Origin of the sequence: Herbaspirillum robiniae (assembly GCF_002213415.1) — a bacterium.
In the GTDB taxonomy this organism is placed as follows: domain Bacteria; phylum Pseudomonadota; class Gammaproteobacteria; order Burkholderiales; family Burkholderiaceae_D; genus Herbaspirillum; species Herbaspirillum robiniae.
Genome location: NZ_NJGU01000001.1, coordinates 400,219 through 457,889 on the forward strand (window position 1 = coordinate 400,219; position 57,671 = coordinate 457,889).

Annotated in this window: 45 protein-coding genes and 1 tRNA gene (2 of these 46 only partly in view); 24 read left to right on the forward strand and 22 right to left on the reverse strand. The window is 65.5% G+C overall.

Features of this window, described 5'->3' with window-relative positions; genetic code table 11:
• Both CEJ42_RS01675 and CEJ42_RS01680 read left to right on the forward strand, forming a co-directional pair.
• On the forward strand, positions 1-233 hold the final stretch of the coding sequence (locus CEJ42_RS01675) for a [protein-PII] uridylyltransferase (protein ID WP_079215133.1). 2,320 nt of this gene lie to the left of the window's left edge; 233 of the gene's 2,553 nt are visible here — the last part of the coding sequence; its start codon lies beyond the left edge, outside the window; it ends in the stop codon at positions 231-233.
• 130 nt (positions 234-363) lie between these two features.
• Positions 364-1,110 (forward strand): pseudouridine synthase, encoded by a 747-nt coding sequence (locus tag CEJ42_RS01680; RefSeq protein WP_079215134.1) that lies wholly within the window; start codon positions 364-366, stop codon positions 1,108-1,110.
• A gap of 100 nt (positions 1,111-1,210) precedes the next feature.
• Here the strand turns inward: CEJ42_RS01680 and CEJ42_RS01685 are convergent, their stop codons facing one another.
• Positions 1,211-1,699 carry a cyanophycin metabolism-associated DUF1854 family protein gene (locus tag CEJ42_RS01685; protein WP_079219098.1) on the reverse strand — a complete coding sequence of 163 codons (489 nt, stop codon included), beginning with the start codon at positions 1,697-1,699 and terminating at the stop codon, positions 1,211-1,213.
• 8 nt (positions 1,700-1,707) lie between these two features.
• A complete protein-coding gene (locus CEJ42_RS01690; protein WP_088749855.1) occupies positions 1,708-3,984 on the reverse strand; it encodes a cyanophycin metabolism-associated ABC transporter in 2,277 nt (758 codons plus the stop codon).
• A 732-nt stretch (positions 3,985-4,716) separates the two neighbouring features.
• Here CEJ42_RS01690 and CEJ42_RS01695 point away from each other — a divergent pair.
• Complete coding sequence (locus CEJ42_RS01695; RefSeq protein ID WP_088749856.1) at positions 4,717-6,915, forward strand: cyanophycin synthetase; 2,199 nt, start codon at positions 4,717-4,719, stop codon at positions 6,913-6,915.
• A gap of 74 nt (positions 6,916-6,989) precedes the next feature.
• The gene (gene cphA, locus CEJ42_RS01700; RefSeq protein ID WP_088749857.1) at positions 6,990-9,563 is read left to right on the forward strand and encodes a cyanophycin synthetase; all 2,574 of its coding nucleotides are present in this window, start codon (positions 6,990-6,992) and stop codon (positions 9,561-9,563) included.
• 98 nt (positions 9,564-9,661) lie between these two features.
• Here the strand turns inward: cphA and def are convergent, their stop codons facing one another.
• The 5 genes from def to smc all read right to left on the reverse strand — a co-directional run bounded on the left by def (position 9,662) and on the right by smc (position 18,701).
• The gene (def, locus tag CEJ42_RS01705) at positions 9,662-10,198 is read right to left on the reverse strand and encodes a peptide deformylase (RefSeq protein ID WP_088750200.1); all 537 of its coding nucleotides are present in this window, start codon (positions 10,196-10,198) and stop codon (positions 9,662-9,664) included.
• A gap of 107 nt (positions 10,199-10,305) precedes the next feature.
• Positions 10,306-11,196, reverse strand: a complete 891-nt coding sequence (gene galU / locus CEJ42_RS01710; RefSeq protein WP_079219100.1) for a UTP--glucose-1-phosphate uridylyltransferase GalU — start codon at positions 11,194-11,196, stop codon at positions 10,306-10,308.
• A 102-nt stretch (positions 11,197-11,298) separates the two neighbouring features.
• A complete protein-coding gene (ligA, locus tag CEJ42_RS01715) occupies positions 11,299-13,359 on the reverse strand; it encodes an NAD-dependent DNA ligase LigA (RefSeq protein ID WP_088749858.1) in 2,061 nt (686 codons plus the stop codon).
• Between the two features lie 23 nt (positions 13,360-13,382).
• Complete coding sequence (locus CEJ42_RS01720) at positions 13,383-14,708, reverse strand: cell division protein ZipA C-terminal FtsZ-binding domain-containing protein (RefSeq protein WP_088750201.1); 1,326 nt, start codon at positions 14,706-14,708, stop codon at positions 13,383-13,385.
• Between the two features lie 462 nt (positions 14,709-15,170).
• Complete coding sequence (gene smc / locus CEJ42_RS01725; RefSeq protein WP_079215139.1) at positions 15,171-18,701, reverse strand: chromosome segregation protein SMC; 3,531 nt, start codon at positions 18,699-18,701, stop codon at positions 15,171-15,173.
• A 283-nt stretch (positions 18,702-18,984) separates the two neighbouring features.
• Between smc and CEJ42_RS01730 the strand changes: the two genes are divergently transcribed.
• Together CEJ42_RS01730 and CEJ42_RS01735 are read left to right on the forward strand one after the other, a co-directional pair.
• Positions 18,985-20,142, forward strand: coding sequence for a branched-chain amino acid ABC transporter substrate-binding protein (locus CEJ42_RS01730; RefSeq protein WP_165774372.1), 1,158 nt, complete (start codon positions 18,985-18,987; stop codon positions 20,140-20,142).
• 148 nt (positions 20,143-20,290) lie between these two features.
• Positions 20,291-21,448 carry a branched-chain amino acid ABC transporter substrate-binding protein gene (locus CEJ42_RS01735; protein ID WP_165774373.1) on the forward strand — a complete coding sequence of 386 codons (1,158 nt, stop codon included), beginning with the start codon at positions 20,291-20,293 and terminating at the stop codon, positions 21,446-21,448.
• A gap of 90 nt (positions 21,449-21,538) precedes the next feature.
• Here CEJ42_RS01735 and CEJ42_RS01740 read toward each other — a convergent pair whose 3' ends face one another.
• Positions 21,539-23,296, reverse strand: a complete 1,758-nt coding sequence (locus CEJ42_RS01740) for a methyl-accepting chemotaxis protein (RefSeq protein ID WP_088749861.1) — start codon at positions 23,294-23,296, stop codon at positions 21,539-21,541.
• Positions 23,297-23,612: 316 nt separating this feature from the next.
• Here CEJ42_RS01740 and dapC point away from each other — a divergent pair, with 316 nt between their 5' ends.
• From dapC to CEJ42_RS01780, 8 genes are all read left to right on the forward strand, one after another.
• Complete coding sequence (dapC, locus tag CEJ42_RS01745; protein ID WP_079215143.1) at positions 23,613-24,824, forward strand: succinyldiaminopimelate transaminase; 1,212 nt, start codon at positions 23,613-23,615, stop codon at positions 24,822-24,824.
• Between the two features lie 65 nt (positions 24,825-24,889).
• Positions 24,890-25,726, forward strand: a complete 837-nt coding sequence (dapD, locus tag CEJ42_RS01750; RefSeq protein WP_050466910.1) for a 2,3,4,5-tetrahydropyridine-2,6-dicarboxylate N-succinyltransferase — start codon at positions 24,890-24,892, stop codon at positions 25,724-25,726.
• 93 nt (positions 25,727-25,819) lie between these two features.
• Positions 25,820-26,179 carry an ArsC family reductase gene (locus CEJ42_RS01755; protein WP_088749862.1) on the forward strand — a complete coding sequence of 120 codons (360 nt, stop codon included), beginning with the start codon at positions 25,820-25,822 and terminating at the stop codon, positions 26,177-26,179.
• A 2-nt stretch (positions 26,180-26,181) separates the two neighbouring features.
• Positions 26,182-27,309, forward strand: a complete 1,128-nt coding sequence (dapE, locus tag CEJ42_RS01760; RefSeq protein ID WP_088749863.1) for a succinyl-diaminopimelate desuccinylase — start codon at positions 26,182-26,184, stop codon at positions 27,307-27,309.
• A gap of 176 nt (positions 27,310-27,485) precedes the next feature.
• Entirely contained in the window at positions 27,486-28,376 is an 891-nt protein-coding gene (prmB, locus tag CEJ42_RS01765) for a 50S ribosomal protein L3 N(5)-glutamine methyltransferase (protein ID WP_088749864.1), read from the forward strand.
• Between the two features lie 40 nt (positions 28,377-28,416).
• Positions 28,417-30,408 (forward strand): ATP-binding cassette domain-containing protein, encoded by a 1,992-nt coding sequence (locus CEJ42_RS01770; protein ID WP_079215146.1) that lies wholly within the window; start codon positions 28,417-28,419, stop codon positions 30,406-30,408.
• 149 nt (positions 30,409-30,557) lie between these two features.
• Positions 30,558-31,361 (forward strand): cystine ABC transporter substrate-binding protein, encoded by an 804-nt coding sequence (locus CEJ42_RS01775; protein WP_088749865.1) that lies wholly within the window; start codon positions 30,558-30,560, stop codon positions 31,359-31,361.
• A gap of 101 nt (positions 31,362-31,462) precedes the next feature.
• Positions 31,463-32,122 (forward strand): amino acid ABC transporter permease, encoded by a 660-nt coding sequence (locus CEJ42_RS01780; protein ID WP_175354529.1) that lies wholly within the window; start codon positions 31,463-31,465, stop codon positions 32,120-32,122.
• 132 nt (positions 32,123-32,254) lie between these two features.
• Here CEJ42_RS01780 and CEJ42_RS01785 read toward each other — a convergent pair whose 3' ends face one another.
• Positions 32,255-32,539: a hypothetical protein gene (locus CEJ42_RS01785; protein WP_079215149.1), complete on the reverse strand. Its 285-nt coding sequence runs from the start codon at positions 32,537-32,539 to the stop codon at positions 32,255-32,257.
• Positions 32,540-32,722: 183 nt separating this feature from the next.
• Between CEJ42_RS01785 and ompR the strand changes: the two genes are divergently transcribed.
• Genes ompR through CEJ42_RS01800 form a run of 3 tightly spaced genes read left to right on the forward strand, consistent with a single transcriptional unit; the run spans position 32,723 to position 35,442 of the window.
• Entirely contained in the window at positions 32,723-33,484 is a 762-nt protein-coding gene (ompR, locus tag CEJ42_RS01790; protein ID WP_079215150.1) for an osmolarity response regulator transcription factor OmpR, read from the forward strand.
• A gap of 43 nt (positions 33,485-33,527) precedes the next feature.
• Positions 33,528-34,889: a sensor histidine kinase gene (locus tag CEJ42_RS01795; RefSeq protein WP_079215151.1), complete on the forward strand. Its 1,362-nt coding sequence runs from the start codon at positions 33,528-33,530 to the stop codon at positions 34,887-34,889.
• Positions 34,882-35,442, forward strand: a complete 561-nt coding sequence (locus CEJ42_RS01800; protein WP_079215152.1) for a flagellar protein FlhE — start codon at positions 34,882-34,884, stop codon at positions 35,440-35,442. Before CEJ42_RS01795 ends, CEJ42_RS01800 begins: the two co-directional genes overlap by 8 nt.
• A gap of 13 nt (positions 35,443-35,455) precedes the next feature.
• On the opposite strand, the gene radA is transcribed toward CEJ42_RS01800, so the two are convergent.
• The 3 genes from radA to alr form a co-directional block, all read right to left on the reverse strand.
• Positions 35,456-36,841 carry a DNA repair protein RadA gene (gene radA, locus CEJ42_RS01805; RefSeq protein ID WP_079215153.1) on the reverse strand — a complete coding sequence of 462 codons (1,386 nt, stop codon included), beginning with the start codon at positions 36,839-36,841 and terminating at the stop codon, positions 35,456-35,458.
• 44 nt (positions 36,842-36,885) lie between these two features.
• Positions 36,886-38,274 (reverse strand): L-cystine transporter, encoded by a 1,389-nt coding sequence (locus CEJ42_RS01810; protein WP_079215154.1) that lies wholly within the window; start codon positions 38,272-38,274, stop codon positions 36,886-36,888.
• Between the two features lie 106 nt (positions 38,275-38,380).
• Entirely contained in the window at positions 38,381-39,460 is a 1,080-nt protein-coding gene (alr, locus tag CEJ42_RS01815; RefSeq protein WP_088749866.1) for an alanine racemase, read from the reverse strand.
• Between the two features lie 222 nt (positions 39,461-39,682).
• Between alr and lplT the strand changes: the two genes are divergently transcribed.
• A complete protein-coding gene (gene lplT / locus CEJ42_RS01820; protein WP_079215156.1) occupies positions 39,683-40,951 on the forward strand; it encodes a lysophospholipid transporter LplT in 1,269 nt (422 codons plus the stop codon).
• A 51-nt stretch (positions 40,952-41,002) separates the two neighbouring features.
• Here the strand turns inward: lplT and CEJ42_RS01825 are convergent, their stop codons facing one another.
• Genes CEJ42_RS01825 through tsaB form a run of 4 tightly spaced genes read right to left on the reverse strand, consistent with a single transcriptional unit; the run spans position 41,003 to position 44,313 of the window.
• Positions 41,003-42,055 (reverse strand): DUF1853 family protein, encoded by a 1,053-nt coding sequence (locus CEJ42_RS01825; protein ID WP_088749867.1) that lies wholly within the window; start codon positions 42,053-42,055, stop codon positions 41,003-41,005.
• Between the two features lies 1 nt (position 42,056).
• A complete protein-coding gene (locus CEJ42_RS01830) occupies positions 42,057-43,121 on the reverse strand; it encodes a uracil-DNA glycosylase (protein WP_088749868.1) in 1,065 nt (354 codons plus the stop codon).
• Entirely contained in the window at positions 43,118-43,597 is a 480-nt protein-coding gene (gene rimI, locus CEJ42_RS01835) for a ribosomal protein S18-alanine N-acetyltransferase (RefSeq protein ID WP_420809770.1), read from the reverse strand. Before rimI ends, CEJ42_RS01830 begins: the two co-directional genes overlap by 4 nt.
• Positions 43,594-44,313, reverse strand: coding sequence for a tRNA (adenosine(37)-N6)-threonylcarbamoyltransferase complex dimerization subunit type 1 TsaB (gene tsaB, locus CEJ42_RS01840; protein ID WP_088749869.1), 720 nt, complete (start codon positions 44,311-44,313; stop codon positions 43,594-43,596). The genes rimI and tsaB overlap by 4 nt, the downstream gene beginning before the upstream one ends.
• A 110-nt stretch (positions 44,314-44,423) precedes the next feature.
• Between tsaB and CEJ42_RS01845 the strand changes: the two genes are divergently transcribed.
• Positions 44,424-44,849, forward strand: coding sequence for a thioredoxin family protein (locus CEJ42_RS01845; protein ID WP_079215160.1), 426 nt, complete (start codon positions 44,424-44,426; stop codon positions 44,847-44,849).
• Positions 44,850-44,870: 21 nt separating this feature from the next.
• Here CEJ42_RS01845 and CEJ42_RS01850 read toward each other — a convergent pair whose 3' ends face one another.
• Complete coding sequence (locus CEJ42_RS01850; RefSeq protein ID WP_079215161.1) at positions 44,871-45,782, reverse strand: LysR family transcriptional regulator; 912 nt, start codon at positions 45,780-45,782, stop codon at positions 44,871-44,873.
• A 198-nt stretch (positions 45,783-45,980) separates the two neighbouring features.
• On the opposite strand from CEJ42_RS01850, the gene CEJ42_RS01855 reads away from it, so the two are divergent.
• The 4 genes from CEJ42_RS01855 to CEJ42_RS01870 all read left to right on the forward strand — a co-directional run bounded on the left by CEJ42_RS01855 (position 45,981) and on the right by CEJ42_RS01870 (position 49,433).
• Positions 45,981-46,262 carry a DUF4148 domain-containing protein gene (locus CEJ42_RS01855; protein ID WP_079219104.1) on the forward strand — a complete coding sequence of 94 codons (282 nt, stop codon included), beginning with the start codon at positions 45,981-45,983 and terminating at the stop codon, positions 46,260-46,262.
• Positions 46,263-46,746: 484 nt separating this feature from the next.
• Positions 46,747-48,000, forward strand: coding sequence for an aspartate kinase (locus CEJ42_RS01860; protein WP_079215162.1), 1,254 nt, complete (start codon positions 46,747-46,749; stop codon positions 47,998-48,000).
• Positions 48,001-48,122: 122 nt separating this feature from the next.
• A tRNA-Ser gene (locus tag CEJ42_RS01865) sits at positions 48,123-48,216 on the forward strand.
• Between the two features lie 452 nt (positions 48,217-48,668).
• A complete protein-coding gene (locus CEJ42_RS01870) occupies positions 48,669-49,433 on the forward strand; it encodes an ABC transporter substrate-binding protein (protein WP_165774384.1) in 765 nt (254 codons plus the stop codon).
• A gap of 76 nt (positions 49,434-49,509) precedes the next feature.
• Here CEJ42_RS01870 and CEJ42_RS01875 read toward each other — a convergent pair whose 3' ends face one another.
• Entirely contained in the window at positions 49,510-50,784 is a 1,275-nt protein-coding gene (locus tag CEJ42_RS01875; RefSeq protein ID WP_088749871.1) for a glucarate dehydratase family protein, read from the reverse strand.
• 39 nt (positions 50,785-50,823) lie between these two features.
• The gene (locus CEJ42_RS01880; RefSeq protein WP_237772497.1) at positions 50,824-52,149 is read right to left on the reverse strand and encodes an MFS transporter; all 1,326 of its coding nucleotides are present in this window, start codon (positions 52,147-52,149) and stop codon (positions 50,824-50,826) included.
• A 233-nt stretch (positions 52,150-52,382) separates the two neighbouring features.
• On the opposite strand from CEJ42_RS01880, the gene CEJ42_RS01885 reads away from it, so the two are divergent.
• Positions 52,383-53,108: a GntR family transcriptional regulator gene (locus tag CEJ42_RS01885; protein ID WP_088749873.1), complete on the forward strand. Its 726-nt coding sequence runs from the start codon at positions 52,383-52,385 to the stop codon at positions 53,106-53,108.
• Between the two features lie 77 nt (positions 53,109-53,185).
• On the opposite strand, the gene CEJ42_RS01890 is transcribed toward CEJ42_RS01885, so the two are convergent.
• The 3 genes from CEJ42_RS01890 to hemW form a co-directional block, all read right to left on the reverse strand.
• Positions 53,186-55,255, reverse strand: coding sequence for a putative bifunctional diguanylate cyclase/phosphodiesterase (locus tag CEJ42_RS01890; RefSeq protein ID WP_079215166.1), 2,070 nt, complete (start codon positions 55,253-55,255; stop codon positions 53,186-53,188).
• Between the two features lie 5 nt (positions 55,256-55,260).
• Positions 55,261-56,460, reverse strand: a complete 1,200-nt coding sequence (locus CEJ42_RS01895) for an EAL and HDOD domain-containing protein (protein ID WP_079215167.1) — start codon at positions 56,458-56,460, stop codon at positions 55,261-55,263.
• A gap of 145 nt (positions 56,461-56,605) precedes the next feature.
• Positions 56,606-57,671, reverse strand: partial view of a radical SAM family heme chaperone HemW gene (gene hemW / locus CEJ42_RS01900; protein ID WP_079215168.1) — the 3' portion only. The gene runs 179 nt beyond the window's last position; only the last 1,066 of its 1,245 coding nucleotides appear in the window; the start codon falls outside the window, past its right edge; the stop codon is at positions 56,606-56,608.

Below are 57,671 nucleotides of genomic sequence, written 5' to 3' on the forward strand. Positions count from 1 at the left end.
CGGACGAGCGCGGCCAGTACTACCTGCTGTCGGTCTCGGCCAACGACCGGGCCGGCCTGCTCTATTCGATTTCCAACGTGCTGGCCAAATTCAAGATCAACCTGCACACCGCCAAGGTGATGACGCTGGGCGAGCGGGTGGAAGACGTGTTCCTGATCGACGGCCCGGCGCTGTCCCAGCCGCGCAACCAGATCCTGCTGGAGACCGAGCTGCTCAAGACGCTGCGCATCTGACGTCCGCCTGCGCGGCAGACAACGGGCACGGGCCGGCAACGCCTTGGCGCGCCGGCCCGGCAGGCCTTACAATCTCCCCCTCGCCGCCCGCCGGCTTCCGAATGAACCGTTTCACGCAAGGCAACACCCCATGACCGAACCCGTCCGCCTCTCCAAACGCATGTCCGAACTCGGCCTCTGCTCGCGCCGCGAGGCCGACGAGTGGATCGAGAAAGGCTGGGTGCGCGTGGACGGCGAGGTGGTGTCGGTGCTCGGCAGCAAGGTGCTGCCGCACCAGAAGGTCACCGTGGAGCGCCAGGCCGCGGCCGAGCAGTCCAAGCGCGTCACCATCCTGATCAACAAGCCCATGGGTTACGTCAGCGGCCAGGCCGAAGACGGCTACAAACCCGCCGTGGTGCTGGTCAACGCCGAATCGCGCTGGAGCGAGGACCAGGCCGAAACCGAGTTCCATCCGCGCCAGTTGCGCAGCCTGGTGCCCGCCGGCCGCCTGGACATCGACTCGGTCGGCCTGCTGGTGCTGACCCAGGACGGCCGCATCGCCAAACACCTGATCGGCGAAGATTCGCCGGTCGACAAGGAATACCTGGTGCGCGTGAAATACACCCGCCCCGGCAAGCTGCCGGAGCAGGATCTGAAACGCCTGAACCACGGCCTGATCATGGACGGCAAGCCGCTGCGTCCGGCCAAGGTCTATTGGCAGAACGACGACCAGCTGAGCTTCACGCTGCGCGAAGGCAAGAAGCGCCAGATCCGCCGCATGTGCGACATGGTGGGACTGAAGGTGATCGGCCTGAAGCGCGTGCGCATCGGCGGCGTCAAGCTGGGCGAGCTGCCGCCGGGGCAATGGCGCTACCTGCGCCCGGACGAGCGCTTCTGAGCGCGATTGTCCGCCCGGCTATGGGCATCGTATAAAAAAAGGCCCTGGATGAAGTCCAGGGCCTTTTTTCTTGCTGCGCCGCTTTGGCGTGGAAGGCGACTCAGAGGAAGCGGTCGAGGATCTTGCGGCTGTGCTTGTCCAGGGCCTTGAGGTCGCGCACCAGGAACTGGATGCTGTGGCTGTCGGCGATCAGCAGCGCCGAGTTCGGCAAGCGGCGGATGTCTTCCTCGCCCTTGAGCGTGAAGGTGGTAACGCCGCGCGAGGTCTGTACGGTCCAGTCGCTGGGCGTGGCGTAAGTGGAAACGCCGACGATGCGCGAGATTTCCGGCATGAACTCGCGGCTGGCCAGCTCTTCCTCGATCAGCTTGCGCACCTCCGCGCCCACCTGCTCCAGCCGGTCGATCCAGACCAGCTCGTGGCCGTCGCTGGACACCACCGACAGGCCGCCGTCGGGGGCGCTGACCGGGAAGGCCCGCACCGGAATCACGTTGTCGTGGGCCACGCCGTCGGCGCCGGTCAAGACCAGGCGCCCGAAGCTGTTGCGATGCAGGCTGAACGACGGCTGCCCGCCGGGATTGTTGGTCGTCATGGTCACTGTCATTCCCCCTTCTCGTCATCGCTGACCGAGACTTCCGCGTCGCCGTCAGGATTGCGCGCCTGCGCCTGGTAGAGCTTGTAGTAATGGCCTTCGCGCGCCATCAGCTCCTCGTGGTTGCCGACCTCGACCACCTGGCCGCGGTCCAGCACCACCAGGCGATCGGCCTTGCGCAGCGTCGACAGGCGGTGCGCGATGGCGATCGTGGTGCGGCCCTGGACCAGATTGTCCAGCGCCTTCTGGATTTCCTTTTCGGTGGTGGTGTCGACCGAGGACGTCGCCTCGTCCAGGATCAGGATGCGCGGGTCGATCAGCAGTGCGCGCGCAATCGAGATGCGCTGGCGTTCGCCGCCGGACAGCGCCTGGCCGCGCTCGCCCACCAGCGAGTCGTAACCCTGCGGCAGGCGCAGGATGAACTCGTGGGCGTGGGCCGCGCGGGCGGCGGCGATGATTTCCTCGCGGGTCGCATCCGGCTTGCCGTAGGCGATGTTCTCGGCGATCGTGCCGAAGAACAGGAACGGCTCCTGCAGCACCAGGCCGATGTTGCGGCGGTATTCCGAAATCGGCAGCGAGCGGATGTCGACGCCGTCGATGCGGATCGATCCCTCCGACACGTCGTAGAAGCGGCAGATCAGGTTGACCATGGTCGACTTGCCCGAACCGCTGTGCCCCACCAGGCCGATCATCTCGCCAGGGGCGATGGTCAGGCTCATGTTGCGGATCACCGCGCGGTTGCCGTAGCGGAAGCCGATGTTGCGCACCTCGATGGCGCCCTTCACGTTCTCCAGGTGGACCGGATTGGCCGGCTCGGGGACGCTGGAGACGTGGTCGAGGATGTCGAAGATGCGCTTGGCGCCGGCGGCGGCCTTCTGCGTGACCGACACGATGCGGCTCATCGAATCCAGGCGGGTGTAGAAGCGGCTGATGTAGGCCAGGAAGGCGGTCAGCACGCCGACGGTGATCTGGTTGCTGGACACCTGCCAGATGCCGAACACCCACACCACCAGGAGGCCGACTTCGGTCAGGAAGGTCACCGTCGGGGTGAACAGCGACCATATCTTGTTGACGCGGTCGTTGACCACCAGGTTATGGCGGTTGGCCTCGCGAAAACGCGCCACTTCCCGCTTCTCCTGGGCGAAGGCCTTCACCACGCGGATGCCGGGGATGGTGTCGGCCAGCACGTTGGTCACCTCCGACCAGATGCGGTCGATCTTCTCGAAGCCGTGGCGCAGGCGGTCGCGCACCACGTGAATCATCCAGGCGATGAACGGCAGCGGCAACAGCGTCACCAGCGCCAGCCACGGGTTGATGGAGATCAGGATGGCCGCCGTCATGATGATCATCAGCACGTCGATGGCGAAATCCAGCAGGTGCAGCGACAGGAACACGCAGATGCGGTCGGTTTCCGAACCGATGCGCGCCATCAGGTCGCCGGTGCGCTTGCCGCCGAAGTATTCCTGCGACAGCCGCAGCAGGTGCTCGTAGGTCGTGGTGCGCAGGTCGGCGCCGATGCGCTCGGACACCAGCGCCAGGATATAGGTGCGCGCCCAGCCCAGGCCCCAGGCCAGCAGGGCCGCGCCCAGCAATCCCGAGAGGTAGAGCATGGCGAGATGGGTGTTGATCGGCGCGCCGTTCTGGAACGGGATCAGCACATTGTCCATCAGCGGCATGGTCATGTACGGCGGCACCAGCGTGGCCGCGGTCGAGGCCAGCGTCAGCAGGAAGCCCAGCAGCAGCGAGCCCTTGTAGGGCCTGGCGAAGCGCGACAGGCGGAACAGCGCCCAGGTCGACGGCGGCGCTTCCTTGGTTTCGGGGCAGATGGCGCAGGTTTCCTGGCCTTCGGGGATCGGCGCCTTGCATTGCGGGCAGACGTCGCCCTCTTCCACCGGCTTCACGCCGGAGGCCAGCAGGTCGCGCTGCTGCTCGAACAGCTTGATCAGGCGCAGCGCCTGCGGATTCTGGGCCAGCGTGTAACGCCAGGCGGCCAGGCGGCCGGCGCCGTCGCACAGCTCGAGCGTGCCGACGCCGGCGTGGTCGAAGTGCTTCAGCGTCAGCGCCGGATCGTATTCCCACTCCTGCCAGACCGTGCCTTCGGGCGTATTGGCCAGCAGCCGGGTTTCGGTGGCGACCACCAGCGAGGGACGGAATTGCAGTTGCGTGTCGAGGTCCAGCTCCAGCCAGGCCACGATCTTCTCGCTGGCGGCCAGGCGGGCGGCGATTTCCGTTCTCCAGCGTTCGGGCAGGCTGGCGGTGGCGGAAGGATGGGAATCAGTAGTCATTTAACGGCAACGTTGAGCCCGATGCGAGCAGTTTGGCATTGTGATGAATCGGAGACCGGGAGCGAAGCTGCGGTCCGGCTGCGGGCAGCGCGCGATTATAGCGCAGCGCCCCTGCTGTTCGATACGCGTGCATATGTGTCCAACGCATAACGCAAGACACCGCCAATCGGTGCACGCATGAGCTCATCGGCGTTTCCCGCAGGATGCGAAACACGGCCGACAGCGCCCCTGCGGGCATGTCCATGCCTTGTTGACCGTCGTTTTTTTGGTTAATTCGCTCCACGCGCGCCGGACAGTCTGCGACAATAGCGCCCATCCATTCCTCACAAGCATAATTCCAATGAGATCCGCCGCCTTCTCCTGCAAAACCGACAAGTTTTTCCGCGAGAGGCGCGCCCCCTGAATTTCCCCGGCGCAAGCAGCCGCTTGCCCTTTTGTCATCCTCCAGTAAACCAAATGCCTTCCGGCACGTTAGTGGAGCATGCGCTATTCTGACGGAATGCTGACCGGGAAATTCTGTCGTAACTTCCAGAACCCGAAAACACGGCTCGCATCTGGCGCCGGTGCGCCGGGCCGGCGGCGGCGCATCCCGGTTTTACGAAGTCACACGGACGACAAGCCTGAAAACGTTTCACAAATAACAGACAGCCCCGGCAGCAAACTGCGGTTCGGCACCACTGACAAGATACAAACGGCTCACCAGCAGCACCTTTTTGTGGCATATCTCCAGACATGAAAAACATCGAATTCCTCCGTTTCCTGCCTTTGAAAGGTCCGAACATCTGGACTTACCGCTCGGCCCTCGAAGTGTGGATCGATATCGGCGAACTGGAAGATTTCCCGTCGAACACCATTCCCGGCTTCACCGAGCGCCTCACCACCTGGCTGCCCACGCTGATCGAGCACCGCTGCAGCTATGAAGTGCGCGGCGGCTTCGTCAAGCGCCTGGAAGAAGGCACCTGGCCCGGCCACATCCTGGAGCACGTCACGCTCGAGCTGCAGAACCTGGCCGGCCTGCCCGGCGGCTTCGGCAAGGCGCGCGAAACCAATGTGCGCGGCGTCTACAAGGTGGTGGTGCGCGCCCGCCACGAGACGGTCACCCGCGCCGCGCTGTATGCCGCCCGCGACCTGGTGATGGCCGCCATCGAGAACCAGCCCTACGACCTCGAGGCCACGCTCTCCAAGCTGCGCCGCATGGTCGACAAGCTCTGCCTGGGCCCGAGCACCGCCTGTATCGTCGACGCCGCCGATGAGCGCCGCATCCCCACCATCCGCCTGTCCGAGGGCAACCTGGTGCAGCTGGGCCACGGCTGCAAGTCGCGCCGCATCTGGACCGCCGAGTCCGACGACACCGGCGCCATCGCCGAAGGCATCTCGCGCGACAAGGACCTGACCAAGTCGCTGCTGGAAACCTGCGGCGTGCCGGTGCCCGAAGGCCGCCTGGTCGAGAGCCCCGAAGACGCATGGGACGCCGCCGAGGACATCGGCCTGCCGGTGGTGGTCAAGCCCTGCGACGCCAATCACGGCCGCGGCGTCTTCATCGACCTGAACACCCGCGAGGAAATCGAGACCGCCTACAAGGCCGCGCTGGAAGAAGGCAGCGGCGTGCTGGTCGAACGCTTCGTGCCGGGCCTGGAGCACCGCCTGCTGATCGTCGGCGGCAAGCTGGCCGCCGCCGCCCGCGGCGAACCGATCTTCATCGTCGGCGACGGCCAGTCCACCGTCCAGCAGCTGCTGGACGAACTCAACAGCGATCCGCGCCGCGGCCTGCTGGAAGAACACCTGCTGGATCCGGTGCTGCTGGAGCGTGAACCAGCCGCCGTGCTGGAGCTGCAGCGCCAGAACCTGAGCACCGAATCGGTGCCGGCCGCCGGCCGCCGCATCCTGCTGCTGCGCAACGGCAACGTCTCCTCCGACATCACCGACAAGGTGCACCCCAGCGTCGCCGCCGCCGCCTCGCTGGCCGCGCGCATCGTCGGCCTGGACATCGCCGGCGTCGACATCGTGGCCGAAGACATCTCGCGCCCGCTGGCCGACCAGGGCGGCGCCATCGTCGAGGTCAACGCCGGCCCCGGCCTGCTGATGCACCTGAAGCCGTCCGAAGGAGAACCGCGCCCGGTCGGCGAAGCCATCGTCAACAACCTCTTCGGCGAAGAGGAAACCGGCCGCATTCCCGTGGTCGGCGTCACCGGCACCCACGGCAAGACCACCATCTCGCGCCTGGTCGCCCGCATCATCCACCTCTCCGGCAAACATGTCGGCCTGGCCTGCGGCGACGGCCTGTACTTCGGCGAACGCCAGGTCGAGCGCGGCAACCGCGCCAACTGGGACGCCGCGCATCGGGTACTGCTGAACCGCGCGGTGGAAGCCGCCGTGTTCGAGAACGGCAGCGTGTCCATCCTCTCCGAAGGCCTGGCCTACGACCGCTGCCTGGTCGGCGTGGTCGCCAACATCGACCCCGACGACAGCCTGCCCGAGTACTACATCGAGAACGCCGAGCAGATCGCCACCAAGGTCAAGCGCACCCAGGTCGACCTGGTGCTGCCCGAAGGCGCGGCCGTGCTGAACGCCGACGATCCGCTGGTGGCCGACATGGCCCAGCTGTGCGACGGCGAAGTGATCTTCTTCGGCATGGAGCCGCACTCCGAGCTGCTGGCCGCGCACCTGAAGGAAGGCAAGCGCGCCGTGTTCCTGCGCGGCGGCGACCTGATCCAGGCCGAGGGCGAGCGCGAATGCAAGGTCAGCTCGGTGGACGCCATTCCGCTGACCGAAAACGGCGCCGTGGCCTACCAGGTCGAGAACGTGCTGGCGGCAGTGGGCGCGGCGTGGGCACTGGGCATCTCGCCCGAAGTGATCCGCGCCGGCATCGAGCTGTTCGGCACCGAACAGGCCGAGCAGCAAGGCCTGAAGTTCAAGACCCAGGCCGCCTGAGCTCGACCGGCAACCGGAACACGCAAGCGACACAGACCAGATTCAAGATCAAGAGACATTAGGAAAACCTGTCCATGGACGTATCCCGCATACGCGCACTGCGCGGCCCCAACCTCTGGTGCAGACACACCGCCATCGAAGCCATCGTCTCCTGTCCGGAATCGGAACGGGTGGTGGACGACATGCCCGGCTTCGAGGTGCGCCTGCGCGCCCGCTTCCCGCAAATCGGCTTCCTTGAGCCCGACGGCGGCAAGCAGGCCGTCTCGATGGCCCACGCGCTGGCCGCCGCCGCGCTGGCCCTGCAGTCGCAGGCCGGCTGCCCGGTGACCTTCAGCCGCACGGTCTCCACCATCGAGACCGGCATCTACCAGGTCGTCGTCGAATACAGCGAAGAGGAAGTCGGCCGCCTGGCCTTCGACCTGGCGCTGGAGCTCTGCCTGGCCGCCCAGGCCGACACGCCGTTCGACCTGACCGGCGCGCTGGCCCGCATCCGCGAGCTCGACGAAGACGTGCGCCTGGGCCCCAGCACCGGCTCCATCGTCAATGCCGCCGTCAAGCGCGGCATCCCGTTCCGCCGCCTGACCCAGGGCAGCATGGTGCAGTTCGGCTGGGGCAGCCGCCAGCAGCGCATCCAGGCCGCCGAGACCAGCAACACCAGCGCCATCGCCGAATCGATCGCGCAGGACAAGGACCTGACCAAGATGCTGCTGCATGCGGCCGGCGTGCCGGTCCCCAACGGCCGCGTGGTCACCACCGTGGAAGACGCGCTCAAGGCCGCCGAGGAAATCGGCTCGGCCGTGGTGATCAAGCCGCTGGACGGCAACCAGGGCAAGGGCGTGGCGGTCAACATCAGCACCCGCGCCCAGATCGAACATGCCTTCGCCAATGCCGCGAAGATCAGCGACGAAGTGATCGTCGAGCGCTACCTGCCCGGCCACGACTTCCGCCTGCTGGTCATCGGCAAGACCCTGGTGGCCGCGGCCCGCCGCGATCCGCCGCAAGTCATCGGTGACGGCGTGCACACCATCCGCCAGCTGATCGACCAGGTCAACGCCGACCCGGCGCGCGGCGACGGCCATGCCACCTCGCTGACCAAGATCCGCCTGGACGACATCGCGCTCTCCGTGCTGGCCGGCCAGAATCTGGACCCTGAGGCCATTCCCGCCCAGGGCGTGCGCGTGGTCCTGCGCAACAACGCCAACCTCTCCACCGGCGGCACCGCCACCGACGTCACCGACGACGTCCACCCCGACATGGCCGCGCGCGCCATCGCCGCGGCGCAGATGGTCGGTCTCGACATCTGCGGCGTGGACGTGGTCTGCAACTCGGTGCACATGTCGATGGAAGAACAAGGCGGCGGCATCGTCGAAGTCAACGCCGCGCCCGGCCTGCGCATGCACCTCTCGCCGTCCTACGGCAAGAGCCGCGACGTCGGCGAGGCGATCATCTCGACCATGTATGAAGACGGCGACGACGGCCGCATCCCGGTAGTGGCCGTGGCCGGCACCAACGGCAAGACCACCACCGTGCGCCTGATCACCCACCTGCTGGCCAAGACCGGCCTGCGCGTGGGCATGACCAATACCGACGGCGTCTACATCGACGGCCTGCGCACCGACACCGGCGACTGCAGCGGCCCGCGCAGCGCGCGCAACGTGCTGTTCCATCCGGACGTGGACGCGGCCGTGCTGGAAACCGCCCGCGGCGGCGTGCTGCGCGAAGGCCTCGGCTTCGACCGCTGCGCCGTGGCCGTGGTGACCAACATCGGCATGGGCGACCACCTGGGGCTGTCCTACATCAGCACCGTGGAAGACCTGGCCGTGGTCAAGCGCGTGATCGTCGAGAACGTCGCGCCCACCGGCACCGCCGTGCTCAACGCGGCCGATCCGATGGTCTCGAAGATGGCGGCCTCCTGCCCCGGTTCGGTGACCTTCTTCGCGCTCGATCCCCAGCACCCGATCATGGCCACCCACCGCGCCCAGGGCCACCGCATCGTCTACCGCGACGGCGACGCCATCGTGGCCGCGCAGGGCGATTTCGAGAAGCGCCTGAAGCTGTCCGGCATCCCGCTGACCGGTAGCGGCGCCATCGGCTTCCAGGTCGAGAACGTGATGGCCTCGGTCGGCGCCGCCTGGGCGCTGGGCCTGGACTGGGAACAAGTCACCGGCGCCCTGGCCAGCTTCATCAGCGACAGCGGCACCGCCCCGGGCCGCTTCAACCTGTTCGACTACAAGGGCGCCACCCTGATCGCCGACTACGGCCACAACCCGGACGCCATCGCGGCCCTGATCAAGGCCGTGGACAGCATGCCCGCCAAGCGCCGCTCGGTGGTCATCAGCGGCGCAGGCGACCGCCGCGACGTCGACATCACCCGCCAGACCGAACTGCTGGGCGACGCCTTCGACGAAGTCGTGCTGTACCAGGACCAGTGCCAGCGCGGCCGCGTCGACGGCGAAGTGATCGCGCTGCTGCGCCAGGGCCTGGAGAAAGCCACCCGCACCAGCGACGTCAAGGAAATCTACGGCGAATTCCTCGCCATCGATACCGCCCTGGCATCGCTGAAGGACGGCGACCTGTGCCTGATCCTGATCGACCAGGTGGAGGAAGCGCTGGCGCACATCAACATGCGCGTGAGCGAAAAGCAGTAATCCGGCCTCGCCATGAAAAAAGCCGCAACCTTGGTTGCGGCTTTTTTTATCGCCGTCCGGGCCGCGCGGGCAACGCGCAAGATCGCGCGTAAGCCGGCTCAGTCGTCCTGATTCGGGTCGAGCTCCGGGAACAGCACTTCCGTAAAGCCGAACTGCGTGAAATCGCGGATGCGCATCGGGTACAGGATGCCCTGCAGGTGATCGCATTCGTGCTGCACCACGCGCGCGTGGAAGCCGTCCACCGTGCGGTCGATGGCGTTGCCGTCCTGGTCGAAGCCCTGGTAGCGCAGCCGGCTCCAGCGCGGCACCACGCCACGCATGCCCGGCACCGACAGGCAACCTTCCCAGCCGTCTTCGACCTCGTCGGACAGCGGCGTGAGCACCGGATTGATCAGCACCGTCTCGGGCACGGCTGGCGCATCCGGATAGCGCTGGTTGCTGCCGAAACCGAAAATCACCAGTTGCAGGTCGATGCCGATCTGCGGCGCGGCCAGTCCGGCGCCGTTGACGGCGCGCATGGTTTCAAACATGTCCTCCACCAGCCCGGCCAGCTCGGGCGTGCCGAATTGCGTGATGGGTTGCGCCTGGCGCAGCAGGCGGGGGTCTCCCATTTTCAGGATGTCGCGAATAGCCATCTGCAAAAACTCCAAAGAAAAACGCCCGGCAATACCGGGCGCCTGCTGCATTATCGCCGATCCCGCAGGCCGCCGCAGGAGCGGCGACCGCCGGACGGCGGATCTTCTCAGCCCTGCCTGGAGCCGATTTCCTTCAGGAACTCGGTGAAGCCGGGGCCGGTCTCGGGGTGCTTCATGCCCATGGCCACCATCGCCTTCAGGTAGCCCAGCTTGGAGCCGCAATCGTAGCGCTGGCCATGGTAGCGATACGCCAGCACGGACTCGGCCTGCATCAGTTTGGCGATGCCGTCGGTCAGCTGGATCTCGCCGCCGGCGCCGCGACCGATGTTCTCCAGGTAGTCGAAGATGCGGTTGTTCAGCACGTAGCGGCCGACCACGGCCAGCGTCGACGGCGCGTCTTCCGGCGCCGGCTTTTCGACGATGGCGTTCACGCGTTCCAGGTCGGGTTGATAGGCGGTGGAGCTGACGATGCCGTACTGCTTGGTTTCAGCCTTGGGCACTTCCTGCACGGCCAGCATGCTCATGCCTTCGCGGGCGTAGATATCGGTCATCTGCGCCAGCACCGGCTTGACGCCGGCGTCGGTGTCCATGAAATCGTCGGCCAGCAGCACCGCGAACGGCTCCTCGCCCACCACCGGACGCGCGCACAGCACGGCGTGGCCCAGGCCCAGCGGGGTCGACTGGCGGATGAAGATGCAGTTCACGTTCTTGGGCACGACGTTCTGGACGATCTCCAGCAGCTTTTGCTTGCCGGCGGCTTCCAGTTCGCTTTCCAGTTCATAGGCCTTGTCGAAGTGGTCTTCGATGGCGCGCTTGTTGCGGCCGGTGATGAAGACCATCTCGGTGATGCCCGCGGCCACCGCCTCTTCAACCGCGTAGTGGATCAGCGGCTTGTCGACGATGGGCAGCATTTCCTTGGGCTGCGCCTTGGTCGCAGGCAGGAAGCGGCTGCCCAGGCCGGCGACGGGAAAAACGGCTTTCTTGATCCTTTTGATCATCATTGCTCCATGGGGAAGTGATATCTCTGGCGCGCCCGGCCTGCCTTGGAAATGAGAGCCGGGCGCAGTTTAATACAGTTTCGACAACGAATTATGTTCGTTTCATGACACGCCCGAGCACAGCGCCTTGAGCCCATCTTCGTCCAGAATGGCGACGCCGAGTTCCTCTGCCTTGGCGAGTTTGCTGCCTGCCTCGGCGCCGGCGACCACATAACTGGTCTTCTTGGACACCGATCCGGACACCTTGCCGCCGGCCGCCTCGATCAGTTGCGAGGCTTCGTCGCGCGACATGTTGGGCAGCGTGCCGGTGAGCACGAAGGTCTTTCCCTGCAGGTGCTTGGGCGCGCTGTCGACGCCTTCGCTTTCCGGCCAGCGCACGCCGACGGCTCGCAGCTGCTCCACCAGTTCGACATTGAGCGCGTCGCTGAAGAAGGCGCGGATCGACGCCGCCACCACCGGGCCGATGTCGGCCACTTCCAGCAACTGCTCCTCGGACGCCGCCAGCAGCTTGTCGAGGCCGCCGAAATGGCGCGCCAGCTCCTTGGCCGTGGCTTCGCCGACGTGGCGGATGCCCAGCGCGTAGATGAAGCGCGCCAGCGTGGTGTCCTTGGATTTCTGCAGCGCGTCGAGCACGTTCTGCGCCGACTTTTCGGCCATGCGGTCCAGCGTGGCCAGGGCCAGCAGCCCAAGGCGGTACAGGTCGGCCGGGGTGGTGACGATGTTGCTGTCCACCAGTTGCTCCACCAGCTGCTCGCCCAGGCCTTCGATATCCATGGCGCGGCGCGAGGCGAAATGCTGCAGTCCGCCCTTGCGCTGCGCCGAACACTTCAGCCAGCCGCCCGAGCAGCGGGCGATCGCCTCGTCCTCGGCGCGCACGATGGGCGAACCGCATACCGGGCATTCGGTCGGCATGACGAAGGCGCGCGCATCGGCCGGACGCTTCTCCGGCACGAAGGCCACCACCTCCGGAATCACGTCGCCGGCGCGGCGCACGATGACGGTGTCGCCGACCTGGATGTCCTTGCGGCGCACCTCGTCTTCGTTGTGCAGCGTGGCGTTAGTGACGGTCACGCCGCCCACGAACACCGGGTTCAGGCGCGCCACGGGCGTAATCGCGCCGGTGCGGCCGACCTGCACTTCGATGTCCTGCACCACGGTCAGCGCTTCCTGCGCCGGGAATTTATGCGCCAGCGCAAAGCGCGGCGCGCGCGAGACGAAGCCCAGGTGCTTCTGCTGGTCCAGGCGATCCACCTTGTAGACGACGCCGTCGATCTCATAGGGCAGCGCCTCGCGCTTCTCGCCGATGCCGCGGAAGAACGCCAGCAATCCCGCCGCGCCCGACACCACGGCGCGCTCCTTGCACACCGGCAGGCCCAGCGCCTGGTACCAGTCCAGCAGCGCCGAATGCGAAGCCGGCATGTCCATGCCCTCCAGCACGCCGATGCCATAGGCGAAGAAACGCAGCGTGCGCTGCGCCGTGATGCGCGAATCCAGCTGGCGCAGGCTGCCGGCGGCGGCGTTGCGCGGATTGGCGAACTCCTTCTGGCCGGCGTCACGCTGGCGCTGGTTCAGGCGCGCGAAGTCCTGCTTGTACATCAGCACCTCGCCGCGCACGTCCAGCACCGAGGGAACCCTGTCGCCGTGCAGGCGCAGCGGGATCGCGCGCACCGTGCGGATATTGGCGGTGACGTTTTCGCCGGTGGCGCCGTCGCCGCGGGTGGCAGCCTGGACCAGCACGCCGTTCTCGTAGCGCAGGCTGATGGCGAGGCCGTCGAACTTCAGTTCGGCCGCGTAGCGCACTTCCTGCAGCGTCTCCAGCCCGTCCATGACGCGCTTGTCGAAGGCCTCGATGTCTTCGTCGGTGAAGCCGTTGCCCAGCGACAGCATGGGAATGTCATGGCGCACCGGGTCGAACTGCGGCAGCGGCGCGCCGCCCACGCGCTGGGTCGGCGAATCCGGCGTCAACAGTTCGGGATGGCCGGTCTCCAGCGCCTGCAGCTCCTGGAACAGCCGGTCGTACTCGGAATCGGGGATGCTGGGCTGGTCCAGCACGTAGTAGTTGTGGTTGTGGCGGTTCAGTTCGGTGCGCAGTTCATGCGCACGAACCAGCCAGTCCGGCGCCCCTGCCGGGGGCCGTCCTGCGGAAAACAAATCGGTCTGCATTTCGTGGGGAGGAGCGATGCCCCTCAGCTGAACAGGCGCATGGCGCGCGTGGATCCTGCGGGGATGTCGGCCGACTCCATGGCGCTGTAGAAGGCCGCCACCTGCTCGGCGATATCGGCCAGCGAGGCGTCGGAGAGCGGCTGGTCGCTGTCGTCGACCATGGTGCCGCCCAGGCGCACGGCCAGGGAGCGGGCACAGGCCACCAGCGCGCCGTAGCCGTCGCGCGCCGGCGACACGCGCGGCACGTCCAGCAGCAGGGTCAGGCGGTCGGTGGTTTCATCGGCCTGGGTGGCGTTGGTGGAGAGTGCGAACAGCACCTCGCCCTCGCCGTCCTGCATCACCAGGTAACCCTCGGTGCGGCGGTCGAAGCCCTGACGGGCCAGGGCCGCCAGCAGCGTCGCCAGGCTCCAGGGCGCGCCGTTGGTGCGCACGTTCACCGACAGCTGTACGTCATGGTCGGCGATGAACTGGTGCAGCGCCTGCGCGGTGCGGATCACGTCGGGCATGTCCGGCAGTTCGGGCTCGCCGGCCAGGGAGTCGGTCAGGTCGCGCAGGCGCATGACCAGTTCCGAATACTCGATCTCGTTCATCGCATTGCTGCGGTTGGCCAGCTGCGCGCCGGCCAGCAAGGCGGTGTAGACGCTGCCGTGGGCCACGGCTTCCCAGTCGCCCTCGGCGGTGCGGCCGATGAAGTGCACCGGCTTGTTGCCGACATGGCGCAGGTTCTGCAGCGCCGGCAGCAGCTTGTCGCCGCGCAGCGGGTTTTCCAGCGCGATGGGAATATTGCAGTCGATCAGCTCGTCCACCGGCAGCTCGCGCCGCGGCGCCAGGCGCGCCTGCATTTCCGGCGGCGGCGTGAAGGCCGGCGCGGTCTCGATCTGCTCCTCGGCGCCGGCGATGACCTGCGCCACGGTCGACTGCGGCGCCTGGGCCAGCGTCTCGGCCATGGCGCTCTCGGCGGCCTGCTTGCCGGCGTCGGTTACCGGGGCGTCGCCGAGGAAGGGTTCACGCGGCTCGAACTCAGCCTGGTCCAGGTAAGCCTTGACCGGCGCCGACACCGGCTTGCGCTCGGGCATGTCGTAGAGACCGGGTTCGACGCGCTCCTCCTCGGCATGCGCATCGGCCGCCGGCGCAAAGCTGGCGCTGCGCTCGAAGGCGGGCTCCTGGGGCGCCGCCGGCGCGGGGCGTTCGCCCTGCTCTTCGGGCGACATCAGGACGTCGTCATGCGACGAAGAAAAGGCGCGCTCCACCGTCTTGCGCGCCTTGTGTTCCTGCCACTTGTTGTAGGAGATGACGCCGACGACGAATACGCCGCCGATCACGATCAGGCTGGTCTGAAGATCCATCATGCTGCGCATCCCTTCAGTCTGGCTGGCTGGGTGGCGCCGGTGTCGGCGCAGCGTGGCATGTTCGGCTCGAAGAAGCTGCTCATTGAAGGAATCCGAATCCTATAAATCCAAGAGTGCCTGACCCGCGTTCGCCGTCATGGCGGCAATCCCGGCATCCAATACGAATGCGCCGGCAGGAGCAATGGCTCCCGCGGCGATGGTCGGATGCGTCGTACGGACTGGCTGCGGCAAGATCGCGGTCAAGATATTGTTATTGTTCAAAGCCCGTGGGGGCCGTAAAAAGCATATCCGGCCTGGTAAAAACACGTAAAACACGCCCAAGGCCGGGCTGTATGACAAGGTCTTCAGGGTAGTGTTCCTGGCCCCTGCTTGTCAAGCCGACAAAGGCCGGGAAGCCGCGCCGCTGGCCCGTGCCGGAGGATGTTGCCACCCCGGCAAGAGTTGCGCGCGGCCGCGTTGGCCTCAGGCGGCCTGCTCCGCGCTGGAGAAGTTGGCGGCCGACTCCATGTCCACCGCCACGATGCGCGAGACGCCCTGCTCCTGCATCGTCACGCCGATCAGCTGCTGCGCCATCTCCATCGCGATCTTGTTGTGCGAGATGAAGAGGAACTGCGTGTGGTCGGACATGCGCTTGACCATGTTGGCGAAACGCTCGGTGTTGGCGTCGTCCAGCGGCGCGTCCACCTCGTCGAGCAAGCAGAACGGCGCCGGGTTGAGCTGGAACATCGAGAACACCAGCGCGGTCGCGGTCAGCGCCTTCTCACCGCCCGAGAGCAGGTGGATGGTGGCGTTCTTCTTGCCTGGCGGCTGCGCCATGACCTGCACGCCGGAATCCAGTATCTCGTCGCCGGTCATGATGAGCTTGGCCTGGCCGCCGCCGAACAGCACCGGGAACAGCTCGGAGAAGTGGTGGTTGACCTTGTCGAAGGTGACCTGCAGCAGGTCGCGGGTTTCCATGTCGATCTTGTGGATCGCGTCCTGCAGCGTGGTGATGGCTTCGTTCAGGTCGGCGTGCTGGGCATCCAGGAAATGCTTGCGCTCGGAGGCCGTGGCCAGCTCGTCCAGCGCGGCCAGGTTGACCGCGCCCAGCGCCGCGATGGCGTTGGTCAGGCGGGTCACTTCGCCCTGCAGGTAGGACGGGCGCATGTCGGCGGTCAGTTTCTCCGACAGCGCGGCCTCGTCGGCCTGGGTCTGCGCCAGCGCCTCGGAGAACTGCTCCTGGTTCAGGCGCGCGGCCTGTTCCTTCAACTGCAGTTCGGTGATGCGGTCGCGCTGCGGCTGCAGGCTGCGTTCGGCCTGCATGCGGTTTTCCTCGTGCGTGCGCAGTTGCTGCGACAGCTGGTCCAGCTCGTGGCGGGCATCGGCCAGCGCGCGCTCCTGCTCGCTGCGGCGGTCCAGCAGCTCCTGCAGGCCGGCCTGGGCGGCCTGGTCGTCCAGGCTTTCCAGTTCCAGGCTGCCCTGCTGCATGCTGGCGAACAGCTGCGCCGCCTGCTCCAGCGCGGTGGCGATGCTGCGCTTCAATTCCTCGATCTTGCTGCGGTGCGACTTCTCGGCGAATTCGGTTTCCTGGGACGAACGCTCCAGCTCGCGCAAACGCGTGCGGGCGTCGTTCAACTGCTGCTCGCGAGTCAGGTAATCGGTCTGGCCGTTCTCGTGCTGCTCCTGCAGCTCGGCCAGTTCGATGTCGAGCTGCTCGAAGCGGGCCTCGGACTCGGCCTGCACCTGCTGCTGCTCGGCTTCCTGCATGCCGATTTCTTCAAGGTCGGTGGCGATCTGGGTGCTGCGCTGGTTGAAGCGCTCCTGCACTTCGGCCAGCTTCATCACCTCGATCTGCAGGCTGTGCGCCGACTGGGTCAGCGACGCGGTGCGCTGGCGCAGCTCCTGCAGGCGCTGCGAGGCCGACGACAGCGCCGCCTCGGCGCGCACGGCGCGGCCCTTGGCTTCTTCGGCCAGCATGTACTGCGCGCGCTGCTGCTTGGTGATGTTTTCGATTTCCTGCTGGCGCGCCAGCATGCCGTCCTGCTCCGAATCTGAGGCATAGAAGCGCACGCTGGACTGGCTGACCACATGGCCCTGGCGCGTGACGAACACGCCGCCCAGCGGCAGCGTGGAACGCTCGGCGAAGGCGATGGCGGTATCGTCGGCGACGTAGACGTCGCGCAGCCAGTCGTTCATCAGCGCGCGCTGGCCGGGGTCGTTCAGCTGCAGCAGGTTGATGAAGGGCTTCAAGCCGTTGGCGGCGGCCGGCGCCGGCTGGGCCAGGCCGGCGTTGGGCGCGTACAGCGCCAGCTTGGCCGGCGGCGCGTCGGAGAAGAAGGCCTTGGCCCAGTCCAGGTTGGACATCTCCAGCGCCGACATGCGCTCGCGCAGCACGGCTTCCAGCGCGGTTTCCCAGCCCTGCTCGATGTGCAGCTTCTGCCACAGGCGCGGCAGCTCGGCCAGGCCGTGCTTTTCCAGCCAGGGCTGGACCTTGCCTTGCGCCTGCACGCTTTCCTGCAATTGCTTCAGCGCCGACAGGCGGGCTTCCAGCTGCGCGTTAGCCGAGGTTTCCTTGCTGACCAGTTCCTGCGCGGCGCGGCGTTCCTCTTCCAGGCGCGGCACCTGTTCCTGGGCTTCTTCCAGGTACATGTTGGCCTCTTCCAGCGAGGCCTGCTTCTCTTCCAGCTGCAGCTTGAGGTTGGAGAGGTGGACGTCGTCCGGCATGGCCATGCCGTTCTTTTCCTGCATCAGGCGCTCGCGGCGCGCGGCCAGGCCCGACAGGATGTTGGAGGCGTTGCGCTGGTGCGTGGACTGCAGCTCGATCTGCTGCTGCACCTGCATGATCTTGCCGCGCGACTCGGTGGTCTTCAGCTGCGATTCGCGCCAGGCTTGCTCCAGCGACGGCAGACGCTCGTTGGCGTCCTGCACGGCCTGCTGCGACTGCTCCACGCGCATGCCGAATTCTTCCAGCGCGATCTCGGCCTCGGCCAGCTCATCCTGCTGCTGCGAACCCTGGCGCTGCCACTGGTCGCGCTGCGCGGTCAGCGAGTTCAGCTGCGACTGCAGGCGGTTGCGCGACTCGATGACGAACTTGATCTGTGCTTCCAGGCTGCCGATCTCGGAGTTGGTCTGGTACAGGTGGCCCTGCGCCTGGTGCAGGCGGTCGCCGGCGCCGTAGTGTGCCTGGCGCATGTGCTCCAGCTCGGCCTCGACATGGCGCAGCTTGGCGGTCTGTTCTTCCAGGTCGATCTGGGCGCGCTCGATCTCCTTGAAGAACTTCTCCTGTTCCGCCTTGGCTTCGTTCTTGCGCAGCAGCCACAGGAGCTTCTGCTTTTCTTCCTGGTCGCCTTGCAGCTCGTGGAATTTCTTGGCCACGGCGGCCTGGGCTTCCAGCTTTTCCAGGTTGGTGTTCAACTCGCGCAGGATGTCTTCCAGGCGGGTCAGGTTTTCGGTGGTGTCGTGCAGGCGATTCTCGGTTTCGCGGCGACGCTCCTTGTACTTGGAGACGCCGGCGGCTTCTTCGAGGAAGATGCGCAGCTCTTCGGGGCGCGCTTCGATGATGCGCGAGATCATGCCCTGGCCGATGATGGCGTAGGCGCGCGGGCCCAGGCCGGTGCCAAGGAAGATGTCCTGGATGTCGCGGCGGCGCACCGACTGGTTGTTGATGTAGTAGGACGAGGTGCCGTCGCGCGTCAAGGTGCGCTTGACGGCGATTTCGGCGTACTGGCTCCACTGTCCGGCGGCCTTGCCGGCGGAGTTGTCGAACACCAGCTCGACCGAGGCGCGGCCGGCCGGCTTGCGGTGGGTGGAGCCGTTGAAGATGACGTCCTGCATCGACTCGCCGCGCAGCTCGGAAGCCTTGGATTCGCCCAGGACCCAGCGCACGGCGTCGATGATGTTGGATTTGCCGCAACCGTTCGGCCCGACCACACCCACCAGCTGCCCTGGAACCTGGAAATGCGTTGGCTCGACGAAGGACTTGAATCCCGATAATTTAATGGAAGTTAGACGCACGTTATCGACAAATTGAACTGGTTGGCGGAAAGCGGGAAATTTGCTTCCGGAAAGGCCGGTATCATAACATCGCAGCCGCCGCATCAGGCCAAAAATGGCCGTCCGGCTTCCCTTTTCGCCTTCCCGCCCGCGCGCGGACTTTTACCTCTTCACGCCACATGAAACGGCGATGTATGCGCGCACATTGCGGCGACTTTTCGGTATAGTGAGCCGTAGAACAAGCGGAACGGCAACGCCCGTATCCGCCCGGGGACGCCTGAACGAACATCAACATGGGGGCTTCATGAGCGCATCCCGATCGCGGCGCCGCATTCTTGCGAGCGCCGGCGGATTATTGCTGGCAACGGCGGCGCGGCTGGCGCCGGCGGCGGCGCGCGAACAGATCGTCAATATCGGCTTTGCCGGCGGTTTTGGCGTCAAGCTGCAGAGCAACCTCAGCTTCGGGGCGCGCGACGGCGCCCTGCTGGCGGTGGAAGAAGCCAACCAGCGCAACATCGTCATCGGCGGCAAACCCGTGCGCTTTGCGCTGCTGGTGGTGGACGACCAGTCCGAGCCAAATTTCGCCCGCATCGCCGCCAACTCCTTCGTGGCCGCCAATGTCAGCGGCGTGATCGGCCACAACACCACCGACACCAGCGTGGCGGCCACGCCGATCTACGCCGAAGCCGGCATCCCGCAAATCAGCCCGACCTCCACCGGCCGCAGCTTCACCTCGCGCGGCTACAGGAACGTGTTCCAGTTGCTGGGCCACAGCGACATCACGGCCAACCATCTGGCCGACATCACCGAACAGACCATCCGGGCGCGCCGCGTGGCGGTGCTGGACAACGCCACGCAACTCGGCCAGTCGCTGGCCGAGGGCTACATCGCCAGGCTGCGGCAGGCGGGAATGACCATCGTGGCGCGCGAATCGGTCGGCGGCAAGAGCTCGGACTTCAGCGCGACGCTGGCGCGCATCAAGGCCGCCAATCCCGACCTGATGTTTTTCACCGCGGTGGGCCCGCAGGTCGTGGCGCTGGTGCAAAGCCACCAGCGCATGGGGCTGGACTGCAAGCTGCTGGCCACCGGCGGCGGCGTCAATCTCGAGTTCCCCCGCACCGGCCTGTATCCGGACGGCTCCTACGTGCTGCTGCACGGCCTGCAGGTGGAGCGCCGCCCCGGCTACGCCGAGTTCGAGAAGAACTACCGCCGGAAGTACGAATCGGCGCTCACCGCCTACACCATGTTTTCCTATGACGCGGTCGGCATGCTGATCGACGCCATGCGACGGGTCGACAGCACCGACCCGAAACTGCTCACCGCCGAACTGCACAGGATGCAATACCGCGGCATCTCCGGGCCGATCGCCTTCGCCGCCGACGGCAGCCAGGTCAATCCGCCCTACACGCTTTACCGCGCCGCGCGCGACATCTGGCAGCAGGCGCGGACCTTCGGCGGCTGACGCCGCGGCCAGGACGCAAAACGCAAAAAGTCCGGATCTCGCCAAATCTTGCGAGCAAGGGATACGCAGGCCGGTGCTATAGTGAATCCACCGAACATCGTCAGGCATGCCGTGGGGAAACGGCATGAACCACAGCAGGGGGAAAGCCATGGCCACATCAACCTGGCGCCGGCGCCTGATCGCCTGCGCCGGCGCACTCGCTGCAGGCGCACCGGCGCTGCGCGCCCTGGCCGCTGACGGCACGCGGCTCGTCAACATCGGTTTTGCCGGCGGACTGGGCAACAAGCTGCTCACCAACCTCAGCTTCAGCGCGCGCGATGGCGCACTCCTGGCCATCGAGGAAGCCAACCAGCGCAAGATCGTCATCGGCGGGCAGCTGACCCGCTTCGCCCTGCTGCCGGTGGACGACCAGTCCGACATCAACTTCGCGCGCCTGGTGGCCAACTCCTTCGTCAGCGCGAAGGTGGCCGCCGTCATCGGCCACAACACCACCGAAACCAGCGTCGCCACCACGCCCATCTATGCCGACGCCGGCATCGCCCTGATCAGCCCGACCTCCACCGGCAGGCAGTTCACCTCGCGCGGCTACAAGAACGTGTTCCAGCTGCTGGGCCACAGCGACGTCACCTGCGAATACCTGGCCGACGTCGCCGCCAACATCATCCGCGCCCGCCGCATCGCGCTGCTGGAAAACGGCACTTCGCTGGGGTCGGCGCTGGCCGAGGGATTCATCCGCAATCTCAAGTCGCAGGGACAGAAAATCATCGTGCGCGACGCCGTCACGCCCAAGACCTCCGACTTCAACGCCGCCCTCACCCTGCTCAAGAACAGCGACCCCGACCTGGTCTTCTTCACCGGCGGCGGCCCGCAAATCCAGCCCTTCCTGCAGAATTTCCAGCGCATGAAGCTGCGCTGCCAGCTGCTGATGACGGGAGGCGCGCTCAACAGCGAGTTTCCCCATACCGGGCCGTATCCGGAGGGCGCCTACCTACTCACGCACGGCCTGCCACCCGACCGGCGCCCGGGCTACGCGGACTTCGAGAAGGCTTACCGCCGCCGCTTCGACACCTCCATCAACAGCTACACCATGTTCGCCTATGACGCGGCCGGCATGGCCATCGAGGCGATGCAGAAACTGGACTCGGCCGACTCGCGGCTGGTCCTAGCCGAGCTGCACCGGATGAAATACAAGGGCATATCAGGCAACGTCGCCTTCGCCACCGACGGCAGCCAGCTCAATCCGCCCTATACGCTCTACCGGGCCGAACAGAAGAACTGGCGGCCGCTGAAATCCTGGGGCGGCTGACGCTTGACAGTCAACAGTCGACGTTTGGCCGCCCCATGAAAAAACGCCGCATAAGCGGCGTTTTTTACTCGTCGATGCGGGCTGAGCGGCTCAGAACGTTTCCCATTCGCCGTCGTCATCGGCCGACTTGGCCTTAGCCTTGGCGGGCACGGAAGCCGGCGCCGGCAAGGGCTTGGCCGCAGCCGCGGCCGGCTTGGCCGCCTTGGGCGCATCGAGACGTGCCGCAGCAGGCTTGGCCGCGACAGGCGATCGCTTGGCTGCTGCGGGCGCGGCCGGGATCCCTGCTGCGGCTTCCAGCTCGCCGTCGACGCGGAAGGCCGCCACTGCCTGCTTCAGCCGCCGCGCCTGATCTTCCAGCGAACCCGCCGCCGCTGCGGCCTCCTCCACCAGCGCCGCGTTCTGCTGCGTGACCTGGTCCATCTGGCCGATAGCGTGGTTGACCTGCTCGATGCCGTTGCGCTGCTCTTCAGATGCGGCCGAGATCTCGCCGACGATGTCGGTCAGGCGGCGCACCGCGGACACCACTTCACCCATCGTCTCGCCGGCGCGCGCCACCTGGTCGGAGCCGCTGCCCACGCGCTGCACCGAGTCCTCGATCAGCGCCTTGATTTCCTTGGCGGCCTGCGCGCTGCGCTGGGCCAGCGAGCGCACTTCGGACGCCACCACGGCGAAGCCGCGGCCTTGCTCGCCCGCACGGGCCGCTTCGACCGCTGCATTGAGCGCCAGGATGTTGGTCTGGAAAGCGATGCCGTCGATCACGCCGATGATGTCGGAAATCTTGCGCGAACTCTCGGTGATGCCTTCCATCGTCTGCACCACCTGCCCCACCACCTCGCCGCCGCGGCTGGCGATGTCGGAGGCATTGTTGGCCAGCTGGCCGGCCTGGCGCGCGTTGTCGGCGTTCTGCTTCACGGTCGACGTCAGCGAGTCCATGCTGGAGGCGGTGGTCGCCAGCGAACCGGCCTGCTCTTCGGTGCGCGAAGACAGGTCGAGGTTGCCCGCGGCGATCTCGCGCGCGCCGATGTCGATGGCGTCCGTGCCCTGGTGGATGCCCTTGATCACCGCTGCCAGGCGCTCGCGCATGGAAGACATTTCATACAACAGGCTGCGGGTGTCGCCGGGACGCGTCTGCACGCGCACGGTCAGGTCGCCGGAGGCGATCCGGGTGGCGATGTCGACTGCATAGGCCGGCTCGCCGCCCAGGCTGCGCGTGATGCGACGGATGATGGCCAGCATCATCGCCGAGACCACCACGCCGACCACCAGCAGGATGCCCAGCAGCTTGATCAGGTCGGCCTGGAACTGCGCCTGCACGTCGCTCAGGAACACGCCGGTGACGATGAACCAGTCCCAGTCCTCGTTGTGGATCACGTAGCTCATCTTGGGCGTGCGGTTGCTGTCGTCGGTGCCCGGCAGGCGGCCCATGTATTCGACGAAGCCCTTCTTCTCGGCCTTGCCCACCTTCACCATCTCGCTGTAGTAGGCCTTGCCGGCCGAGTCCTTGCGGTCGGCCACGTTCTTGCCGACCATGCCCTTGTTGGACGGCAGCAGCAGCACCACCGGCTGGGAGTCGAAGACAAAGAGGTAATTGTCGGTGTCGTAACGCATGGCGCCGATGCGCTCCAGCGCCGACTTCTGGGCATCGGCCTTCTGCAGGCGCCCGGCGGCGACGTCGGCCACATAGCTGGCGACCACGCCGTTGGCGGCTTCCACCACCCGGCGCAGGCCGTCCTTGCGTTCGTTGATCATGTTTTCGCGGGCGCTGAAGGCGGACCACGCTGCGAGCAGCAGCAGGCCGACCCACATCACCGCCAGGGCGGACAGCAGCTGCGCTTTAAGGCTTTTCATTGTTGTTCTCCGTATGACGCTGCCGGCGCGAAAGGCGGCCGGCGACAAAAATTGGCGAACGGCAACGATAAATCACAAAAGCACACGACAATCGCCTGAATACACCGGCATCGCCCCCGCGATTTTCCGGATTGCATTTTCGACAACCGGCGGCCGACGCGCATTGCAATGCCGTTTTGCCAACAATTCGCGTGGCAAGGGGCGGTTCAAGAGATGTTGCAATAACGGTATAATCGCAAGCTTTCCCTCAGCCCTTTGCCAAGGCCGCCCGCGACATGACGCGGACCCGGCCGCGAGGCTTTTCCAGTTCAGCGCCGTGAATCCCCTACTCGACCAACTGCAGCCCTACCCCTTCGAAAAGCTGAAGAAGCTGTTCGCCGACGTCACGCCCGATCCTGCCTACCGCCACATCAGCCTGGGCATCGGCGAGCCCAAGCACCCCACGCCGCCCTTCATCCAGAAGGCGCTGGCCGACAACCTGGCCGGCCTGGCCAGCTATCCCGCCACGCTGGGCAGCGAAGCGCTGCGCGGCGCGATCGCCGACTGGCTGCAAAACCGCTACGGCATTCCCCGCCCCGATCCGGCTACCGAGATCCTGCCGGTCAACGGCTCGCGCGAGGCGCTGTTCGCGCTGGCGCAGACCGTGATCGACCCGCGCAAGCCGGGCGCGCTGGTGATGTGCCCCAATCCGTTCTACCAGATCTACGAAGGCGCGGCCTACCTGTCGGGCGCGCAGCCGTATTTCGTCAACTCCGACCCGGCGCGCAATTTCGCCCCCGACTTCAGCAAGGTCCCCGAGGACGTCTGGCAGCGCGTGCAGCTGCTGTTCGTGTGCTCGCCGGGCAACCCGACCGGCGCCGTGCTGTCACTGGAGGACTGGAAGGAGCTGTTCGCGCTGTCGGACCGCTACGGCTTCGTGATCGCCTCCGACGAGTGCTATTCGGAAATCTACTTCAAGCAGGACCCGCCGCTGGGCGGCATGGAGGCCGCGCGCAAGCTGGGCCGCGGCTATGAGCGCCTGATCTCGTTCTCTAGCCTGTCCAAGCGCTCCAACGTGCCGGGCATGCGATCTGGTTTCGTGGCCGGCGACGCCGCCATCCTGAAGAAATTCCTGCTCTACCGCACCTACCACGGCGGCGCCATGAGCCCGGTGATCCAGGCCGCGTCGGTGGAGGCATGGAAGGACGAGACCCACGTACAGGACAACATCGCCAAGTACGTGAAGAAGTTCTCCCAGGTCACGCCGCTGCTGCAGGAAGTGCTGGACGTGAGCCTGCCCGACGCCAGCTTCTACCTGTGGGCCCGGGTCGACAAGCTGGCCGACATCAGCGACACCGAATTCGCCCGCCGCCTGTACGCCGAATATAATGTCACCGTCCTGCCGGGCAGCTACCTGGCGCGCGAAGCGCACGGCGTCAACCCGGGCGCCGGCCGCATCCGCATGGCGCTGGTGGCCGAAGTCGAAGAATGCCTGGAGGCGGCGCAACGCATCGTCGCCTTCACCAAAAAGCTGGCGGGCAAGGCCTGAGCGCCTGGCGCCGCCGTTTCAACAAAACGTTTTTACTTTTCACCCAACCGTTCATAGACATCAACATGACACAGTCCATTCAGCAAATCATCGATCAGGCGTGGGAAGACCGCGCCAGCCTGTCCCCCAAGACCGCTCCGGCCGACATCCGCAATGCGGTGGCCGAAGTGATCGCAGGCCTGAACGATGGCACCCTGCGCGTCGCCAATCGTCAAGGCGTCGGCCAGTGGGAAGTCAACCAATGGGTGAAGAAGGCCATCCTGCTGTCCTTCCGCCTGGAAGACAACGTCGTGGTGTCGTCGGGCGCGCCCGGCTACCCGCAGTTCTACGACAAGGTGCCGACCAAATTCGCCAACTACACCGCTGAAGATTTCGCCAAGGGCGGCTTCCGCGTGGTGCCGCCGGCGGTTGCTCGTCACGGTTCCTTCATCGGCCGCAACGTGGTGCTGATGCCGTCCTACGTCAACATCGGCGCCTACGTCGATGAAGGCGCCATGGTCGACACCTGGGCCACCGTCGGCTCGGCCGCCCAGATCGGCAAGAACGTCCACCTGTCCGGCGGCGTCGGCATCGGCGGCGTGCTGGAGCCGGTGCAGGCCGGCCCGGTCATCATCGAAGACAACTGCTTCATCGGCGCCCGTTCGGAAGTCGTGGAAGGCGTGATCATCGAAGAGAACTCGGTGCTGTCGATGGGCGTGTACATCGGCCAGTCGACCAAGATCTACGATCGCGAAACCGGCGAAGTGCATTACGGCCGCGTGCCGGCCGGCTCCGTGGTGGTGCCGGGCAACCTGCCGTCCAAGGATGGCAAGTACAGCCTGTACGCCGCGATCATCGTCAAGAAGGTCGATGCGCAAACCCGTTCGAAGACCTCGATCAACGAACTGCTGCGCGGCGAGTAATTCCTGACGCAGTGTAGTACCCCGCGCCGCGCCGGCTGTCACGTACACCGGCGCGGCGTCGTGTTCTGAAGCATCACCATCGAGAACCCAAGCATGGCAAACGACATCACGCTGTACGGCATCCCCAACTGCGACACCGTCAAGAAGGCTCGCGTGTGGCTGGACGAGCAAGGCATCGCCTACACCTTCCACGACTTCAAGAAGGCCGGCCTCGACGCGGCGCAGGCGCAAGCCTGGCTCACGGATGTCGAGCGCGACGTGCTGGTCAACCGCAAGGGCACCACCTGGCGCGCGCTGTCGGACGAACGCAAGGCCTCGATCACCGATGACGCCGCCGCAGTCGCCCTGATGGTGGAAAACCCATCCGTGGTGAAGCGCCCGGTGCTGTTCGACGGCAAGCAATATCACGTCGGCTTCAAGGCCGACCAGTATCAACACATTTTTGAAGACTGATCATGAGCAAGACGCTGGCCCTGACCCAGGAACTGATTTCCCTCTCCTCCGTCACCCCTGAAGACAAAGGCTGCCAGGCGCGGCTGGCGGAATTGCTCGCGCCGCTGGGCTTCGTGTGCGAAACCATCCAGTCCGGCGAGGTCACCAACCTGTGGGCGCGCAAAGGCAGCGCGCAGCCGCTGCTGGTGTTCGCCGGCCACACCGACGTGGTGCCGACCGGCCCGGTCGAGAAATGGCAATCGCATCCCTTCCAACCGACCATCAAGGACGGTCGCCTGTACGGCCGCGGCGCGTCCGACATGAAGACCTCGATCGCCGCGATGGTGGTGGCTTGCGAGGAATTCCTCGCCGCCCATCCGGATCACAAGGGTTCCATCGGTTTCCTGATCACCAGCGACGAAGAAGGCCCGGCCACCGACGGCACCGTGGTGGTCTGCAATGCATTGAAGGCACGCGGCGAGCAGCTGGACTACTGCATCGTCGGCGAACCGACCTCGGCCAAGACCCTGGGCGACATGATCAAGAACGGCCGCCGCGGCACCATGTCGGGCAAGCTGACGGTCAAGGGCATCCAGGGCCACATCGCCTACCCGCAACTGGCGCGCAACCCCATCCACCAGGCCGCGCCCGCGCTGGCCGAGCTGGTGGCCGAGCAGTGGGATGCCGGCAATGAGTACTACCTGCCGACCTCCTGGCAGGTCTCCAACATCCATGGCGGCACCGGCGCGTCCAACGTGATCCCGGGCGACGTGGTGATCGACTTCAACTTCCGCTTCTCCACCGCCAGCACCGTCGACGGCTTGCAGCAACGCGTGCATGCCATCCTCGACAAGCACGGCCTGGAATACGACCTGAAATGGACCGTCGGTGGTCTGCCCTTCCTGACCCCGCGCGGCGACTTGTCGGGCGCACTGGCCCGCGCGATCAAGGACGAGACCGGCCTTGAGACCGAGCTGTCGACCACCGGCGGCACCTCGGACGGCCGCTTCATCGCGCAGATCTGCCCGCAGGTGATCGAGTTCGGTCCACCCAACGACAGCATCCACAAGATCGACGAACACATCGAAGTGCGCTACATCGATCCGCTGAAGAATATTTATCGCAAGACGCTGGAGAACCTGCTGGGCTGAGGCCCGCTCGCCAAGTCCTGCGTCGCATCACATTTCTCCGTCATCCCCGCGAACGCGGGGATCCAGCGTCGTTTGTGATACAGCAACGAAAGCCGCTGGATCCTGACTTTCGTCAGGATGACGGCATATGCAAGCAAGGCAGCCAGAATCATCGCGCTCACCAAGAGATCAACACCATGACCACCCATACCTTCGCCACCGTACGCGACCTCCTGCGCTACGCCGTGACCCGCTTCAACACCGAACAACTGTTCTTCGGTCACGGCAGCAGCAATGCCTTCGACGAAGCCGCCTATCTGATCCTGCACACCCTGAAGCTGCCGCTGGACCAGCTCGATCCTTTCCTCGACGCCCGCCTGCTGCCCGATGAGGTTGCCGCCGTCATGAAGGTGATCGAACGCCGCAGCAAGGACCGCGTGCCGGCCGCTTACCTCACCAACGAGGCCTGGCTGGGCGCCTATCGCTTCTACGTGGACGAGCGCGTGATCGTGCCGCGCTCCTTCATCGCCGAGCTGATCCCCCATCATTTCTCGCCGTGGATCCAGGATCCGGAAGCGATCGAGAACACACTGGACCTGTGCACCGGCTCCGGCTGCCTGCCCATCCTGCTGGCCGACGCCTTCCCCAACGCCCAGGTCGACGCCGTCGACATCTCCTCCGACGCGCTGGAAGTGGCGCACCGGAACGTCGCCGACTACCAGTTGCAGGACCGCATCACGCTGGTCGAGTCCGATCTCTACACGCAGCTCACGCCGCGCAAGTACGACCTCATCATCAGCAACCCGCCGTACGTGAACTCCGGCTCGATGGCCAAGCTGCCGCCGGAATACCTGCGCGAGCCGCAGCTGGCGCTGGCCGGCGGCGACGACGGCATGGACCTGGTGCGCAAGATCGTGGCCGGCGCCGCCGAACGCCTGACCGAGAACGGCGTGCTGGTGGTGGAGATCGGCAACGAGCGCGCATTCGCCGAGGCCGCCTTCCCCGAGCTGGAACTGACCTGGCTGACCACCAGCGCCGGCGACGACATGGTGTTCCTGGTCACCGCCGAACAACTGCAACTCGGCTGACCCGCACGGGCCGCACGCACCTTTTGATTCCGATTCACCGATGATCCGTTTCCAGCAAGTCTCCCTCCAGCGCGGCGTCAAGCCGCTGCTGGAAAACGTCGACCTCACGCTCAACCCGGGCGACAAGATCGGCCTGATCGGCGCCAACGGCGCCGGCAAGTCCAGCCTGTTTGCCATGCTGCGCGGCGAGCTGCATGCCGACCAGGGCAATGTCGACTTCCCCGCCAAGTGGCGCATGGCCTACGTGGCGCAGGAAACGCCGGCGCTCGACCGCCCCGCCATCGAGTACGCCATCGACGGCGACGTCCACCTGCGCCAGCTGCAGGCCGAGCTGGCCGACGCCGAAGCGCAGCCCGACGGCGCGCACGACGGCAACCGCATCGCCGAGCTGCACACCGCACTGGCCGATGCCGACGCCTACACCGTGCGCTCGCGCGCCGAGCAACTGCTGCTGGGCCTGGGCTTCTCGCTGGAACAGATGGAGCGCCCCGTGGCCAGCTTCTCCGGCGGCTGGCGCATGCGCCTGAACCTGGCGCAGGCGCTGATGTGCCCATCGGACCTGCTGCTGCTGGACGAACCGACCAACCACCTGGACCTGGACGCCATCATCTGGCTGGAAGACTGGCTGAAGCGCTATCCCGGCACGCTGCTGATCATCTCGCACGACCGCGATTTCCTGGACGGCGTGGTCAACGTGATCGTCCACATCGACGACCGCAAGCTCAAGCGCTACTCCGGCAACTACTCCTCCTTCGAGCGCCAGCGCTCGGCGCAGCTGGAGCTGATGGCCGGCATGATCGAAAAGCAGCAGCGCCAGCGCGCCCACCTGCAATCCTTCATCGACCGCTTCAAGGCCAAGGCCACCAAGGCGCGCCAGGCGCAAAGCCGCATGAAGGCGCTGTCGAAGATGGAAGAGCTGGCGCCGCTGCGGGCGGCGGCCGAGTTCTCGTTCGAATTCCGCGAGCCGCTGTCGGCGCCCAATCCGCTCCTGGTCATGGAGAAGGTCAACGCCGGCTATCGCCTCGAGGGCAAGGGCAGCGAGCCCGACGAAGAGAAGATCATCGTGCGCGGCATCGACTTCTCGCTGCAGAACGGCCAGCGCATCGGCCTCTTGGGCGTGAACGGCGCCGGCAAGTCGACGCTGATCAAGACCGTGGCGGGCGAGATCGATCCGCTGTCGGGCACCGCGCGCCTGGGCAAGGGCCTGGTGATCGGCTACTTCGCCCAGCACCAGGTCGAGATGCTGCGCCATGACGAGTCGCCGCTGTGGCACATGACGCGGCTGGCGCCGGACGTGCGCGAGCAGGAACTGCGCAATTTCCTCGGCAGCTTCAACTTCAACGGCACCATGGCCAGCTCGTCGATCGCGCCCTTCTCGGGCGGCGAAAAGGCGCGCCTGGCGCTGGCGCTGATCGTGTGGCAGCGCCCCAACCTGCTGCTGCTGGACGAACCGACCAACCACCTCGACCTCGAAACCCGCGAGGCGCTGACCATGGCGCTGGCGCAGTTCGAAGGCACGCTGATCCTGGTCTCCCACGATCGCCACCTGCTGCGCGCCACCACCGACCAGTTCCTGATCGTGGCCGACGGCAAGCTGCAGGATTTCGACGGCGACCTGGACGACTACAAGGACTGGCTGTTCAAGACCAAGCTGGCGGCGCGCGCCGAAGGCTCGGATGCGGCGGCGCCCCTGCCGTCGAAGTCCGCCCCCGCCGCAGTCGTCGCCGACGCCGCGCCGGCTGTCGACCGCAAGGAGCAGAAACGGCTCGAGGCCGAACAGCGGCAGAAGATATCGGTGCTGAAAAAGCCGATCGAGCAGCGCCTCAAGCGCCTGGACGAGCAGATCGCCAAGCTCAATGCGCGCAAGTCCGAGATCGACACGCGCCTGGCCAGCCCCGACATCTACGACGCCGCCAACAAGGAAGAACTGAAGACCCTGATCACCGACCAGGCCTATTGCGCCAAGGAGCTCGACCAGCTGGAAAACGAATGGCTGGAGCAGCAGGACGCACTGGAACAGCTGCAGGCCTGAGGCGGGACCGGTGCAATATGGCGTTCCGGCCGCCCGCATAAGCTTCCTACATCAATGTATGAAGCGAGCCCTTGAACTTTGGCAAAACGAAGGCATCATTGCGGCCTGGCTGCTTTTTCCGCAGCACTCATTCTGAAAGGAAGCATGCGATGAACAAGAACTTCAAGAAATGGCTGCTGGCCGCCGCCGGCGCGACCCTGCTGGCATCGAGCCTGTCGGCCTCCGCCGCCGACCTGCTGCAGACGGTCAAGAGCCGCGGCACGCTGAAGGTCGCCCTGGAAGGCAACTATCCCCCGTTCAATTTCAAGGATCCCAAGACCGGCCAGCTGACCGGCTTTGAGGTCGATGTGGCCAACCTGCTGGCCGCCAAGCTGGGCGTCAAGCCCGAGTTCACCACCACCGAGTGGAGCGGCATCCTGGCGGGCCTGGGCGCCGGCAAGTACGACGTCATCATCAACCAGGTCGGCATCACCGACGAGCGCCAGAAGGCCTTCGATTTTTCCGATCCCTACACCCTGTCGGCCGCCCAGCTGATCGTGCGCAAGGACGAGAAGCGCGAATTCAAGAGCCTGGACGACCTGAAGGGCAAGAAGCTCGGCCTGGGCCAGGGCACCAACTTCGAGCAGAAGGCCAAGAGCGTGCCGGGCATCGACGTGCGCACCTATCCCGGCTCGCCGGAGTACCTGGCTGACCTGGCTGCCGGCCGCATCGACGCCGCGCTCAACGACAGCCTGCTGGTGGGCTACATCCTGAAGTCGACCAAGCTGCCCCTGAAGGGCGGCAGCCCGGTGGGCGCGGTCGACAAGATCGGCATCCCGTTCCGCAAGGACAATCCGGAATTCAAGGCCGCGCTGAACAAGGCCCTGGCCGACATCAAGGCCGACGGCAGCTTCAAGCAGGTTTCCGAGAAATGGTTCGGCATTGACGTAAGCCAGCCGCCGAAAGCACAATAAGGCGCGCGCCGGGCTCAAGCCCGGCGCACCGGAACACCCCGCCTCGCGCCGAGGCAGATTTATCCCCGCATTGCGGGGATAATTTTTTATATCGAATGCCTATGGAAATCCTGGAACTGCTGCAGCAAGCCGCCCCCACGCTGATGAAAGGCGTCGGCTACACCCTGCTGTTCGCGCTGGCGTCCATGCTGGGCGGGCTGGTGCTGGGATTCATCCTGGCGGTGGCGCGCATCGTGCCCTGGCGCCCGGTGCACTGGCCGGCGGCGATCTATGTCAGCCTGATGCGCGGCACGCCGCTCCTGGTGCAGATTTTCGTGGTCTATTACGGCCTGCCCAGCGTAGGCATCGAATTCTCGCCGCTGACGGCCGGCGTGCTCACGCTGAGCCTGAACGCCGGCGCCTACCTGTCGGAGAGCCTGCGCGGCGCCATCCTGGGCGTGACGCACGGCCAGTGGAATGCGTCCTACAGCATCGGCCTGACCTATTTCCAGACGCTGCGCTACATCATCGTGCCGCAGGCTGTGCGCATCGCCGTGCCGGCCATGAGCAATACGCTGATCAGCCTGATCAAGGACACCTCGCTGGTCTCGGTCATCACCGTGACCGAGCTGATGCTGGCGACCAAGGAAGTGATCGCCGTGACCTTCCGGCCGCTGCCGCTGTATATCGCGGCCGCCGGCGTCTACTGGATGCTCAGCCTGTGCTTCGAAGCCTTGCAGCACAGGCTCGAGAAGAAGCTCGGGAGGGCGCACCAGGCCTGATGCCCGGAAAGGCCCGCGCGGCCGCAAAAATAAAAAAGCCCGGACGAGAACTCATCCGGGCTTTTCTTTTCATAAAATTACCGCCATCGCGTGGCGCGGCGCATACGCTTCACCGCATTTTATTTCCGCGCATCAACGCTTGACGCGGTAGATGTCCTGGCCGACCTCGTTGATCTGGCGCCGCAGTTCGCGCCGCTCGTCGGGACTGAGTTTGCCGGCGCGGCGCTGCTCCTGCTCGGCCGCCATCTGGTTGCGATGATCCTGCGCGTTGAAATCGCCGCCGCCGTGCTGACGGAAATCGCCTTGCCCACCAGGCATCGGCCGGCCGCCTTGCGGAGGGGCTGCCAGCGAGGCAGACACCGCTCCCAGCGCCAGCATCGCGGCCAGACAGAGCTTGATGACGACAGCAATCTTCATAACGCGTTTTTCCACAAATGCGAGAATCAAATTCAGAATACTTTTGATGTTACGTTCGACTTGATTCCAGTGTAGGCCGCAGGCCGCGATGGTATAAGATGATTAAGGTAAGGTATGTAACAGTTTGTAATGAATACTCGGCCGCGACTTGCTCTAAATCGCGAAGACGCTACCATAGGCACCATGAACTCTACCAACGGCAACAATACTAATACGACAACTTCCGCCAATCAATTCAAAGTGTTGGTGGTGGATGACGATATCCGTCTGCGCGACCTGCTGCGCCGCTATCTGACCGAACAGGGTTTCAACGTGGTCACCGCGGAAAACGCGCAGGCCATGAACAAGCTGTGGATCCGCGAACGCTACGACCTGCTGGTGCTGGATCTGATGCTGCCGGGCGAAGACGGCCTGGCCATCTGCCGCCGCCTGCGCGGCGCCGGTGACCAGACTCCCATCATCATGCTGACCGCCAAGGGCGAAGACGTGGACCGCATCATCGGCCTCGAGATGGGCGCCGACGATTACCTGCCCAAGCCCTTCAACCCGCGCGAACTGGTGGCCCGCATCAATGCCGTCCTGCGCCGCAAGGGCCCGGACGAACTCCCCGGCGCCCCGTCTGAGACGCCGGAGACCTTCGAGTTCGGTGATTTCGTGCTCGACCTCGGCACCCGCACCCTGAAGAAGAACGGCGAGAGCATCTCGCTGACCACCGGCGAGTTCTCGGTGCTCAAGGTGTTCGCCCGCAACGCGCGCCAGCCGCTGTCGCGCGAGAAGCTGATGGAAATGGCGCGCGGCCGCGAATACGAAGTCTTCGACCGCAGCCTGGACGTGCAGATCTCGCGCCTGCGCAAGCTGATCGAACCGGATCCTGCCAACCCGCTGTACATCCAGACCGTCTGGGGTCTCGGCTACGTCTTCATCCCCGAAGGAAAGCCGCGCTGATCCCCTGCCTCGCCCATACCGCTGATCCGCAGGCCGTTCGCCGATGAAAGTCCGCTCCCAATCAGGATGGTTTAGCAACGGCCTGTTCTGGCGTACGTTCTTCCTCCTGACCTTCCTGATCACCGCCAGCATGGTGGCCTGGGTGGCCAGCTTCCGCATGGTCGAACGCGGCCCGCGCGCGGAGCAGCTGGCCGCGCAGATCGTGTCGGTGGTCACCATCACGCGCGCGGCGCTGACGCACTCGGCGCCCGAAATGCGGCGCGAACTGCTGTTCGACCTGGCCAGCAACGAAGGCATCCGCATCTACCCGCTGGAAAAGTCCGACAAGATCGTTCCGCCGGAAGATTCGCCCATCGTCCCCGAGCTCGAGTACTACGTGCGCCAGTCGCTGGACGAGAATACCCTGTTCGCCTCCAGCGTCAACGACGTGGAAGGCTTCTGGATCAGTTTCAACATCGACGACGACCAGTACTGGCTGATGCTCGACCGCGGCCGCCTGGATCGCACCTCGGGCCTGCAGTGGCTGGGCTGGGGATCGATTGCGCTGTTCCTGTCGCTGATCGGCGCGGTCTTCATCTCGACCCTGATCAACCAGCCGCTGGCGCGCCTGACCGCAGCCGCGCGCGCCATCGCCAAGGGTCGCCAGCCTGAGCCGCTGCCCGAATCCGGCCCCACCGAGATCGAGGAAGCCAATCGCAGCTTCAACCAGATGGTGGCCGACCTGAACCGCGTCGAATCCGACCGTGCCCTGATCCTGGCCGGCATCTCGCACGATCTGCGCACGCCGCTGGCACGCATGCAGCTGGAAGTGGAGATGGCCAACCTCTCCGACGAGGCGCGCGACGGCATGCACTCCGACCTGGCCCAGATGGACAGCATCATCGGCCAGTTCCTCGACTACGCCAAACCCTTCGACGCCAGCAACCTCGAGACCATCGACCTGGCGGCGCTGCTGCACGACGTCGCCGCCAAGGCGACGCGCCTGACCGACGTCAGGATCAGCGGCGACATCGCCACCAGCGCCGAAGTCGCCGGCAACGGCACCGAGCTTGCGCGCGTGTTCAGCAACCTGGTGGAAAACGCCCGCCGCTACGGCAAGACACCGGGCACCGACTGCGCCGAGATCGACCTGCGCAGCCGCGTCGAGGGCCATAACGTGATCATCGAGATCGGCGACCATGGCCCCGGCGTGCCCGACAGCGAATGCGAACGCCTGCTGCGTCCCTTCACCCGGCTGGAAGTCGCCCGCAGCCAGGCCAACGGTTCCGGCCTGGGACTGGCCATCGTCAACCGCATCGTGCTGCGCCACAACGGCAAGCTGGCGCTGAAGGGCCACGACGAAACCCACGGCGGCCTGCTGGTCCAGATCACGCTGCCGCTGCAGCATCACCGTCGCCATGGCTGAGCGCAGGATCCCGGCCGTCCTGTTCTGGGCGGCATCCGCCCTGCCCGCGCTGGCGGCGGCGCAAAGCTACGCCGACCGCAATTTCAGCGTCGCGCCCGGCGCGCGCGACGGCAGCAGACCCATCGTCGTGCTGTCTCCGGTGCAACCGGCGCCGCCGCCTCCACCCGCGCCGGCCGTGCCGCGCAACGGCCCGGTCGGCTCCTACGCTTCGGACGCCGCCGGCCCGGACATCCGCGCCAAGAATGCCGACTACGCCACGTCGTTTCGCGTGGTCGAGCGCATCCCGCCCGGATCGGTCATCCGGGATGTGGCATGGCGTTACGGGGTAAAAAACAAACCGCCCGGGTTCGAGGCGGTGCTTTGCTGGCAGGACGCCTCGACCTGCTGGACCGTGAGCGATGCCAACAGCGGCAATACCAGCTTCTTCAACGGCCGTGACGCCGCCCGTCCCTTCACGCTCTACTACCGCGTCAAGGGCGGCGGACATTTGCCCAACGGCCCGGTCAAGGGCGACATGAATCAGATCATCGTCACCTTCGACGTGCCGGGCTGAACGGCGCGGCGACTCAGCCGGCGAGGTCGTCGATCTCGCGCGACTTCTGCAGCGCATCGTCGATGCGCTCCACCGCAATCACCTTCAAGCCTTCGATCGGCTGCTTGGGCGCGTTCGCCTTGGGAATCACCGCAATCGAGAAGCCCAGCTTGGCCGCCTCGCGCAGGCGCTCCTGGCCGCGCGGCGCCGGACGGATCTCGCCGGCCAGGCCGACTTCGCCGAACACCACCAGGCCGCGCGGCAGCGGCTTGTTGCGCATCGAGGAGTTGATCGCCATCAGCACGGCCAGGTCGGCCGCCGGCTCGGTGATCTTGACGCCGCCCACCGCGTTGATGAAGACGTCCTGGTCGAACGCGGCGATGCCGGCGTGGCGATGCAACACCGCCAGCAGCATGGCCAGGCGGTTCTGCTCCAGGCCCACCGACAGGCGCCGCGCATTGGGCACGTGCGAGCTGTCGACCAGCGCCTGGATTTCCACCAGCAGCGGCCGCGTGCCTTCCTGCGTGACCATCACGCAGGAACCCGGCACCTGGTTCTCGTGCTGCGAGAGGAACAGCGCCGAAGGATTGGAGACGCCCTTGAGGCCCTTCTCCGTCATCGCGAACACGCCCAGCTCGTTGACCGCGCCGAAACGGTTCTTGAACGCCCGCACCAGACGGAAACTGGAGTGCGTATCGCCTTCGAAATACAGCACCGTGTCGACGATGTGCTCCAGCACGCGCGGGCCGGCCAGCGCGCCTTCCTTGGTCACGTGGCCGACCATGATGATGGTGATGCCCGAGGTCTTGGCCGCGCGCGTGAGCTGCGCGGCGCATTCGCGCACCTGCGCCACCGAGCCGGGCGCCGAGGTCAGCGCATCGGAGTAGATGGTCTGGATGGAGTCGATCACCGCCACTTCCGGCTTGTGCTCGGCCAGCGTGCCCAGGATCTTCTCCAGCTGGATCTCGGCCTGCAGCTGCAGGTCGCGCGCGTCCACGGCCAGCCGCTTGGCGCGCAGCGCGATCTGCGAGCCGGACTCTTCGCCGCTCACGTAGAGCACCTTCTTGAGCTTGGAAATATTGGCCAGCGCCTGCAGCAGCAGCGTCGACTTGCCGATGCCGGGATCGCCGCCGATCAGCGCCACGCCGCCCGGCACCAGGCCGCCACCCAGGACGCGGTCGAACTCCTCGATGCCGGTGCCGAAACGCGGCACGTCGATCGCCTCGATGTCGGCCAGGCTGAGTACCGGCGCGGTCTGCGCCAGGCTCTGCGGTTGCGAGGAATAGCGGTTTACTCCCGCCGTTTCAGCCACAGTCTCGACCAGGGTGTTCCATTGCCCGCAAGCCGCGCACTGCCCCGCCCATTTGTTGCTGACGCCACCGCACTCGGTGCAGGTGTAATGGGTCTTGAGCTTCGCCATCGTGTTGGATCCTTGTTGTTTCTGCCGTGAAAAAAATGACGGCCTTACTGCGCCAGTACCGCCTCTTCATCGCCGTGCATGACGGCCTTGTCGGTCTGCCCCATCAGCTGGCTGGTGATGGTGCCCGCCGTCATGGAGCCGCTGACGTTGAGGGCCGTGCGGCCCATGTCGATCAGCGGTTCCACCGAAATCAGCAGCGCCACCAGCGTCACCGGCAAGCCCATCGCCGGCAACACGATCAGCGCGGCGAACGTGGCGCCGCCGCCGACGCCGGCCACGCCGGCCGAACTGACCGTCACCACCAGCACCAGGGTGGCAATCCACATCGGGTCGAGCGGATTGATGCCCACGGTCGGAGCCACCATCACCGCCAGCATGGCCGGATACAGGCCCGCGCAGCCGTTCTGGCCGATGGTGGCGCCAAAGGAGGCGGCGAAACCGGCGATGGACGCCGGCACGCCCAGGCGGCGCGTCTGCGCCTCCACGCTCAGCGGAATGGTGGCGGCGCTGGAGCGGCTGGTGAAGGCAAAGGTAAGCACCGGCCAGATCTTGCGGAAAAAGCGCAGCGGATTGACGCCGAACACCGACAGCAGCACGCCGTGCACCACGAACATGATCGCCAGGCCAAGATAAGACGCGACCACGAAGCCGCCCAGCTGGACGATGTCCTGGAGGTTGGAGCTGGCCACCACCTTGGTCATCAACGCCAGCACGCCATAAGGCGTGAGCTGCATGACCAGGCGCACCAGCTTCATCACCCAGGCTTGCAGCAGGTCGATGCCGGCCAGCAGGCGGCGGCCCTTCTCTTCGTCGTCTTTCAGCAATTGCAGCGCGGCCACGCCCAGGAAGGCGGCGAAGATCACCACGCTGATGATCGCGGTCGGGCTGGCGCCGCTGAGGTCGGCGAACGGGTTCTTGGGAATGAACGACAGCACCAGCTGGGGCACGTTCAGATCGGCGACCTTGCCGGCATAGTTGCTCTGGATCGCCGACAGGCGCGCAGTCTCGCGCGCGCCCTGCATCAGCCCTTCAGCCGTCAGGCCGAACAGGTTGGTCACCAGCACGCCGACCAGCGCCGACACCAGCGTGGTCAGCAGCAGCGTGCCGATCACCAGCAGGCTGATCCGACCCAGCGACGAGGCCGAGTGCAGCCTGGCGATGGCGCTCAGGATGGAGGCGAACACCAGCGGCATGACGATCATCTGCAGCAGCTGCACGTAACCGTTGCCGACGATGTTGAACCACGCAACGGACGCGCGCACGGCCTCGCTGCCTTCGCCATAGGCCAATTGCAGGCCCAACCCGAACAGCACGCCCAGCGCCAGCCCGGCCAGCACCTTCCTGGCCAGGCTCCAGCCCCGGCGGCGCGTCTGCGTCAGCAGCAGCAAGAGAGCGACAAATACCCCGACGTTGATGACAATCGCCTGATTCATTCTTTCTTCTTTCCGTGAATATGATGGTGATACGGACGCATTCTGATGCGCAACGCGTCCCTCCATACGGCTTGCGTATGAATATGCCTGCGGGCTCGGATGATTGCTATGCCACTTCGCGCACCGCCACGCGCGGCGCCAGCGCGCACATCAGCTCGTAGCCGATGGTGCCGGCGGCGAACGCCACCTCGTCGACCGGCAAGCCTTCGCCCCACAGCAGCACGCGGCTGCCGACGCGGGCGCCGGGGATATGGGTCAGGTCGACCGCCAGCATGTCCATCGAGACGCGGCCGACGGTGCCGGTCTTCACGCCGTCCACCACCACCGGCGTGCCGTTGGGCGCATGGCGGGGATAGCCGTCGGCATAGCCGCAGGCGACCACGCCGACCTTCATCGGCTTGTCGGCCACGAAGCGGCTGCCGTAGCCGACCGCCTCGCCGGGCGCGATGTCCTGCACGCCGATGATCTCGCTCTCCAGCGTCATGGCCGGGCGCAGGCCGAAATCGGCCGCGCTGCCGCCGCCGGGCGTGCCGCCGTACAGCATGATGCCGGGACGCACCCAGTCGAAGGCCAGCTCCGCGTGCAGCAGGTCGCCGGCGGAGTTGCACAGGCTCCGGGGCGCATCCAGCCCGGCCGTGCCGGCATTGAAGCGCTTGACCTGCTCTTCCAGCGCGAGGCCGGGATTGCCGGCGTCGTCGGCATTGGCGAAGTGCGTCATCATGGTGACGCTGCGGATGGAGGCGATGCGGCCCAGGCGTTCAAAGGCGGCGCGATAGGCCTCGGGCTTGAAGCCCAGGCGGTTCATGCCGCTGTTCATCTTCAGATGGGCGTGCAGGCCGGCCTTGGTCTCGAAGCCCTCCAGCAGCGCGATCTGCTCTTCGCAATGGACGGCGAACTGGATGTCATGGGCCGCCAGCAGCGGCAGGTCGGCGGCGTCGAAGAAGCCTTCCAGCAGCAGGATGGGCTTGGTCCAGCCCAGCTCGCGCAGGCGCACTGCATAGTCGACCTCGATCAGCGCCAGGCCGTCAGCCGCCGCGAAACCTCGCATCGCCCGCTCCAGGCCATGGCCGTAGGCGTTGGCCTTGACGACTCCCCAGGCGCGGGCGTTGGGCGCGTGGGCTTTGGCCACGGCAAGATTGTGTTGAAGCGCGGAAATGCTGATGGAAGCGACGATCGGTCTTGGCATGGTGTCCTGATGCGGTTGAACGGTGGGCTGAGGCAGGCAATGCGCGCCGCGCGGACCGGATGCAGGCTCGCGTCGGCCGTGGCGCGCCCGGAAGTTTTGCCCAGCCGGGAACAAGCGGGCATTTTACCGGACGAACATCTTTCTGGTCAGACTTAACAGTGATGCGCCATGGTTTCATGGTATAAAGCTAGCCGGACCTAATTTGTTACATTTTGGACAGGGATGAATCGCGGTTTTTACACCATCATGGCGGCGCAATTCTTTTCGTCGCTCGCCGATAACGCGCTGCTGATCGCCGCCATCGCTCTCCTAGCCGAAATGCATTCACCTGCGTGGATGACTCCGCTGCTGAAGCTTTTCTTCGTCCTTTCCTACGTCTTGCTGGCCGCCTTCGTCGGCGCCTTCGCCGATGCCTTCCCCAAGGGCAAGGTCATGCTGATCACCAACATGATCAAGATCGTCGGCTGCGGGATGATGTTCTTCACCGTCCACCCGCTGCTGGCCTACGCCGTGGTCGGGTTCGGGGCGGCGGCCTACTCGCCGGCCAAATACGGGATCCTGACCGAACTGCTGCCACCGGAAAAACTGGTAGCCGCCAACGGATGGATCGAAGGGCTGACGGTCGGCTCCATCATCATGGGAACGGTACTGGGCGGCGCGCTGGTCAATCCGCACATCGCCTCCATGATCCTCAGCTTCGATTTCCCCCTCTTCGATCTCCCGATCGATACGCCCACCGAAGCGGCGCTCTGCATCATCTCCCTCATCTACATCGTCGCCGCCCTGTTCAACCTCAGCATCCCCGATACCGGCGCCCGCTACGAGCACCAGCAACGCAATCCGATCCGCCTGATCATCGACTTCGCCGGCTGCTTCAGCACGCTGTGGAAGGACAAGCTCGGCCAGATCTCGCTGGCGGTGACCACGCTGTTCTGGGGCGCCGGCGCCACGCTGCAGTTCATCGTGCTGAAATGGGCCGAGAAGTCGCTGCACATGCCGCTGGACCGCGCCGCCATCCTGCAGGGCATCGTCGCCGTCGGCGTGGCGCTGGGCGCGATGGCCGCCGCGCGTTTCGTGCCGCTGAAGAAGTCGCTGTCGGTGATGCCGCTGGGCATCATCATGGGCATCGTGGTGATGCTGATGACCACCACCACCTCGGTCTGGGTCGCCTATCCGCTGCTGGTGATCATCGGCGCGCTGTCCGGCTACTTCGTGGTGCCGATGAACGCGCTGCTGCAGCACCGCGGCCACGTGCTGATGAGCGCCGGCCACTCGATCGCCGTCCAGAACTTCAACGAGAACCTGTCGGTGCTGACCATGCTGGTGCTGTACGCCTTCATGGTGCGCATGAACCTGGACGTCAACACCGTGATCCTGATCTTCGGCACCTTCGTGGCCGGCATCATGTACCTGATCATGCGCCGCCACGCGGCCAACCAGCGCGAACACGATTCGCTCTCGCTGATCGGCGAAGACAAGCACCCGCACTGACCGCCGCTGCCGGCGCGCCTGCGGCGCCCGGCCGGCTCCAGCCCCTCTTCCTCAGACCCGCTGTACCGCGTGCCTTGCGCTGTCGGCGGCGCGCCGTTCCCATCCGTCGGGAACGATAAAGCCGCGTTCGACTTCCAGCATTTCGCCGTCCGTCGACGCCCGGCACACGGCAAGCATCACGGGCGCCTCCTCGAGGCTGAAGCGGGCCGCCAGCGCCGTCAACAGATCGGGCAGGTCCAGCCCACGGCTGACCGGCGCGCGGGCCGGCGCCAGCCATTCCAGGCGCGGCAACAGCAGGAACAGCGTCCCTGGCGGGAAGGCACGCGCCTGCAGCCCGCCGGCGTCGCACCAGAAACCGCGGCAATGCCGGGGCTCGATGCCCATGGCCGGTGGCAGCGCGGGCGCGTCGCCCTGGTCATCCGGGTTATCCCGGTAGAACAGCCATCCCTTGACCAGCGCCTGGGCCGAGACGACCGGCTCGGGCAGCACCGCGGCGGCGGCAGGATGCTGCGACAGCATCAGCTGCTGCACCATGATCTTGCGCATCTTGCGGCCGAGCGAATCGGCCAGGTTCGGGCCGACAAAGGCGTCGGGGGACATGCCGTCGCCATCGGCAACCCGGGGCGCCGGCTCGAGCAGGTAGAACTTGGTCGCGAATTCCCAATGCTCCAGGCCGGCGCCTGAGGCCGTATCCGGACGCTTGACCAGGAAGTCGAACTCGCCCAGCGTCTCGCGGGTGGCGCCGTTGTTGCGCACCTGCAGGTTGGCTGCCACCAGCTGGCCTTGCCGTGCCAGATAGAAACCCAGCAGCTTCTCCGCATAGCGGCCCAGGCGCGCCGACGGCTGGCGCTCCATGTGCGCATGCAGGGACTGGTTCAGCACGGGATCATCCTGCAGGCGGTTCAGCCACGCGGCCACATCCTCGCTCACCGGCCCGAGCGTGGCGATGCGTCCCTGCCAGCATGGCGCATCGGGCGCCATCAGGTCCGGGGCATCGAGCAGCCAGGCCAGCGCCCGTACGTGCGGGTCGCGCAACTGCGGCCAGCGGCGCTGGAAGCGCTGCTGGCTGCTTTCCCCGGCCAGCTGTACGCCGCCGTGGCTCATTTCAGTTGGAGGATTGCTGCTGATAGGTCGACATCGCCAGGCACAGGTCGGCCCATGCCTTGCTCTTGTCGCCCAGCGTGCGCAACAGGTAGGCCGGGTGGTAAGTCACCACCAGCGGCAGGTCCTGGTAACGGTGCACGGTGCCGCGCAGGCGCGAGACCGGCGTGGACGGGTCCATGCCCAGCAGCGAGATCGCCGCGGTCTTGCCCAGCGCCACCAGCACGGTGGGCTGGATCAGCGCGATCTGGCGTTGCAGGTAAGGCAGGCAGGAAGCCACTTCCTGCGGCGAAGGCGGACGGTCGCGGCCGTCGTCGCCGGTCGGCCGGCATTTCACGATATTGGCGATATAGGCGTTGTCGCCGCGCCTGACGCCCATGGCCGCCAGCATGTTGTCCAGCAGCTTGCCCGCGGGGCCGACGAAGGGCTCGCCCTGCTGGTCCTCGTTGCGGCCGGGACCTTCGCCGATGAAGAGCCACTTGGCCTTCTCGTCGCCGACGCCGAAGACGGTGTTCTTGCGCCCCTTGCACAGGCCGCAGCGGCGGCAGTCGGAGACGATCTCCTTGAGCTGCGGCCACTCCATGGCGGCGATCCTGGCCACCATCGGATCGACCTGTGCCGGCGCATCCTCGCCCTCGTCCTCGCCGATGCCGTCCAGGATCAGCGCCGGCTCCACCGAGGCGGCGAAATCCATCTCGTCCAGCCAGGAAGGCGGGCCGCCGTCGTCTTCAACCGGCGCGCTGCGACGCTCGGGAGCGCGCGGCATGGCCGGAGCGGCAGGCGCCGCAGGCGCGGGACGCGGCGCCGGCCTTGCCACAGGGGCAGCCGGAGCTGCCGCAAAGGCATCCTCCAGGTCCTCATGCTGCACGGGCTGCGCCACCGGGCGCGCAAGCGGCGCGGCCGCCTGGAGCGGCGAAGCGGTCTCGGCCGCCGCAGGCATCACGGCGTCCGCGGCAACCGCTTCTTCCACCGCCAGTTCGCGACGCACCCACACCGGGCCGATGCCCAGCGCGTCCAGCAGCTCCAGCGAGGAGCCGAATCCATTCTCGTTCTTCAATTCTTCGCTCATAACGCCAGACTCATGACGATGGCCCCTTCGCGGGCATTGTCCGCTGCGGGGTAGTAATTCTTGCGACGGCCGATTTCAGAAAAGCCGTAGCGCCTGTAGACCTTGATCGCGTGCGCATTGGATTCGCGCACTTCCAGCAGCATGGTGCGCATGCCGTGCCTGCCGGCCAGCATGGTGGCCTGGTTGAGCAGCATCTGGCCCAGCCCCTTGTGCTGGTGCGCCGCGGCCACGCTGATGTTGAGCAGGTGCGCCTCTTCCACCGCCAGCATGACCAGGAAATAGCCCAGCAACGCATGATCGCCGTCGCGCAGGGTCTGCGCCTGGTAGCCGCTGTAGAGCGAGTCGAGGAAATTGCCGCGCGTCCAGGGATGCGAATAGACGGCGTTCTCGATCTCCACCACGGCCTCGACATCCTCGGCCGTCATCGGCGCAAACTCCAGCGCGCCGTATTGCGCCGGCAGTGCCGCCACGCTCACGCCGCCCCCTTCAGGGCATCGCGCACCTCGCGCTCGGCGGTGGTCAGCGCCACCTTGTTGCGCAGGTAGAGCGGCTGCGCCTCCTGCGCCGGCAACGCGCCGCCGCGCGCGAAATGATGCAGACCGAGCGTCGCCACGTGGCGCGCGTGAGGCATGCATTGCGGATAAGCAGAGTCGAATTCGCGGGCGCAGAATTCCGGGGTGAAATGCGCGGCATACATCGACAGGCCGTTGCCGCCGGCCACCGGACGTCCGTCGGTGGCGACCTGCCCGGCCGCCGACAACGCCGGTTCGGCCAGCACGTCCCAGCCGCCGTCCTCGCGGGCGCGATAGCGCGCCCAGTAGACCTCGCCCATGCGGGCGTCCAGGACGGCCAGCACTTCAGCGGCCTGCGCATGCGCGGCGCGGCAGGCCTGGGCGACCGCCTCCAGCGTGACCACCGGCACCACCGGGCGGTCGATGCCGAAAGCCAGGCCCTGCACCACGCCGCACGCGGTGCGCACGCCGGTGAAGGAGCCCGGCCCCACGCCGAAGGCCAGCGCGTCGCACTGCGCCAGCGCGATGCCGGCCTCGGCGAGCAGCCGCTGGATCATGGGCAGGATGGAGTCGGAATGGGTCTGCGCGCCGGCGGATTCGTGCGCGATGAGCTCGCCTTTGTGCAGCAGCGCTGCCGATGCGAGCTCGGTGGATGTTTCAATGGCTAAAATCGTGGACATCCCGCTATTCTACCGCGAGGCGCGCCAATCTCAGGGTGCGCCGCATCGTCTGCGACCGGTTTGTTCCTGCGCAAAACCCGGCCGCCCGAAGCAGGTAAAATAGCGGCGCCATGTCCTACCAGAAATTAGACCAGACCAACCGCCGCCAGCTTGCCGAGGCCCTGCGCAACGACACCTGGGTCGTCGCCTGCCTGTGCGCCGGCTGGTGCGGCAGCTGCCGCGAATACGACGCCGCCTTCAGCGCCTGGGCGCAACGCTATCCGCAGCACCATTTCGTCTGGATCGACATCGAGGACCAGGCCGACCTGGTCGGCGACCTCGACATCGACAATTTCCCCACCCTGCTGATCGAACGCGGCGGCACCGTGGCCTTTTTCGGCCCGATGGAGCCGGATACCCGCCTGGCCGAGCGCATCCTGCTGTCGCAGGTCGAGAAAAGCGACGCCGAGCTGCAGCGCGAAGCGATCAGTTCCGCGGAGCGTCGCGGCTGGCAGGAAGAATGCAGCCTGCTGGCCAAGACGGCCGACATCATCTGAGCGCCCTTTCCCGCCTCTCTTTCAGGCCAGCCAGGGATCGCTCTCCGGATGCGGATAGCGCGTGCTGACGAACTCGACGAAACTGCGCACCTTGGCCGACAGTAGGCGCCGGCTGGGATAGACCATCGACATGCCGACCTGGCCGATGTCGTAGTCCGGCAGCACCCGCACCAGCTTGCCGCAACGCAGGTCGTCGCCCAGTGAAAACGAAGGCCGCAGCGTAATCCCCATGCCGCCCAGCGCGAACTCCCGCAGCAACACGCCGCTGTTGGACACCACCTTGCTCGTGATTGGCACATCCTGCACGCCGTCGGCGGTGTTGACGTGCCAGTGGTGGCGCAAATACTCATGCGAGAAGTTGAGGCAGCTGTGGCGCGTCAGGTCCTCCGGGCGCTCCGGCGCACCGTACTGCGCAAGGTAGGCCGGCGAGGCCGACAACACCACCTGGGCCATGCCCAGCTGGCGCACGATCATGCTGGCGTCCACCTTCTGCAGGCTGCTGAAGAAGCCGATGTCGATGCCCTCCTCGACCAGGTCGATCGCGCGATCGGACAAGGTGATGTCCAGCACGACCTCCGGATACAACTGCGAATATCCCGCCACCAGCTCGCCCAGCTGGGTCTGGCCGAAACCGGCATGCGAGTAGATCGACAGCGTGCCGGTCGGCTTCTTGGTGTCCAGCGAGACCAGCGCCTCGGCGTCCTCGATCTCGGCCAGGATCAGGCGCACCCGTTCGAGGTAAGCCTGCCCGGCCTCGGTCAGCGACAGGCGCCGGGTCGAGCGGTTCAGCAGGCGGGTGCCGAGGTGGCCCTCGAGGTCGGCGATGAAGCGCGTGGCGACGGCGTTGGAGATCTCCAGGATCTCAGCCGCGCGCACGAAGCTGCCCTGTTCCACCACCTTGGCAAATACCCGCATAGATTGCAGCCGGTCCATAGTTCCCCTCTGATTGTTCCGGATATGGAAATAGTCAATTCCGATTAAAGCTGTTTTTCTTTGTCCAGGCAATATTTACACTGCTTTCATCGGTTGGCGGAATGCAACAAGGCCGCCAGCCGGGCTCCCCGGAAGCCACGGTGAAAACGCCGGACACTGCGGAGTTTTATCAACTTACCAAGAATGAAGGACAAGATCATGAACATCAAGAACATCACCCTCGCAGCCTCCCTGCTGATCGCCGCCGGCGCCGCCATGGCCGAAACCCCGTATCCGCCGGAAACCCCGTTCGTGTCGACCCAGACCCGCGCCGACGTCAAGGCTGAACTGCAACGCGCCCGCGCCAACGGTGAAATCGCCGTGCGCAACGAGTACCCCATCGTGCGCCAGGCCGACTCCCGCCTGAGCCGCCAGGAAGTCCAGAGCCAGGTGCAGCAAGCCAGCAGCGCCAAGGACCAGAACCTGTACAACGGCGCCTGAGCGCAATCCGGCCGGCCATGAACGTGGCAAGGCCCGAGCAGGCAGCGTTCCGCCTCCCGGCGTATGAACCGCCCGCCCAGGACTGAACGGCCAGCAGCAAGCAGTACCGAAGCATCACGTCAGTACCGCAGCACCAACTGCCATGTCGCCTGCAAACGATGCAGCGCATGACAGCTGGTGCCCCACCCGCCTCCTCCCGCACTCCCTGTCTCCCCGCTTCGCCCTCCAAACGTATTCTGCGGATATTTTCTGCGTATTTCGCGGGCTTTTCGCATGCTTTTCGGCTCATCCGGACGAAACCGGGTGGCAAAAACCGCCAAATGCAGGGTTTGCTGCATCGCGACATGCAAAACATCGCCCCAAAGGCCGGATCCGGCCAGCTTTTCCTTGAGATTTTGGCCTACCGGATGTAGAGTCAAGGGTTTGTTCCCTCCGGCCTAGCTAGCGGTTGTTCGTCAAAGTCTGGCCACATTTTTTTATCCCTATGGCTTTATACGTTCACAAATACGGCGGCACATCGATGGGCTCGACCGAGCGCATCAAGAATGTCGCGAAGCGCGTTGCCAAGTGGCACGACGCAGGCCACCAGATCGTCGTCGTTCCGTCGGCGATGTCGGGTGAAACCAACCGCTTGCTCGGCCTGGCCAAAGAGATCATGGCCCAGCCCGACGGCCGCGAACTGGACATGCTGGCCTCCACCGGCGAACAGGCATCGGTGGCGCTGCTGGCCATCGCCCTGCAGGCGCTGGGCAAGCAGGCCGTGTCCTACGCCGGCTGGCAAGTGCCGATCAAGACCGACTCCGCCTTCACCAAGGCCCGCATCCGCTCGATCGACGATGCCAAGGTCCGCCGCGACCTGAACGCCGGCAAGATCGTCATCATCACCGGCTTCCAGGGCGTTGACGCCGACGGCAACATCACCACCCTGGGCCGCGGCGGTTCCGACACCTCGGCCGTGGCAGTCGCCGCCGCCATCAAGGCTGCCGAATGCCTGATCTACACCGACGTCGACGGCGTCTACACCACCGACCCGCGCGTGGTCAGCGAAGCGCGTCGCCTGAACACCGTGACCTTCGAGGAAATGCTGGAAATGGCCTCGCTGGGCTCCAAGGTCCTGCAGATCCGCTCCGTGGAATTCGCCGGCAACTACAAGATGCCGACCCGCGTGCTGTCGTCGCTGACCGACCCGCTCATGCCGCTGGCCGAAGAAACCATTTCCGGCACCCTGATTTCGTTTGAGGAAGACACCAACATGGAACAAGCAACCATCACCGGCATCGCATTCTCGCGCGATGAAGCCAAGATCACCGTGCTCGGCGTGCCGGACCGTCCGGGCATCGCCTACCAGATCCTGGGCCCGGTGGCCGACGCCAACATCGAAGTCGACATGATCATCCAGAATCAATCCGTCGACGGCAAGACCGACTTCACCTTCACCGTGCCGCGCGCCGAATACGCCAAGGCCGTGGACGTGCTCAACAACAGCGTCAAGGCCCACATCGGCGCCGCCTCCATCAACGGCGACACCAAGGTCTCGAAGGTCTCCGTGGTGGGCGTGGGCATGCGCAGCCACGTCGGCATCGCATCGCAGATGTTCCGCACGCTGTCCGAAGAAGGCGTCAACATCCAGATGATCTCGACCTCCGAAATCAAGATCTCGGTGCTGATCGACGAGAAGTACATGGAGCTGGCCGTGCGCGCCCTGCACAAGGCATTCGACCTGGACAGCGCCAAGTAATCGGCGAGTCGGAGCCGCGCAAAACATTCGATGATTTTTTGCAAGACTCCGATTGACCAAACGCAGATGAGAAGCTATTATGCGTGACTTCGCTGAGGCGGCGCAGTAATCGCCTTCAGTGTGGAGACGTGGCCGAGTGGTCGAAGGCACTTCCCTGCTAAGGAAGCATACGGGCTTAAACCTGTATCGAGGGTTCGAATCCCTCCGTCTCCGCCAAAATACAAATGCCCGCGCAAGCGGGCATTTTTGTTTTGCAGCCTCATTCCGGTTTGCGCAGCAAACCACTATCACCGGAGACGAGCAAGGCCCCTGCGGGCCTTGCGCGAGGGATTCGAAGGGTTGCGCTTGCAAGCGCAACCGCGGCCTGCCGGAGGTAGGCGAATCCTTCCGTCTTCATCGAAATACAAATGCCCGCGCAAGCGGGCATTTTTGTTTTGCAGCTCCATTCCGGTTTGCACAGCAAACGCCGATGCCCGCACGAGCGGGCATTTTCATTTTCGCCCCTCTCCCGCGCCGCACTCGCCGACCCCACGCGTTTGCGCCAACTCGGCTATGCTCTTTCGCGCGGCATGCACAAAGCCGCGCTCACGGAGACTCAAACAATGACAATCAACGCCATCCTCAACAAAAGCCTCATCGCGCTCACCCTTCTCTCATCCGCTCTCGCCATGACCGAACCTGCCCAAGCCCAGACCGCCGCACCCGACGCCGCCATCGTCAAGAGCTTCGCGCCCGCCGGCGCGCTGCGCGCCTCGATCAACCTCGGCAATCCGGTGCTGGCCAATACCGACGCCAAGACCGGCGAAGCCATCGGCGTGTCGGTGGATCTCTCGCGCGAACTGGCCAGACGCCTCGGCGTGCCGCTGCAACTGGTGGTGGTGAAGTCGGCCGGCAATTCGGTGGAGAACATCGAACAAGGCAAGGCCGATATCGGATTTTTCGCCATCGATCCCAAGCGCGCGCGGGAAATCAGCTTCACCCGCCCCTATGTGCTGATCGAAGGCTTCTACGCCGTGCGCCGCGATTCGCCGATCACCGGCAATGACCAGGTCGACCGCGCCGGCACCACCGTGGCCGTCGGCCTTGGCAGCGCCTATGACCTGTTCCTCAGCCGCGAGCTGAAGCAGGCGTCCATCGTGCGCGTGCCGACCTCGCCGGCGGTGGTGCAGGCCTTCATCGACCAGAAGCTCGATGTCGCGGCCGGCGTGAAGCAGCAGCTGGAACATGACGCGCAGAAGGCTGGCGGCCTGCGTATCCTCGGCGAACGCTTCATGGTGATACGCCAGGCCATGGGCGTGCCCACTAGCCGCGGCGAGCAGGCAGCCGCCTATCTGGCCGCCTTCGTCGAAGAGATGAAGGCCTCCGGCTTCGTTGCCGCGTCGCTGGCGCGCAATGGCATCGAGGGCGCCAACGTGGCCGGGCTGAACGACTGAATCACTGCCGGCGCGCGGATAAGCAGGGATAAAAAAAGCGACCCGCCCGGGTCGCTTTTTTGATGGATGACGCCGCTCAGAAACGCGGCTTGACCGTCTTCCAGTCCGGCTTGTATTTGCGCATCTGCCCCACGTCGTCGCGCTGGCGGATGCCGCAGCTCAGGTAGAGCTCATGCAGCTTGGCGAGCTGGTCGTAATCCAGGTCCACGCCCAGGCCCGGCGCATCGGTGATGCGCACGCAGCCGTTGCGAATGGGCAGCTTGCCGCCCTTGATGACCTCCTCGTCGGCCTCCTGCCACGGGTAATGCGTATCGCAGGCGTAGGAAAGATTCTCCACCGCGGCCGCCACGTGCGACATCGCCATCAGGCTGATGCCGAGGTGCGAGTTGGAATGCATCGACACGCCCAGGCCGAACACGTCGCACATCCTGGCCAACTGCTGGGTGTCGCGCAGGCCGCCCCAGTAGTGATGGTCGGCCAGCACGATCTGCACGCTGTTCAGGGCCACGCTGCGGCGCAGCTCGTCGAAATCGGTCACCACCATATTGGTCGCCAGCGGCAGGCCGGTGCGCTTGTGCAGTTCGGCCATGCCCTCCAGTCCCGGCGTCGGGTCTTCGTAGTACTGCAGGTCGTCACCCAGCAGTTCGGCCATGCGGATCGCGGTCTCCAGCGACCAGTTGCCGTTCGGGTCGATGCGCAGCGGCGCCTTGGGGAAGGCCTTCTTCAGCGCCTTGATGCAGGCCACCTCATGTTCGGGATCCAGCGCGCCGGCCTTGAGCTTGATGCTCTCGAAGCCGTTCTCCTCGATCATCCTGCGCGCCTGCGCCACGATCTGCTGCTCCGACAGCGCCTCGCCCCAGGCGTCCGGCGCATAGGGGCTGTCGATGTGCTGCGCATATTTGAAGAACAGGTAGGCGCTGAACGGCACCTCCTTGCGCACCGCGCCGCCGAGCAGGTCCACCAGCGGCACCTTCAGGTAGCGCGCCTGCACATCCAGGCAGGCCACCTCGAAGGCCGAATACGCATTGGAGACCGCCTTGCTGGCATGCGAGCCCGGCGCCAGCTCGGCGCCCGACGAACTGGCCGGCGCCATTCCCGCCACCACGCGCCGCACGATGGCGCGCAGGCCGTTGAGGTTGAACGGATCCAGTCCGATGAGCTCGCCCTTCACCTTCTCCAGGATCGCCAGCGCCGGCGCGTCGCCATAGCTTTCGCCCAGGCCAAGATAACCGTTGTCGGTCTCGACCTGGATGATGGAACGCAACGCGTAAGGCTCGTGGATGCCGCTGGCGTTGAGCAGCGGACCATCCTTGAAGGCGATGGGGGTGACGGTGACTCGTGAGATTTTCATGGTGCTCTCTTTACAGGCGTTGCATGGAATGAGGAAGTGTCAAGCGGCCTTCTTGCCGCCGGAGCGCGCGAAGAACACCACGCCGGCCGCCACCAGCGAGGTGATGGACAGGCCCAGCAGCCCGCCCTGGATGGAGCCGGTGCGCTGCTCGAGGAAACCGAAGGCGGTCGGGGCCACGAATCCGCCCAGGTTGCCGATGGAATTGATCAGCGCGATCACGCCGGCGGCGATGCGCGCATCGAGATAGCTTTGCGGCAGCGGCCAGAACAGCGAAGACGCGGCCTTGAAGCCCACCGCCGCAAAGCAGATCGAGACGAAGGCGAACGTCGAACTGCCGAAGGTGGAGATATACATGCCGATGGCGGCGATGATCAGCGCCGTCGCCGCCCAGGCCTGCTGGTGCTTGAAGCGCGCGGCCAGCGCGGCGAAGGCGTACATGGCGACGATCGAGATCAGCCAGGGAATGGAGTTGAACAGCCCGACCTGGAAGTCGCTGAACGTGCCCATCTTGCGGATGATGCTGGGCAGCCAGAAGGTGGCGCCGTAGATGGTCAGCGAAATCGAGAAGTAGATGAAGCAGAAGATCACGATCTGCCCATCGCGCAGCAACTGCAGCGCCGACACGTGCGCCGGCCGGTTCTTCACGCGCTCGGCCTGCTCGGCGACGATGGCCGAGCTCACCGCGTTGCGCTCGGCATCGCTCAGCCATTTGGCATCGGCCGGCATCGAATCCAGCCAGAACCAGACGAAGCCGCACAGCAGCACCGACGCCATGCCCTCGATGATGAACATCCATTGCCAGCCATGCAGGCCGCCGCCCTCGATCTGCAGCAAGCCGCCGGAAATCGGGCCCGACAGGATCGATGCCAGCGCCGATCCGCTCAGGAAGATCGCCATGGCCCGGCCGCGCTCGCTGCCCGGCAGCCATTGCGTGAAGTAATAGATCACGCCCGGGAAGAACCCCGCTTCGGCCGCGCCCAGCAGAAAACGCAGCACATAGAAGGTGGTCTCGCTGTTGACGAATGCCATGGCGGTGGCCGCCAGCCCCCAGGTGGCCATGATGCGCGTGAGCCAGGCCTTGGCGCCGAAGCGCTGCAGCAGCATGTTGGACGGCACCTCGAAGATCGCGTAGCCGATGAAGAACAGGCCCGCGCCCAGGCCGTAGGCTGCCGTGCCGATGCCGACGTCGGTCGCCAGATGGCTGCGCACGAAGCCGATGTTGACGCGGTCGATGTAGTTCACGATGAACATGATCACGAACAGCGGCAACACGCGCTGCTTGATCTTGCCGACCGCCTGCTCAAGCACGGTCGGCGCGGCTGCCGCCGGACTCCCGGCTGCCACGGCTTGCTTTGCTGTATCCACGAATGTCTCCTGGGTTCTTGTCGACGCTCTTGCACGGCTACGCGGCGGCATGGCGCCGCTGTCGGGCGCGCAGCCTGCGCGGAGGGCGCCGTTTGATTTTTCGGCCTGGACACATTAAAACACTAATATATTAGTGCGTCAATGAAAGCAAACGGGTTTATCATTCATGGTCTTGATGGCAACTTCGTCGATCTGGCCGGAGTTGACCATCTCTTGCATTCAGGAACACCAGCATGACCACTACCGCCGCCCTCTCCGATCCGTCCGATTCGCTGGTCTTCGCCCCGCGTGCGCTGGACCGCTCGCGCCATGCCGCGCCGCAGGTCTTCGAGCATTTGCGCGAGCTGATCGTGGCCATGCGCATCGCGCCGGGCACGGTGCTGCAGCGCGCCGACCTGGCCGCGCAGTACGGCCTGAGCCAGACGCCGATCCGCGACGCCCTGATCAAGCTGGGCGAAGAAGGCCTGGTGGACATCTTCCCCCAGCACGCCACCGTGGTCAGCGCGGTGAATGTGACGATGGCGCGCCAGGCGCATTTCCTGCGCCGCTCGATCGAACTGGAGATCGTCCACACGCTTGCGCGCACGGCCGATGCCGCGCTGGTGACCCGGCTGCGCGACAGCATCGAATTGCAGAAGGTCTTGGCCGAGCGCGAGAATTACGCCGACTTCGTCTCGGCCGACCAGGCCTTCCACCGCCAGATGTACGAGGCCGCGCAGGTGCCCGAACTATGGGCGATGGTGCGCCGCCAGAGCGGCAACCTGGATCGCCTGCGCAACCTGCATGTGCCCATCCCCGGCAAGGCGCGCCGCGTGATCGGCGACCACACGGCCATCGTCGACGCCATCGCCGCCGGCGATCCGGCCGCCGCGCAGGCGGCCTTGCGCGAACATCTCTCGGGCACGCTCTCGCACCTGGACGACATCCGCGCACGCTTCCCGCATTACCTCAAGGATTGAACGCGCAACGCGGCGCCGCAATGAAAAAAGGCCGCGGGCGTGATGCCTGCGGCCTTTGTCATTGAACGGCGCGCCGTTCAGATGTCGATGTCGTCCAGCGGCAGCGAAGGATGCTCGCTGACGATCTTCAGCCTGCGCCCCTCCAGCAGCATCGCGTGGAAGTCGGTGGCCGGCACCGGCCGCGAGAAGATGTAGCCCTGCAACTCATTGCAGCCGGCATCCTTCAGGAAATTGAACTGCTTCTCGGTCTCCACGCCCTCGGCGATCACCTTGTGGCGCAGCTGCTTGGCGATGCCGATGATGGCGCTGGCAATCGCGCAGTCGTTGGTGTCCTCGGGGATGCCCATGGTGAAGGAGCGGTCGATCTTGAGCGTATTGATCGGGAAGCGCTTCAGGTAGGACAGGCTGGAATAGCCGGTGCCGAAGTCGTCCAGCGAGATCGTGATGCCCAGGCTGCAGACCTTTTCCATGATGGTGATCACGCGGTCGGTGCTGTGCATCAGCATGCTCTCGGTGATCTCCAGCTCCAGCCAGTCGCCGCTGAGCATGTGACGGCTCAGCGCCGCGCGGATACGGTCCGGCAGCGAGCGCGTGAATTCGCGCGCGGTCACGTTCAGGGCGATGCGGATCGGCGCCAGTCCGGCTTCCTTCCACGCGCGCGCCTGGCGGCAGACGGCGTCCAGCACCCAGTCGCTCAGTTGCACGATCAGGCCGGTCTCTTCGGCGATGGGGATGAACTCGCCCGGCAGCAGCAGTCCGCGCTCCGGATGCTGCCAGCGCACCAGCGCTTCGGCGCCGGTGATGGAGCCGGTCGCCATGTCGACCTTGGGCTGGTAGTACAGCAGCAGCTCGTTGTACTCGAACGCGTGCAGCAGCCCGGTCTCGATGCGCAGCAGGTCCAGCGTGTTGCGGTTCATCTCTTCGCTGTAGTACGCGTAGCCGCCTTCGTTGTTCTCGCCGCCCCGCTTGGCGCGGTACATGGCGATGTCGGCCAGGCGCAGCAGGGTTTCGGTGTCGCTGGCGTCTTCCGGATACATGCTCACGCCGATGCTGGCGCCTACGCGCAGCTCGTGGCCGTCGATGAAGAAAGGCTCGTCGAACAGCGACAGCAGTTTCTGCGCCACGAAGCCGGGGTGGTAATCCTTGTCGATGTCGAACAGGGCGACGGCGAATTCGTCGGCGCCCAGGCGCGCCACCACATCCTGGTCGCGCAGCGCGCGGCGCAGGCGGATCGCCACTTCCACCAGCAGCATGTCGCCGGCCACGTGGCCCAGCGTGTCGTTGATGGGTTTGAAGCGGTTCAGGTCGATGAACATCACGCAGCCGTGCATGCTGCCCTGTTGCGCCTCCAGCAACGCCTGGTCGACGGTGCGGGTGAGCAGCGTGCGGTTGGGCAAGCCGGTCAGCGAATCGTAATAAGCCAGGTGATGAATCAGCTTTTCGGCGTTCTTGCGCTCGGTGATGTCGTTGATGTAGCCGATCAGGCCGATGGGGTTGCCGTGCTGGTCGCGCATGACCGACAGCGACAGGCTGGCCCAGAAGGTCTCGCCGGACTTCTTGCGGCGACGCACTTCCATCTCGCGCCCGCCCTGTTCCAGGAACATGTCGGCCAGCGAGTCTTCCTCTTCTTCGTTCTCGTACAGGAACAGGACATTGCGGCCGATGGCTTCCATCGAGGTATAGCCGAACAGCTGCTCGGCGCCGCGGTTCCAGCTGGTGATGAAGCCGGCCGGATCCATGGTGATCACCGACTCGTGCATCTGGTTCAGGATCTGCGCCTGCTGTTCCAGCTTGGCCTCGATCTGGTCCAATGCGCGGGCGCGCTTCTCCGTTTCGGCGCGACGCTGCATCAGGCGGCCGGTAAAGCCGGCCAGCATCGCCAGGCGGTCGCGCTCCTGCTTGGTATAGGGGCGGTTCAGCGCCGGGAAGACATAGTGGCCGAACAGGTGGCCGTCGTGCTCCACCGAATGGTGCAATCCGTTGCCCTCAGGCACAGGACCGGCCACATAGCGCCCGCCGGGACGCTTCAGGAAACCCGAAGCGATCCCGCCGAGCGCGGCGTGCAGCGCCATGCCTTGCAGGTTTTGCATCGCGTCCAGCAGTGCCGAGCAACATGCCAGATCGTCGGTGCCAACGGAGGAAATCATGAAATTCAGGCCTCTGTGCTGACTCGGGTTGCCCAGTTAAAGGCCTGCATGAGGCATTCGCAATAGGCGCGCGCATCGAGGCCGGCAGCCTCGAGGTCGGTATGGCGCAAGGGAATGCGGCCATACTCGGAGCGCTCCACCACATCCAGCAGCTTGCCCAGGCGGCCGCTGCGCGTGGTCAGCGCATTGACCATGTCGACCGGCAGCTTGAGCGGCTCGATGATGTCGTTCAGGGGCATGCCGAGCAAGACGTCCAGCAGCGAGAACATGCCGGTGATGAAGGCACGGTCCAGCTCCTCTTCGGTGCATTCGACGCGCTGGGCCATCGCTTCCATCAGCGCGGCGCGCGCAGCGGCGCGCGGCAGCAGCGGATTGGCCGACTCGTCGCCGGGGAAGCGCGCGTACAGCAGCAGTTGCAGCCAGCGTTGCAGCTGGCGGCGGCCCAGCAGGTTGATGGCCTGCGTGAAGTTGGTGATGTGCGCGGAGAAACCGAAGGCCGCCGAGCTGACCAGCTTGAACAACTGGTAGGACAGCGCCGGATCCTGCTTGAGCAGCGACTCCAGGTCGCCGGCATCGGCGTCGCGCGCCACCAGTTCCAGCAGCTTCAGCAGGCGCGCGCGGGAAATCGAATTCTTCTGCGACAGGCGACTGTCCGGGTGCAGCGCGTAGTCGCCCGAGAACCAGCGGAAGCCCTCAGCCCGGCACAGGTCGAACTGGATCGCGTCGCTGACGTTTTCCACCAGGTGCGGCCCGCGCAGGCGATGCAGCCATTGCACCGCTTCCGGCAGATTGCCCACACTGGCGTCCAGCGTGAGCGATTCGACGAACGGGAACACGTTGGCGCCCTGCGCCGGCAGGCCGTCGGCGATGATCGAAAAGCCGCGGCTGTAAAGCCAGTCCAGCGCATCGATCTTGCCCGGGTCCACGCAATGCTCGACCGGCACGCGCAATGCGACCTGGCCCTGCGGCACGGGGTTGTCGAACTCGGGAGCGAAGACCGACGGGTCGCGGACCGGAATGATGCAGGTCAGCCCGCCCAGCGCCTCCTGCAAGCCGAACTCGTTGAAAAGTCGGGATAGCAATGCACTGCCATCCTCGTCGACGGGAGAGATGTGCAAAGACAGCGCGGTCCATACGTGGTGAACGTCGGCGACAGGCTGCAGAAACACGAGAGGAAAAGGAACGCTTTTATCCTGAACAGCCATATGTTTTTATCGTTGGCGGCACTTTTTTTGTTTTACAAGGCACGCAATCATGATGAAAAACCGTTGAAAAGTTTCCCAGCAGAATTCTTAATTAAATTCAAATTTTTCTAAATATACCTGATAAAAATGAGCTTGCAAGCAAGCTTTAATCTGACAAGAAAAATTCTTGCAAATCATTCAGAAAACGGCGGCCCAAATCGGTAGGACGGATCAAAGCGTGATCCCGATACAACATTCCCTTTTGCTCGGCCAGATCCAGCTGCTTCTGGATCTGCGTCAGGCTCATGCCGGTGCGCTCGGCGAACAGGTTGGGCGGGAAGCCCTCGGTCAGGCGCAGCGTATTGAGCATGAACTCGAAACCCAGGGCGTCGCGACCGATCTCGGCCTCTTCCTGGACCGGCGCTCCGGCGCGGGTCTTTTCCAGGTAGGTCTGCGGATGCTTGTATCGCATCTGGCGCACGATGCGATGCGGGAAGGACAGCTTGGAATGGGCGCCGGCGCCGATGCCCAGGTAGTCGCCGAACTGCCAGTAGTTCAGGTTGTGCCTGGCGCGGCGCTTGGGCTGGGCGTAGGCCGAGACCTCGTAGTTCACATAGCCGGCCGAGGATGTCAGCTCGGCGATCATGTCCTGCATGTCGGCGCTGGCGTCGTCGTCAGGCACCGGCGGCGGGTACTTGGCGAACAGCGTGTTCGGCTCCAGCGTCAGGTGGTACAGCGACAGGTGCGGCGGCGCGAAGGCGATCGCCGTCTCGATGTCGGCGCGCGCCTCGGCCAGCGTCTGCTGCGGCAAGGCGTACATCAGGTCCAGGTTGAAATTGTCGAAATTGGCCTGGGCGATCTCGACCGCCTTCATCGCCTGGCCGCCGTCATGGATGCGCCCCAGCGCTTCCAGGTGGCGGCCGTTGAAGCTCTGGATGCCGATCGACAGGCGGTTGATGCCGCTTTCGCGGTAGGACCGGAATTTCTCGGCCTCGAAGGTGCCGGGATTGGCTTCCATCGTGATCTCGATATCGCCGTCCAAAGGCAGCAAGGTGCGCAGGTCCGACAGCAGGCGGTCCAACCCGGCCGCCGACAGCAGGCTGGGCGTGCCGCCGCCGATGAAGATGGTGTAGATCTTGCGGCCCCAGATCAGCGGCAGCGCCATTTCCAGGTCGGCGCGCAGCGCGTCGAGGTATTCCTGCTCGGGGAAACTGCCCTTGACCTCATGCGAG

Excerpts from the sequence above, each read along its gene's own strand:
- CEJ42_RS01685 (WP_079219098.1), bottom strand. The coding sequence starts at position 1,699 with ATGACGACCAACAATCCCGGCGGGCAGCCGTCGTTCAGCCTGCATCGC.
- tsaB (WP_088749869.1), bottom strand. The coding sequence starts at position 44,313 with ATGTCCACGATTTTAGCCATTGAAACATCCACCGAGCTCGCATCGGCA.
- CEJ42_RS01885 (WP_088749873.1), top strand. The coding sequence starts at position 52,383 with ATGACCACTACCGCCGCCCTCTCCGATCCGTCCGATTCGCTGGTCTTC.
- CEJ42_RS01890 (WP_079215166.1), bottom strand. The coding sequence starts at position 55,255 with ATGATTTCCTCCGTTGGCACCGACGATCTGGCATGTTGCTCGGCACTG.
- CEJ42_RS01810 (WP_079215154.1), bottom strand. The coding sequence starts at position 38,274 with ATGAATCAGGCGATTGTCATCAACGTCGGGGTATTTGTCGCTCTCTTG.
- CEJ42_RS01690 (WP_088749855.1), bottom strand. The coding sequence starts at position 3,984 with ATGACTACTGATTCCCATCCTTCCGCCACCGCCAGCCTGCCCGAACGC.
- CEJ42_RS01830 (WP_088749868.1), bottom strand. The coding sequence starts at position 43,121 with ATGAGCGAAGAATTGAAGAACGAGAATGGATTCGGCTCCTCGCTGGAG.
- CEJ42_RS01895 (WP_079215167.1), bottom strand. The coding sequence starts at position 56,460 with ATGGCTGTTCAGGATAAAAGCGTTCCTTTTCCTCTCGTGTTTCTGCAG.
- CEJ42_RS01740 (WP_088749861.1), bottom strand. The coding sequence starts at position 23,296 with ATGAAAAGCCTTAAAGCGCAGCTGCTGTCCGCCCTGGCGGTGATGTGG.
- CEJ42_RS01800 (WP_079215152.1), top strand. The coding sequence starts at position 34,882 with ATGGCTGAGCGCAGGATCCCGGCCGTCCTGTTCTGGGCGGCATCCGCC.
- def (WP_088750200.1), bottom strand. The coding sequence starts at position 10,198 with ATGGCTATTCGCGACATCCTGAAAATGGGAGACCCCCGCCTGCTGCGC.
- CEJ42_RS01680 (WP_079215134.1), top strand. The coding sequence starts at position 364 with ATGACCGAACCCGTCCGCCTCTCCAAACGCATGTCCGAACTCGGCCTC.
- CEJ42_RS01785 (WP_079215149.1), bottom strand. The coding sequence starts at position 32,539 with ATGAAGATTGCTGTCGTCATCAAGCTCTGTCTGGCCGCGATGCTGGCG.
- ligA (WP_088749858.1), bottom strand. The coding sequence starts at position 13,359 with ATGCAGACCGATTTGTTTTCCGCAGGACGGCCCCCGGCAGGGGCGCCG.
- CEJ42_RS01720 (WP_088750201.1), bottom strand. The coding sequence starts at position 14,708 with ATGATGGATCTTCAGACCAGCCTGATCGTGATCGGCGGCGTATTCGTC.
- cphA (WP_088749857.1), top strand. The coding sequence starts at position 6,990 with ATGGACGTATCCCGCATACGCGCACTGCGCGGCCCCAACCTCTGGTGC.
- CEJ42_RS01850 (WP_079215161.1), bottom strand. The coding sequence starts at position 45,782 with ATGGACCGGCTGCAATCTATGCGGGTATTTGCCAAGGTGGTGGAACAG.
- CEJ42_RS01780 (WP_175354529.1), top strand. The coding sequence starts at position 31,463 with ATGGAAATCCTGGAACTGCTGCAGCAAGCCGCCCCCACGCTGATGAAA.
- lplT (WP_079215156.1), top strand. The coding sequence starts at position 39,683 with ATGAATCGCGGTTTTTACACCATCATGGCGGCGCAATTCTTTTCGTCG.
- CEJ42_RS01775 (WP_088749865.1), top strand. The coding sequence starts at position 30,558 with ATGAACAAGAACTTCAAGAAATGGCTGCTGGCCGCCGCCGGCGCGACC.
- CEJ42_RS01825 (WP_088749867.1), bottom strand. The coding sequence starts at position 42,055 with ATGAGCCACGGCGGCGTACAGCTGGCCGGGGAAAGCAGCCAGCAGCGC.
- alr (WP_088749866.1), bottom strand. The coding sequence starts at position 39,460 with ATGCCAAGACCGATCGTCGCTTCCATCAGCATTTCCGCGCTTCAACAC.
- CEJ42_RS01855 (WP_079219104.1), top strand. The coding sequence starts at position 45,981 with ATGAACATCAAGAACATCACCCTCGCAGCCTCCCTGCTGATCGCCGCC.
- CEJ42_RS01695 (WP_088749856.1), top strand. The coding sequence starts at position 4,717 with ATGAAAAACATCGAATTCCTCCGTTTCCTGCCTTTGAAAGGTCCGAAC.
- prmB (WP_088749864.1), top strand. The coding sequence starts at position 27,486 with ATGACCACCCATACCTTCGCCACCGTACGCGACCTCCTGCGCTACGCC.
- CEJ42_RS01870 (WP_165774384.1), top strand. The coding sequence starts at position 48,669 with ATGACCGAACCTGCCCAAGCCCAGACCGCCGCACCCGACGCCGCCATC.
- CEJ42_RS01795 (WP_079215151.1), top strand. The coding sequence starts at position 33,528 with ATGAAAGTCCGCTCCCAATCAGGATGGTTTAGCAACGGCCTGTTCTGG.
- galU (WP_079219100.1), bottom strand. The coding sequence starts at position 11,196 with ATGATCAAAAGGATCAAGAAAGCCGTTTTTCCCGTCGCCGGCCTGGGC.
- ompR (WP_079215150.1), top strand. The coding sequence starts at position 32,723 with ATGAACTCTACCAACGGCAACAATACTAATACGACAACTTCCGCCAAT.
- CEJ42_RS01755 (WP_088749862.1), top strand. The coding sequence starts at position 25,820 with ATGGCAAACGACATCACGCTGTACGGCATCCCCAACTGCGACACCGTC.
- CEJ42_RS01730 (WP_165774372.1), top strand. The coding sequence starts at position 18,985 with ATGAGCGCATCCCGATCGCGGCGCCGCATTCTTGCGAGCGCCGGCGGA.
- CEJ42_RS01735 (WP_165774373.1), top strand. The coding sequence starts at position 20,291 with ATGGCCACATCAACCTGGCGCCGGCGCCTGATCGCCTGCGCCGGCGCA.
- CEJ42_RS01875 (WP_088749871.1), bottom strand. The coding sequence starts at position 50,784 with ATGAAAATCTCACGAGTCACCGTCACCCCCATCGCCTTCAAGGATGGT.
- CEJ42_RS01860 (WP_079215162.1), top strand. The coding sequence starts at position 46,747 with ATGGCTTTATACGTTCACAAATACGGCGGCACATCGATGGGCTCGACC.
- dapE (WP_088749863.1), top strand. The coding sequence starts at position 26,182 with ATGAGCAAGACGCTGGCCCTGACCCAGGAACTGATTTCCCTCTCCTCC.
- dapD (WP_050466910.1), top strand. The coding sequence starts at position 24,890 with ATGACACAGTCCATTCAGCAAATCATCGATCAGGCGTGGGAAGACCGC.
- CEJ42_RS01845 (WP_079215160.1), top strand. The coding sequence starts at position 44,424 with ATGTCCTACCAGAAATTAGACCAGACCAACCGCCGCCAGCTTGCCGAG.
- CEJ42_RS01770 (WP_079215146.1), top strand. The coding sequence starts at position 28,417 with ATGATCCGTTTCCAGCAAGTCTCCCTCCAGCGCGGCGTCAAGCCGCTG.
- radA (WP_079215153.1), bottom strand. The coding sequence starts at position 36,841 with ATGGCGAAGCTCAAGACCCATTACACCTGCACCGAGTGCGGTGGCGTC.